The sequence below is a fragment of the Mesorhizobium sp. M1295 genome, assembly GCF_040318135.1.
Lineage (GTDB): Bacteria > Pseudomonadota > Alphaproteobacteria > Rhizobiales > Rhizobiaceae > Mesorhizobium.
The window spans coordinates 115,344-171,697 of sequence record NZ_JAMYLU010000011.1; the positions used below are offsets into that span (position 1 = coordinate 115,344).

Sequence of the window (56,354 nt, forward strand, 5' to 3'; positions counted from 1 at the left end):
CGCCGATCAGGATCACCGGACCGTCATAGCCTTCTTCGCGCAGGCTGGCGGCCGCTTGCACGCCCGCATGACCCGCACCGACAATGGCAACCCCGTTCTTCATAACAGCCCGATTCCTCCTCCAAATCTAGGACTTCCCGCCAGGTGGCGATTGTCCGGCGCCGCCGCAAGAGCGCCGATCCGGGTCGCACCCGGAACGGCCACCTGTCAATCGCTTCATGCGCCGGCATTCCGGATAGATCGGCGTTAAAGTTGACAGTTCTAGTTTAGAATAATTCTAAACTGTTGTTTCAATTGAATTTTTTCTACGCCCACCGGTTGACATCCGGCGTCTTCGCCGTTTTATGGAAGCTCGCGCGTCAGCGCATCCCTTTGATGTCTGGGCCTTGAACCCTTTCGATTGGAGGCATTTCGGTGTCTTTCTTCCGCGAACCGCGCGATGGCGCGACCCTTCTTTGCCCGCTGGCAACTGCCCGCCGCGGCGCCGGCATTTCATTGATTCCCGAGGAGAGACAGTCATGAGAACGATGATCACGGCGCGGTATGGCGGCAGGCTTGCGGCGATCGGCGCCACCGCGATGCTTACGGCGGCGGTGTTCGTGCTGCCGGCCAAGGCGCAAACCGATACCAAGGCGGTCATCAAGACCTATTCCGACATTGCGCTTGCCAAATACGAGGATTCGCTGATCACGGCCGAGGCGCTCGACAAGGCTGTCGATGCACTGCTCGCCAAGCCATCGGCTGAGACGCTGAATGCCGCCCGCGAGGCGTGGAAGGCATCGCGCGTTCCCTATCAGCAGACCGAGGTCTATCGCTTCGGTAATGCCATCGTCGATGACTGGGAAGGCAAGGTGAACTCCTGGCCGCTCGACGAAGGCTTGATCGACTATGTCGCCAAGAGCTACGGCACCGAATCGGACGCCAACGCGCTCTACACCGCCAATGTGATCGCCAACAAGTCGATCGAGATCAACGGCAAGAAGGTCGACGCCACCAATCTGACGCCGGAGTTCCTCTCCGGCACCCTGCAGGAGGCCGGCGGCATCGAGGCCAATGTGGCGACCGGCTATCACGCCATCGAATTCCTGCTGTGGGGGCAAGACCTGCACGGCACCGGTCCGGGCGCCGGCGAGCGGCCCTACACCGATTACGACCTCACCAATTGCACCGGCGGCAATTGCGACCGCCGCTCGCAGTACCTGAAATCGGCGAGCGACCTTCTGGTTTCCGATCTCAAGGACATGGTCAACGACTGGAAAGAAGGCGGCGCCGCCCGCAAGAACCTTGTCGATGGCGAGCAGAACGCCGCCATTTCGACCATCTTCACCGGCATGGGCTCGCTGTCCTATGGCGAGCTCGCCGGCGAGCGGATGAAGCTCGGCCTCTTGCTGCACGATCCGGAAGAGGAGCACGATTGTTTCTCCGACAACACCTACAACTCCCATCTCAATGACGCCGTCGGCATCCGCGCCGCCTATCGCGGCAGCTACACGCGGCTTGACGGCACTGTCGTCGAGGGCCCGTCGGTGGCCGACATGGTCAAGGCGGCCGATCCGGCGATCGACAAGGAATTATCGGACAAACTGGATGTCACCGTCGCCAAGATGGAGGCCATCAAGGCGCGGGCGCTTGCCGGCGAGGCCTATGACCAGCAGATCGGAGAGGGCAACACGGAAGGCAATGCCACCGTGCAGGCGGCGATCGACGCGCTGGTCGATCAGACCAAGTCGATCGAACGCGCCGTCGGTACCCTGAAGCTCAATGCCATGGCCTTCGAGGGATCGGACAGCCTCGATTCACCGGACAAGGTGTTCCAGTAAACTATCGAAACCACCAGCCACGCGGCGCAATGAGCGCCGTCAGCCAGAGCGCCAAATGCTGATCTGCCATTGCAACATCATCACCGAAAAGGAGATAGAGCAGACGATCGTCGGACTGCTGGATGAGGACCCTTGGCAGCTTATCGTGCCGGCGAAGGTCTATCATGCCATGCACAAGCGCGGTCGCTGTTGCGGCTGCTTCCCAAATGTGGTCGAAACGATCATTCGGGTCACCGAAAATTACCACACCCGCTCGGCGGCGAGCGGCGTGGACATTGTTTCACACCTGGATCGCGTCAGAGGCCTGCGCGTCCAATACGGGAGCAGAACCCATGAAAGGCGAACAGCAGATCATAGAGCGGCTTAACGAGGCTCTGTTTCTGGAACTTGGAGCGGTCAATCAGTACTGGGTGCATTTCCGGCTGCTGGAAGACTGGGGATACGCCAAGCTGGCGAAGAAGGAACGCGCCGAATCGATCGAGGAAATGCACCATGCCGACCGGCTCGTGGCGCGCATCATTTTCCTCGAGGGCCATCCGAACCTGCAGTCCGTGGCGCCGCTGCGCATCGGGCAGAATGTCAAGGAAGTGCTCGAATCCGATCTTGCCGGCGAATATGACGCGCGCACCGCCTACAAGCGGTCGCGCGAGATCTGCAACGAGGCAGGCGACTACGTGACGATGAAGCTGTTCGAGGAATTGCTGACTGACGAGGAAGGTCACATCGACTTCCTCGAGACGCAACTCGATCTGCTGGCCTCGATCGGGGAGGAAAAATACGGCCAGCTCAACGCGGCATCGGCCGACGAGGCGGAATAAGGACATGCAGGAATGCGGCGCCCCCTAGATTTCATGCGCCGCTTGCGGCCGGCCGAGCATTGCGGCCTGCCGCCTCAGAAGAAACCGCGATACGGAATGGTTCGCGGCGCTTTTCTTGCCGTGGTGGCGACGCTCACAGCCTCGGCGCTGGCCGGAGCGCCGCAACCGGCGGGGCTTGCTACCAGCCGCACCGATCTGACGCCGAAGGATCTGGCGCGCGTCATCGCCATTACCAGGCCGACCAGCGATTTCTCCAAGCCCGAGCAATTCGAGCTAATGCAGGGCGGCGCCGGCACCTCGAAGAAGGACGTCAACAAGGACGCCTTCTCGCAATCCTCTGCCAACATCAGCTTCGAGGAAGAGGGCACCTTCAAGCTCGGCAACGCCATCTTCCGCAAGAACTGGGTGTCCTCGCCATCCTCGACACAGGCCTCGGATGGGCTCGGTCCGCTGTTCAATGAGCGCGCCTGCCAGAACTGTCATCTGAAGGACGGCCGCGGCCATCCGCCCCAAGGCGACAGCGGCACCACCTCGATGTTCCTGCGCCTGGCAAGGCAAGCCAGTACCGAGGAGGAGGAAGCCGCGCTCGCCGATCACAAGGTGCTCAACTTCCCCGACCCGGTCTATGGCACGCAATTGCAGGAATTGGCGGTACCCGGCCTGCAGGGCGAGGGCAGGATGCATGTCGACTATCAGGACGAGAAGGTGAAATTGGCGGATGGCAGCACGGTGTCGCTGCGCAAGCCGAGCTATTCGGTCGAGGGCCTCGCCTACGGGCCGCTCGACCCGCACACCACGCTGTCGCCGCGCATGACGCCGCCGATGATCGGCCTCGGCCTGGTCGAGCAGATCGCTCCTGCCGACATCCTTGCGCGTGCCGATGCGGCCGACCGCGATGGTGACGGGATTTCCGGCAGGCCCAACATAATACGTGACGGCAGCAGCGGTGAACTGACGCTCGGCCGTTTCGGCTGGAAGGCGCAGGCGGCATCGATCCGCCAGCAATCGGCGGACGCTTTTGCCGGTGATATCGGCATTTCGACGCCCGAGGTGCCGAAGCACTGGGGCGATTGCACCTCCGGAGAAAAGACCTGCCTTGCCCTGCCTAACGGCGTGCAGGAGCGCCTCGGTCCGGTCGAAGCGCCGCCGCCGATCATGGACCTCGTTACCTTCTATTCGCAAAACCTTGCCGTGCCGGCCCGGCGCGGTCTCGACAGACCGGACGTGCTCGCCGGCAAAAAACTGTTCTACGATATGGGCTGCATCTCCTGCCATACGCCGAAATTCGTCACCCGTCGCGGCACCCCGAATAAGGCGCAGGCCTTCCAGCTGATCTGGCCGTATTCCGATTTCCTGCTGCACGACATGGGACCAGGCCTTGCCGACGGGCAGGCGGTGGGCGAGGCCACGGGAAGCGAATGGCGCACGCCGCCGCTGTGGGGCATCGGGCTCACCCAGACCGTCAGCGGCAACACCTTCTTCCTGCATGACGGGCGCGCACGCAGCCTGGCCGAGGCGATCCTGTGGCATGGCGGCGAGGGCCAGAAGGCGCGTGACCGCTTTGCCGCCGCCGATGCGGCCGATCGCGATGCGCTGATCAAATTTCTGGAGTCGCTCTGATGCCGAAGCGTCTTGCGCTTGCGCTCGCTCTGCTGGTCCTCAACGGTGCGCTGCCAGCATCCGCGGCGGTGAAGGCTTCGGATGTGATCCAGCGGGCGACCGACGGCTTCGTCCGCCCGGCCTATGCCAGGCTGCATGACCATGCGGACAGCTTGGCGAAGATCATGCACGCGCTTTGCCAGGCGCCCTCGCAAGACAATCTCGATGCGGCACGCGCCGAATTCTCGGGTGTCGTGGATGCCTGGTCGGTGGTGGAAATCATCCGTTTCGGGCCGATCTCCGAAAACAACCGGCTTGAGCGCATGCTGTTTTGGCCGGACCGCAAGAGCATCGGCCTGAAGCAGGTGCAGGCAGCACTTGCCGGCAAGGATCCGACAGCCGCCGATCCGGCCCAGCTGGCGACAAAGAGCGTCGCCATGCAAGGGCTCGGCGCACTGGAATTCGTGCTCCATGGTGACGGCGCCGATCAATTGGCCGGCAGGGACGCCGCCTATCGCTGCGCCTACGGTGCGGCCATTGCCGGCAATATCGAGGCAATCGCCGGCGAGGTCAGCGATGCCTGGACCAAGCCCGACGGTTTTGCCGCGCTCTGGGCCAATCCGGGTCCGCAGAACGCGCTCTATCACGGCGGCACCGAAGCGGTGACCGAACTGGTCGGCGTCTTCATCAACGAGCTGAAAATGGTGCGCGACGTGCGCCTGAAAGGCTTCCTGGGCGCCAAGCCGGAGGCCGACAAACCGAAACAGGCGATCTATTGGCGCTCGCAAAACACCGCCCGCTCGCTGACCGGGAACCTGGCGGGCATGGACGCGCTGTTCCAGGCCTCGCAGCTTGGCGACGCGCTGCCGCCCGATGCGCGCTGGATGGCGGAATCGGTTCACATCCAGCTCACCAACGGGATCGAGGCGGCCAAGGCGATCAGGGGTCCGATCGACAAGGCACTTGCCGATCCGGCGCTGCGCCGCAAGCTCGATTATTTCTCGCTGGTGACATCCAGCCTGACGACCCTGATCGGAACTAGGCTGACCGCCGAATTTGGCCTGACCGCCGGGTTCTCGTCACTGGACGGCGACTGATCATGAGGACGCCGCTGATCGATCGGCGCGATTTCCTGAGGGCCGCAGGCGCTGGTTTCGTAGCGGCGATGGCGCCGTCGGCCTGGGCAAAGACACTCGACGCCGACGCGGTCTTCGCCACCGCTTTCGTCAAGCGCGACGGCAGCTATGGCGCGGCCGTCCTGTCCGAGGCCGGCAAGTTGTTGCACACGATCGATCTGCCCGATCGGGGCCACGACGTTACTTTCGACCCGGTGTCGAAGCGGTCGGTGGTGTTTGCCAGGCAGCCGGGCACCTTTGCTGTCGTCTTCGACCATACCGGCCGCGATGAACCGCAGACCATTGCCAGCGTTGCCGGCCGACATTTCTTCGGCCATGGCGTGTTCTCGGCCGACGGCACGCTGCTCTACGCCACCGAGAACGATTTCGACAATGCCGCCGGCGTGGTCGGCGTCTATGACGCGCATGCGAAATTCAAGCGCATCGGCGAGTTCCCGACCTACGGCATGGGCCCACACGAGCTTTTGCTGCTTTCCAATGGCAGGACGATTGCTGTAGCTAATGGCGGCATCGAGACGCATCCGGACTATGGCCGCGCAGAGCTCAATATCGCAACGATGAAGCCGTCCTATGTTCTGGTCGACCGCCTTACCGGCGATCTCACCGAAAAGCACGAATTGCCGCCGGCGCTGCACCAACTGTCGATCCGCCATATGGATGCCGACCGGTCCGGCACCGTCTGGTTCGGCTGTCAATACAGGGGGCCGGGTACCGATCGTCCCCCGCTGGTCGGCCGCGCGCCGCGCGGCAAGGACTTGCAATTGCTCGACATGTCGCAAGACGTGCTCTCCGGCTTCAGGAACTATATCGGCTCGGTCGCCGCCAACCCTGCCGCCGGCACCATCGCCGTGTCTTCGCCTGAGGGGAATTCGCTTGCCGTGATCGACACCGCCAGCAGCCGCATCGTCGCTACCAAGGCGCTGGTCGAGGTCTGTGGCGTGGCGCCCGATGGGAAAAGCTTCATGGCGACGACGGGCGCCGGCGAAATTGTCGAGGGCGGTGGCACGATCCGTTCCGAGCCGGACTATGTCTGGGACAATCACGTGCTGCGTATCGAGCAGATCGGCTAATCCTGGCAACGGTTTGTGGCAGTTGCGTTCGTCGAAACTTACCTTCTTGGACCCACACTCCAAGCAAGTCGCCTGAAGATTTGTGGATATTCCCCTTGCGGGGATCAGCCCTGGCGGGCAGAGGGAGGCTGCTTTCGAAACTGTCTCAACCGGGCGCTTCATGAAGTTGCTTGCCATCGACTGTGCCGCCAATCTCTGCGCCGCCTGCGTCTACGACGCGGCGGCCGGGAAAGAACTCGGCCGTTCGGTGCTCGATCTCGGCAAGGGTCATGCCGAGCATCTGATGGGTGTCATCGAGGGGGCGTTGAAGGCGGCCGGAACGGACTTTACCGGCCTCGGCGCCATTGCCGTTGCGACCGGTCCGGGCTCCTTCACCGGTCTGCGCGTCGGCGTCTCGGCGGCGCGCGGCCTTGCGCTGGCGCTGAAAATCCCCGCGATCGGCGTGACGACTCTGGAGGCGTTGGCCGCAGAGGCCGCAGCGATATTTCCCCGCCGCGCCGTGCTCGCCGCGCTCGATGCAGGCCGCGAGGAGATCCATGCGGCGCTTTACGATGAGAGGTCGGTTCTGATCTATGGTCCGGCTGTGACCACGCTCTCGCAAGCCGCAGCCATGGCGACCGACATCTCTCCGGTTCTGGCGGGCACGGCGGCAACCCAAATTGCCGCGGCGGCCGGGCGCAGCTTCGATCTCGGCGGGACGGCGGCCACCGCCGACATCGCCGTCTATGCCCATCGGGCCGCAGCCAAGGGCGAGGGCGAAAAGCCGAAACCGCTCTATCTGCGCGGCGCCGACGCCAAGCCGCAGGCCGGCTTTGTTTTGTCGAGGCAAAAAAACTGATGCGCATTCCGTTCCTCCAGCCGCGCCGCAGGAACTATGCGCTCGAGCCGCTGACAATTGCCGACAGCGCGGCCATGTCGGTGCTGCATCGCGAGGATTTCGCGCGGCCGTGGACCGACGACGAATTCGCCGCACTGCTCGAGCAGGACACCGTGTTCGGCTATGCCGCGCGCGAGACCGGACAGGGCGCCAAGCCGCCGGTCGGCTTCGTGCTGGCGCGGCTGGCGGCCGGCGAGGGGGAGGTCCTGACGGTCGCGGTGGCACGCTCGCATCGGCGCCGGGGGCTCGGCTGGCAATTGATGGATGCGGTGCTGCGCGAATTGCACGCACAGCGCGCCGAGGCACTTTTCCTCGAGGTCGACGAGACCAACGTCGCTGCGATCGCGCTCTATCGGCGGCTTGGCTTCCGCGAGGTCGGCAAGCGCGCCAACTATTACAAATCGCCGGAACACGGCCCGACCGGCGCGCTTGTCATGCGCCGCGATCTTCGCTAGCCAAACGCCGGGGTGGTGCGGATGATCGGAAAAATCAGGATTTTCCTGGCGCTGGGGCTGGTTGTCGTCGGCTCATTGGTGCTTGTGCCGCTGCAGGTCCTGTCGATGAGGACCGGGCTCTGGCGCGAGACCTTCATCCTGAAGATCTGGCACAGGATGATCGTCAGGGCGCTGGGGCTGCGCATCCATGTCAAGGGGGCGCTGTCCGGCCAGCGCCCATTGCTGATTGCCGCCAACCACATCTCCTGGACCGACATCATGGTACTGGGGTCGATGGTCGACGTGACGTTCATCGCCAGGGCCGACATGGCCGGCTGGCCGTTGATCGGCATGCTGTCGAAGCTGCAGCGCACTGTCTTCATCGAACGTGAGCGCAAACGTTCGTCGGGCGACCAGGCGAGCGAGATCGCCGGCCGCATGGCCAAGGGCGACGCCATGGTGCTGTTTGCCGAAGGCTCGACCGGCGACGGCAACATGATCCTGCCGTTCAAGAGTACGCTGTTCGGCGCCGCTACAATGGCGATTGCGGAAGGGGCGGCCGAACAGGTCTTCATCCAGCCGGTGGCGATCGTCTATACGCGCCTGCATGGCGTGCCGCTCGGCCGCCGGCATCGGCCGGTTGCCGCCTGGATCGGCGATGAAGAGCTGATGCCGCATCTGAAGGTGCTGATGGCCGAGGGCGCCCTCGACGTCGAGGTGCATTTTGGCGAGGCGATTGCTTTCTCCAAGGGCTCCAGCCGCAAGGAAACGGCAAAGCAGATGGAACGCCAGGTGCGCGAGATGGTACAGGCGGCTCTCGCCGAACCGCGCCCAAGCCGGTAAGCCGCGCAGGTTCCGGCCAGATTCGTCTGTTTTTTGTCAGGGAAAGGCGCTAGAAGCCGCGAAATGGAATTGAACACGATAGAACGCGACGACATCGGCGCTGCCGCCGAAAACCTAGTCGTTCTGCCTGCCGCGACCAGAAAGGTCTTCGTCAAGACCTATGGCTGCCAGATGAACGTCTACGATTCGCAGCGCATGACCGATGCGCTGGCGGCCGACGGCTATGCCGCGACAGACGTTATCGGCGAGGCCGATCTGGTGCTGCTCAACACCTGCCACATCCGCGAGAAAGCGGCGGAAAAAGTCTATTCGGAACTTGGGCGCATCCGTGAGTTGAAGGCGGAACGTGCTAAGGCCGGGCGCGAAATGCTGGTCGGCGTCGCCGGCTGCGTGGCACAGGCCGAGGGTGCCGAGATCATCCGCCGCTCGCCGGCCGTCGATCTGGTCATCGGCCCGCAGACCTACCACCGGCTGCCCGGTGTGCTGGCGAGGGCGCGGAGCGGCGAAAAGATCGTCGAGACCGACTATGCCGTCGAGGACAAGTTCGAGCATCTGCCGCAGCCGAAGCGCGCCGAACTGATCAGGCGCGGCGTGACGGCGTTCTTGACCGTTCAGGAAGGCTGCGACAAGTTCTGCACCTTCTGTGTCGTGCCCTACACACGCGGCTCGGAAGTCTCGCGGCCGGTGGCACAGATCGTCGCCGAGGCCGAGCGCCTGGCGGATGCCGGCGTGCGCGAGGTGACGCTGCTCGGCCAGAACGTCAATGCCTGGCATGGAAGAGGTGAAAACGGCGCAGAATGGGGCCTTGGCCGGCTGCTGTTCAGGCTGGCCGAGATTCCGGGCCTGGCGCGTCTGCGTTACACAACCAGTCATCCGCGCGACATGGACGATGAATTGATCGCCGCCCATCGTGATTTGCCTACGCTGATGCCCTATCTACATTTACCGGTGCAATCCGGCTCCGACCGCATACTCAAGGCGATGAACCGCAGACATATGGCCAAGGACTATCTGACGTTGATCGACCGCATCCGTGCCGCACGGAACGACATTGCGCTGTCGGGCGATTTTATCGTCGGCTTTCCCGGCGAGACGGAAGCCGATTTCGAGGCGACCATGCAGTTGGTCCAAGACGTCAACTATGCCTCGGCCTTTTCGTTCAAATATTCGCTGCGCCCCGGCACGCCGGGCGCCGAGATGAGTGATCACGTGCCGGAGGCCGTCAAGGACGAGCGCCTGCAGCGGCTGCAGGCGCTACTGCTGAAACAGCAGCAGGATTTCGGCGCAAGCCTGATCGGCAGGACCATCGACACGCTGATCGAAAAGCCGGGCCGCCAGGCCGGTCAGAAGGTTGGCCGCTCGCCCTGGCTGCAGCCGGTTATTGTTGATGAAATGGCCGGCGAAATCGGTGACATTATCCAGGTACGAATCACGAAGACGGGCTACAACAGCCTGTTCGCCGAATTGGCCTGAAGGTCTCGGCAGATGAGGAGAGACGGTTGAGCGCTGCTGAAGTGAAGAACCTGCCCCAGAACCTACCCTCGGGGGCCTCGGATATGGCGCACATCGTACTGACTTTCGACAACAACAAGCTTGCCAGCGCCCTTTACGGCCAATTCGACGAGAATCTGGCCAGACTCGAGCAGAAGCTCGGCGTCGACATCCGCTCGCGCGGCAATCAATTGACCATCAAAGGCTCTTCCTCGGCGGCCGAGCAGGCACGCCGCGCCTTGGACAATCTTTACGGAATTCTGCAGAAAGGCACCGATATCGGCCAGTCCGATGTCGACGGCGCTGTGCGCATGGCGATCGCCGCCGACGACCAACTGACGCTGCCGACACTGGAGCGCAAGGGCAAGGTGTCTGCCGCCCAGATATCGACGCGCAAGAAGACGATCTATGCCCGCTCGCTGAACCAGGACGCCTATATGCGCGCGCTGGAGCGGTCGGAACTCGTCTTCGGCATCGGCCCGGCCGGCACCGGAAAGACCTATCTGGCGGTGGCACATGCGGCAATGCTGCTCGAACGCGGCATGGTCGAACGCATCGTGCTGTCGCGCCCCGCGGTCGAGGCCGGCGAACGGCTTGGCTTTCTGCCGGGTGACATGAAGGAGAAGGTCGATCCTTATCTGCGGCCGCTCTATGACGCGCTCTACGACATGATGCCGGCCGACAAGGTCGAGCGGGCGATTGCCGCCGAGGTCATCGAGATCGCGCCGCTGGCGTTCATGCGCGGCCGTACGCTGGCGCACGCTGCCGTCATCCTCGACGAGGCGCAGAACACCACGCCCATGCAGATGAAGATGTTCCTGACCCGGCTCGGCGAGAACTCGCGCATGATCGTCACCGGCGATCCGACCCAGATCGATCTGCCGCCAAACACCAAGTCCGGCCTGGTCGAGGCGCTGAGAATCCTCGACGGCGTCACCGGCATGGTGACGGTCCGCTTCAACGAAGGCGACGTCGTCAGGCATCCGCTGGTCGCCGAGATCGTCAAGGCCTACGACCGCGACGGCAAGCTGGCCAGGGGCTTGGGTGTCGAAGGCTGATATGATTATGCGGCCGCATGGCTGAGGAGCAAAAGGCGGGGGGGCCGCTTCCCGTCGAGATCGATATCGCGATCGAGGCCGGAGATTGGCCCGCCGAGACGACGCTGACGCGGCTGGTCGACCATGCCGTCTCGGCCGCCTTTGCCGAAACCGGTGCGGACGGGCGTTCCGAGCTCAGCATCCTCTTTTCCGACGATGCCCATATCCGCACGCTCAATGCCGGCTGGCGCGGCAAGGACAAGCCGACCAACGTCCTGTCTTTTCCGGCTTTTCCGTTTGCCCGGGGCGGGCCGCTGCCGCCGATGCTCGGCGACATCGTGCTGGCCGCCGAGACGGTCGCGCGCGAGGCGGCACTGGAAGACAAGCCGGTCGAGGACCATATCTCCCATCTCGTTATCCATGGCCTGCTGCATTTGCTGGGCTACGATCACGAAACCGACGCCGAAGCGGAACTGATGGAAGCGACAGAGCGCGCAGCACTTGCGAGGCTTGCCATTCCCGATCCCTACACGTAATTACAAAAGATCAATTGACCGGACGATGATGAACGACAAACCAGAGACTGCCGCCCGCCCCGATGCCGGCAGTGCGATCAAGCCTTCCGAAACGACGGAAGAGGGCTCGAGTCCGAGTACCACGACCGGCAGCTTCGCCAGCGAGGCATCGCCTGCCGGTCCTTCCCTGTTCGATCGCGTGCTCGGGCTTTTCAGGCACCGCAACGGCACCAGCCTGCGCGAGGAGATTGCCGGTGCGCTTGCCGAAACGGCGAGCGATGCGGAATCCTTCTCGCCCGGCGAACGCGCCATGCTCAACAATATCCTGCGTCTGCGCGAAGTGCGCGTCGAGGACGTCATGGTGCCGCGCGCCGACATCGAGGCGGTCGAGATCACCACGAAGCTGGGTGATCTTCTGGGGCTCTTCGAACAGTCCGGCCATTCCCGCATGCCGGTCTATTCGGAGACGCTCGACGACCCGCGCGGCATGGTCCATATCCGCGACGTGCTGGCGCACATCACCAAGGTCGCCCGCGTCCGAAAGGGCAGGACGACCAGGAAAACCGCGGTCGCAACGGTTCTCGATCTCGCCCAGGTCGATCTGGCGCGCACCATCGGCGATCTCAACCTGATCCGACCGGTGCTGTTCGTGCCGCCGTCGATGCTCGCCTCCGACCTGATGGGGCGGATGCAGACGACGCGCACCCAGATGGCGCTGGTCATCGACGAATATGGCGGCACCGACGGCCTCGTCTCGCTCGAGGATATCGTCGAGATGGTGGTCGGCGACATCGAGGACGAGCACGACGACGACGAGCCGATGATCACCCAGGCCGGCGAAGGCGTCTTCATCGTCGACGGCAAGGCCGAGATCGACGATGTCGCCAAGATGATCGGCGAGGATTTCGCCGCCGGCGAGCACGGCGAATATGTCGACACGATCGGCGGCATGATCTTCAACACGCTTGGCCGGGTGCCGGCGCGCGGCGAAGTGGTGCAGGCCATACCCGGCTTCGAGTTCCATGTGCTCGACGCCGACCCACGCCGCGTCAAGCGCGTGCGCATAGTCGAAACCCTGAAGGGCGAGCGCCGCCGCCGCGCCGCCCGCACCGAGCAGGCTTGAAGGACGCGGCTCGCCCGATGCCGATTGAGGACCCGTTCAAGCACTCGACACTGGGCTCCGGCGTCTTCTACCAGGATCCGCGGGCCGCATTGACATGGCTTGAAAAGGCTTTCGGCTTCGAGCCGAGCATGGTGGTCAGCGATACCGATGGCAGGCTCGTCCATTCCGAGATGCGGTTCGGCGACGGCTATATCATCATCGATTCCGAATGGGCCGACCATATAGCCAGCCCGGCTTCAGTTGCAGGCAAGAACACGCAGTCGGTCCATGCGCGCCTCAAGGACGGGATAGATGCCCACTGTGATCGTGCAAGGGCGGCGGGAGCCGAGATCGTCGAGGAGCCTGCCGACCAGTTCTACGGTGAACGGCAGTACAGGGCGCGCGATCCTGAAGGCCATGTCTGGACCTTTTCCCAGACTGTCCGCTCCGTCCCACGCGAAGAGGCTGAGCGGCTGGGCGGACTGAAGATCGAAGGCTGGCATCGATAGCTATGAGCGGACTTGTTCGCTCTTATCCGGTTTGGAGCCAAGGCCGCGGCCTGATAAATCTTGCTTCCTGATTCGCACGACTCGGAAGCATAGATGGAGCGCCAGGCCGGCCGGATAATTCTGCTTTGGGGCTGGCGGCGCGCGCTGGTGGCGTTTCTTGCCGGCGCGCTGGCGGTTCTCGCTCAGGCGCCTTACGATTTCTTCGCCGTCTGTTTCGTTTCGTTCCCGCTGCTGGTGTGGCTTCTCGATGGCGCGACCGGCGAAGCCTCGGACGGTTTTCTGCGACGCTTGCTGCCGGCTTTCGCCATCGGCTGGTGGTTCGGTTTCGGCTACTTTCTTGCCGGTCTGTGGTGGGTTGGCTCGGCGCTTCTGGTCGAGGCCGACAGCTTCGCCTGGGCCTTGCCGTTCGCGGTGGTTGGCATCCCCCTCGCGCTGGCCTTCTTCTATGGCTTCGCCGCCCTGGTTGCCCGGCTGTTGTGGAGCAATGACATCGGCCGCATCGCCGCGCTCGCCTTCGGCTTTGCGCTGGCGGAATGGTTGCGCGGCTTCCTGTTCACCGGCTTTCCCTGGAATGCCGTCGGCTATGCGGCGATGCCGGTGCCTTTGCTGATGCAGAGCGTGTCGGTGACCGGCATGATCGGCATGAATGCGCTTGCAGTCTTCGTCTTTGCACTGCCGGCCCTGCTTGCGGCGCGCCGGCATCTTCGCCTCGGCGTGGCATTGCTTGTCGTTCTGGTCGTTGCCCATGTCGGCTTCGGCTATCTCAGGCTCGCCGCCCCCGAAAAGCCGGCCGCCCGCAGCCTCGACGTCCGTATCGTGCAGCCTGCCGTCGACCTCACGGAAAAATGGGATGCCTCGGTGCGTGACCGCATCTTCGCCACCATGATGGGGCTTTCGGCCAAAGCGCCGGAACCCGGCCATGACAGGCCGCAGTTGATCCTGTGGCCGGAGACCTCCGTGCCGTTTCTGTTCACCGAACGTCCGGATGCCTTGCCTGCCATCGGAGAGATGCTCGGCGATGGCCAGATGCTGGTCGCCGGCGTCGTTCGCGAGGAAGGCGGCTCGGCGACCGGAAGCCGTTACTACAACTCGGTCGTGGCGATCGACGAAAGGGGCGAAATCGTCGATGCCGTCGACAAGGTTCATCTGGTACCGTTTGGTGAATACCTGCCTTTCGCCGATCTGCTCGGCCGCTTTGGGCTTGAGCAGCTTGTCGCCGGCCCAATGACCTTCGCGGCCGGCAATGAGCGGCACCCGATCACGCTGCCCGGCGGCATCCGGGCGCTGCCGTTTATTTGCTATGAGGTCATCTTTCCCGATCTGGTCGCGGTTGACGCCACGTCAGCCGAGCTTATTGTGAACGTCACCAATGACGCCTGGTTCGGCGACACGCCAGGGCCGTACCAGCACTTCAGGCAGGCGCAGATCCGGGCGGTGGAGAATGGGGTGCCCCTGTTGCGCGCGGCCAATAACGGCATTTCGGCCGTTGTCGACCCGCGAGGACGCATCGTCGACGCGCTGGCTATCGACGCACGCGGCGCCATCGATGTGCGTGTGCCGATCTCCAACCAAGCCATCGTTTCCTCCGGCCAACGACGCATTAACGGAATGCTGATCATGTTTTTGCTTGCCGTTGCGGCATGCATTTTGAACGTAAGGCAAAGGCTACGGGCGAATTGACAGCCGACACATTAGAAACTCATACTGTAAGCGCCTGAAAATTCTCGAAGTCGATAAGGTCGTTCTGTTGGGGCACGGGCCGCGGCGTCGTTTGGGCAGCAAAATAGAAAAAGCCGGAAAAATTCGGCGAGGAAAAAATGACAGAAGAAAACAAGAAAAAGCCGAATCCGATCGACATCCACGTCGGAAGCCGCATCCGGCTTCGCCGCAATATGCTGGGAATGAGTCAGGAAAAACTGGGCGAAAACCTCGGCATAACGTTCCAGCAGATCCAAAAGTACGAAAAAGGCACCAATCGCGTCGGCGCCAGTCGTTTGCAGGCAATCGCCTCGATACTCGGCGTTCCCGTCGCCTTCTTTTTCGAGGATGCGCCCGGTCAGGAGGCCGTGGGCAACCGTGGATTTGCCGAGGATGCGTCGATGACCTCCGCCGTCGAATTCTGCGGCAGCCCGGAAGGCCTCCAGCTGAACCGCGCCTTCGTCAAGATCGCCGACGTGAAAGTGCGTCGCAAGATCATCGAGCTTGTGAAGTCGCTCTCCGTCGACGAGGTCGATTGACTGGCCGTAGCCGGGCATGCAATTTCTCGTGGCTGAGTGCACCGTGGGATGTGCATTCCGCAGATGCGCCGACGCGCGGATCGATTTTGCTCGACATGCTTCCACGAAACCGTTCTCTTCAGCCTGTGAGTGCAAGAGATGAGGGTAGTGCGCCCTGCCGCCGTCTTCTGGACGCAAAGATAATAACGTCAAAATTCATGCTAGAACGGCTGCACGACTTGACGAGCGGCGCCCGGCACCGTTAACAACTGGCGCGCCAAAATCGGCGGCCTGCCGATATTTTTTCAAGAGGGGACACCCGTGACGCGGCACAATTATTTCTTCACCTCGGAATCCGTTGCCGAGGGCCATCCCGACAAGGTCTGCGATCGTATCTCCGACGAGATTGTTGATCTCGTCTACCGCGAGGCCAGAAAGACCGGCATGGACCCGTGGAAAGTCCGCGTCGCCTGCGAGACGCTCGCGACGACCAATCGCGTTGTCATCGCCGGTGAAGTGCGCGTCCCCGAGACGCTGCTCAAGAAGGACAAGGAGGGCAACGTCCTGAAGGATGCGGCCGGCCATCCGATTGTCAACCCGGCCAAGTTCAAGTCGGTCGCACGCAAGGCAATCCGCGAAATCGGCTACGAGCAGGCCGGCTTCCACTGGAAGACGGCCAAGATCGAGGTCCTGCTGCACGGCCAATCGCCGGATATCGGCCAAGGCGTCGACAACGCTTCCGACCGGCAAGGCGAGGAAGGAGCCGGCGATCAGGGCATCATGTTTGGCTATGCCTGCCGCGAAACGCCGGACCTGATGCCGGCGCCGATCTATTACAGCCACAAGATCCTCGAATTGCTGGCCGCTGCGCGCCATGAGGGCAGCGGTGATGCCGGCAGGCTCGGGCCGGATGCCAAGAGCCAGGTGACAGTCCGCTATGTCGACGGCAAAGCGGCGGAAGTGACGCAGATCGTGCTGTCGACCCAACATCTCGATGAGACGTGGGATTCGAAGAAGGTGCGCAACGTCGTCGAGCCCTATATCCGCGAAGCACTAGGCGACCTGAAGATCGCCGACAATTGCAATTGGTACATCAACCCGACTGGCAAGTTCGTCATCGGCGGACCTGACGGCGACGCCGGCCTGACCGGCCGCAAGATCATCGTCGACACCTATGGTGGGGCTGCGCCCCATGGCGGCGGCGCCTTCTCCGGCAAGGACACCACCAAGGTCGACCGCTCGGCCGCCTATGCGGCGCGCTATCTCGCCAAGAACGTGGTTGCCGCGAAGCTTGCCGATCGCTGCACTATCCAGCTTTCCTATGCGATCGGTGTCGCCCAGCCGCTGTCGATCTACGTCGACCTCCACGGCACCGGCAAGGTCGACGAGGCAAAGCTCGAGCGTGCACTGCGCACCGTGATGGACCTGTCGCCGTCCGGCATCCGCCGCCACCTCGATCTCAACAAGCCGATCTATGCCAAGACGTCGTCCTACGGCCATTTTGGCCGCAAGGCCGGCCGCGACGGATCCTTCTCCTGGGAGAAGACCGATCTCGCCAAGGCGCTCAAGGACGCTCTCGCCGAACCGGTCGCCGAAGCAGTCGCCGCCTAACCGCGGCGCCTATGGACCCGAAGGGCCGGCCAAGCCGTGCGACCGAGGCGTTTTTCGGTCGCCGGCGCGGCAAAACCATTCGACCGCAGCAGGCGGCGGCGCTGGAGAGCGGCTTCGCCGCCTACAGGCTCGATCTGACGGTTGAACCGCCAGCCGATCTGCCCAGCCTTTTCGAAGCCGAAGTTTCCGCTGTCCAGCTCGAAATCGGTTTTGGCGGCGGCGAACATCTTCTGCACCGTGCCACGGCCGGCCAGGCGACCGGCTTTATCGGCGTCGAGCCTTTCGTCAACGGCATGGCCAAGATGATGATGGCGGTCCGGGAGCGGCCGCTTGCTAATCTGCGCGTCTATGACGACGACGCCACACGCCTGCTTGACTGGCTGCCGCAGGCTTCGCTTGACGGCATCGACCTTCTCTACCCGGATCCGTGGCCGAAGAAGAAGCACTGGAAGCGGCGCTTCGTCAGCCCGGTCAATCTCGACCGCTTCGCGCGCGTCCTGAAGCACGGCGGAAAGTTCCACTTTGCGTCAGACATCGACAGCTATGTGAACTGGACGCTGCTGCATTGCCGGGCGCATGGCGCCTTCACGTGGCAGGCAAACGAAGCAGCCGACTGGCGTCGGCCCTATGATGGCTGGCCGGGGACGCGCTATGAGGCCAAGGCCATTCGCGAGGGCCGACGGCCCGCCTATCTCACCTTTGTGCGGAAATAGCAGGAAGTCCGAGCTGAGCGGCCGAAGGCTCTCCTGTTCACTTGGCTTAGAAGCGGCGGATTTTATCGAAGGCTGCCGGCTCCATGCCCAGATTGCGCAGATCATTCGCACGCGGCTTGCGACCGTTTTCCACAGCACGCGACGCTGCTACGGCGCTGCCAAACACGCTAAAAAAGTCGCCTATGGCTGAAAAAAATCCACGATTGTTCATGATCGGATCCTTCCGAGCGTAGTGAGCGCTCCAATTGTGCAATGCAACATAGATAGTCGTGCGTTGCCGGTGCTCAAAGGAGGATTACTGCATGGGCGCCATGCATTTGGCGCAGCGCTGCGGACTCGGAGCCTTGCCGTCATGCACGACGGGCTTGAAACGACGGCCACGATCGTCTATATCAGCTTCAAATTCTTGGTCGGTATGACGAAGAGTGGGTCCACCCGGTCCCGCTCTTTTTTATTACCTGGCGGCCAAGCAGGAATCGAACGACAGGGACCGAATGACAGTGACGGCAAGCGAAGGCGACGACCGCATCATCCGCGAAAGCGGCATCGATGCGCGCATCGCGCTGATCGTTCAGCCGGTACTGCGCGCCATCGGTTTCCGCTTGGTACGTGTGCATCTGTCGGGCCAGAACGGGCTGACGCTGCAGATCATGGCCGAGCGCGAGGACGGCACGATGACTGTCGAGGATTGTGAAGAGGTCAGCCGGGCAGTATCGCCGGCGCTCGATGTCGATGATCCGATCGAGAAGGCTTATCATCTCGAAGTGTCGTCGCCGGGCATCGACAGGCCGCTGGTCCGCAAATCGGACTTTGCAGCCTGGACCGGCCATCTGGTGAAGATGGAAACGTCGGTTCTCGTCGCCGACCGCAAGCGCTTCAAGGGCAAGATCGCCGAAAGCGACGCGGACGGTGTGCTGATCGAGCGCGACAAGGCCGCTTACGGCGAGGAGCCGACGGTGCGTGTTCCCTACGATGCGATTGCCGAAGCGCGGCTGGTTCTGACCGATGATCTTATCCGCGATGCGCTGTCGAAGGATAACCGGGCGCGCAAGGAAGCCAGAAAACGCCGCGGCGAACCCGAAGACGCACCAGAGGGTGCGGAAGACGAAACCGAACAGGAAATGTGATTGGGCTGCCGGCCGTAAGGTCGGCAACAAGCTCGGGAGAAAGAAGATGGTTGTAAGCGCCAACAGGCTTGAACTGCTGCAGATCGCCGATGCGGTCGCGCGTGAAAAGTCGATCGACAAGTCGATCGTCATCGCCGCTATGGCCGATGCGATCCAGAAGGCCGCGCGCTCGCGCTACGGCCAGGAAACCAATATCCGGGCCGATATCAATCCGAATACCGGCGAGATGAAGCTGCAGCGGCTGATGGAAGTGGTCGAGAAGGTCGACGACTACGCGACGCAGATTGCCATTTCCTCGGCGCGCGAGCGCAATCCGGACGCCCAGCTCGGCGATTTCATCGCCGAACAGCTGCCGCCGATGGATTTCGGCCGCATCGCCGCCCAGTCGGCCAAGCAGGTCATCGTGCAGAAGGTGCGCGAGGCCGAGCGCGACCGGCAATATGACGAGTACAAGGACCGTATCGGCGAGATCGTCAACGGCACCGTCAAGCGTGTCGAATACGGCAACGTCATCGTCGATCTCGGCCGCGGCGAGGCGATTATCCGCCGGGACGAGCTGATCCCGCGCGAAAACTATAAATATGGCGATCGCGTCCGCGCCTACGTCTATGACGTGCGCCGCGAACAACGCGGCCCGCAGATATTCCTGTCGCGCACCCATCCGCAGTTCATGGCGAAACTGTTCACCATGGAAGTGCCGGAAATCTACGACGGTATCATCGAGATCAAGTCGGTCGCCCGCGATCCGGGTTCGCGCGCCAAGATCGCTGTCATCTCCCGTGACAGCTCCATCGATCCGGTCGGTGCCTGCGTCGGCATGCGCGGCAGCCGCGTCCAGGCGGTCGTCGGCGAATTGCAGGGCGAGAAGATCGACATCATTCCGTGGTCGCCCTCGGCCGCGTCCTTCATCGTCAATGCATTGCAGCCGGCGGAAGTCGCCAAGGTCGTGCTCGACGAGGATGCCGAGCGCATCGAGGTCGTCGTCCCCGACGACCAGCTGTCGCTGGCCATCGGTCGCCGCGGCCAGAACGTCCGTCTTGCCTCGCAGCTCACCGGCTGGGATATCGACATCCTGACCGAGCAGGAAGAGAGCGAACGGCGCCAGAAGGAATTCGTTGAACGGTCGTCGCTGTTCATGGAAGCCCTCGACGTCGACGAGATGGTCGGCCAGGTGCTCGCTTCCGAAGGCTTCACCAGCGTCGAGGAGGTCGCGTATGTCGATTCCGGCGAAATCGCGTCGATCGACGGCTTCGACGAGGACACGGCTTCGGAGATCCAGACCCGCGCCCGCGAATATCTGGAGAAGATCGAAGCCGAGCATGACGAGAAGCGCAAGGCGCTCGGCGTTAAGGACGAGCTGCGCGAGATTCCTGGCATCACCACCGCCATGATGGTGACGCTTGGCGAGGACGGCGTGAAGACGATCGAGGATTTCGCCGGCTACGCCGCCGACGACCTGACCGGCTGGAAGGAACGCAAGGACGGCGAGACGAAGGTATTCCCGGGTGTGCTCGCCAACCACGGCGTGTCGCGCGCCGATGCCGAGCAAATGGTCTTGGCCGCTCGCCTGAAGGCTGGCTGGATCACCGAAGACGAGCTTGCCGCCGAGGGCGTGCCGGCTGACGAAACCGTCGGTGCGTGAGGTGAAACCGCATCGCACCGAACCCGCCCTTGGACGAGATGAACGATCGCACCTGCATCGTCACCCGCAGGCAAGCCGAACCGGATGAGCTGATCCGTTTCGTCGTCGGCCCGGATTCGGCCGTCGTTCCGGACATCAAGAGAAACCTGCCCGGCCGCGGTTGCTGGGTGACCGCCGACCGCCTACATATAGACAAGGCAGCGGCGAAAAACCTGTTTGCCCGTGCTTTTAAGGCGCAGGTGACCGTGCCAGCCGATCTTGGCGGCATGGTCGACGCGCTGCTTTCCAGGTCCGCTCTGGGCATGCTTGGCCTGGCCCGCAAGGCGGGCGCCATAGCGCTCGGAGCGACCAAGGTCGAGAGCGCCGTGCGCGGCGGACTTGCACTTTTCGTGCTCCACGCGACCGAGGCTTCCGACGATGGCGTCCGCAAGATAAGCCAGGCGCGACGGGCAACCGTCCACCTCGGCGGGCCTGCGATCCGCGCTTACAAACTTTTCTCCGAGGCCGAGTTGAGCTTGGCATTGGGGGGTACAAATGTGATACATGCTGCCGTTCTCGCGGGAGACGCGGGCAGGGCGGTCCAGAAGCGCATGGTTGCGCTCGACCGATATCGGGGCGGTTCCCCGGACGATCTGGCAATGCTTGCGGCCGTTGCTGACGAAGATGATGCCGCAGAGGATATGGAATGAGCGATACGAAATCGGGCGACGACAAGACGCTGAGTGTTACGCCGAAGAAGACCTTGACGCTGAAGCGCCCCGGTATGGAACAGGGCACGGTGCGCCAGAACTTCTCGCACGGCCGCACCAAATCGGTGGTTGTCGAGACCAAGAAGCGCAAGTTCTCGCTGCCCGGCGACAAGCCGGAGCCGGCGGCAGCGCCTGTGTCCGTCTTCACGCCGAAGCCGGTCGCGGCAGCGCCTGCCGTGCAGGAAGCCCCCAAGGCGCCGCCGCCTCCGCCGCCGGTCGAACGCGGCGGCATGGTGCTGAACGAGTTGTCGCGCCAGGAAATGGAAGCACGCCGCCGGGCTCTCGAGGGCTCGAAGGTCCGTGACGTCGAGGATCGCCAACGCGCCATCGAGGAGGCCAAGCGCCGCAGCGAGGACGAGGAGCGCCGCCGCCGCGAGCGCGAGGAATCGGCTCGCCGTCAGGCCGAGGAAGAGGCACGGCTGCAAGCCGAGGCTGAATCCCGCCGCCGTGCCGAGGAAGAGGCACGCCGCCGTGCGCCGCTGGCCGCCGAACTGGCGACAGTCGATGACGAGGAAGAGGTCAAGCCGAAGCGGACCGGTGCCGGCGCACCAGTGCGCCGTCTGGTCACGCCCGAAGTGGCGCGTCCGGCCAAACCGACCAAGGGCGAGGAAGACCGCCGCCGCGGCAAGCTGACGCTGAATTCGGCGCTTTCCGACGAGGATGCGCGCGCCCGCTCGCTGTCGTCGATGCGCCGCCGTCAGGAGAAATTCAAGCGCGCGTTGCATAATGAGCCACGCGAGAAAGTCATGCGTGAAGTGATCCTGCCCGAAACCATCACCATCCAGGAGCTGGCGCAGCGCATGTCCGAGCGCGCTGTCGACGTGGTCAAGTTCTTCATGAAGCAGGGCCAGATCCTGAAGCCTGGCGACGTCATCGACGCCGACACGGCCGAACTCGTCGCGACCGAATTTGGCCACACGGTCCGCCGCGTCGCCGAGTCCGACATCGAAGAGGGCTTGTTCAACATCGCCGATCGTCCCGAGGACCTGCAGCCGCGTCCGCCGGTGGTAACCATCATGGGCCATGTCGATCACGGCAAGACCTCGTTGCTCGATGCCATCCGAAATGCCAACGTGGTGTCCGGCGAAGCCGGTGGCATTACGCAGCATATCGGCGCCTATCAGGTCGAGAAGAACGGTAACAAGATTACCTTCATCGACACGCCCGGCCACGCCGCCTTCACGGCGATGCGTGCCCGCGGTGCCCAGGCGACCGATATCGCCATCCTGGTGGTGGCGGCCGACGACAGCGTGATGCCGCAGACGATCGAATCGATCAACCACGCCAAGGCGGCCGGCGTTCCGATCATCGTGGCGATCAACAAGATCGACAAGCACGACGCCGACCCGCAGAAGGTGCGCTCGGAACTGCTGCGCCATGAGGTGTTCGTCGAATCCATGGGCGGCGAGGTGCTGGATGTCGAGGTGTCGGCGACCAAGGGCATCAATCTCGACAAGTTGCTCGAAGCGATCCTGCTGCAGGCCGAAATCCTCGACCTGAAGGCCAATCCGGACCGCACCGCCGAAGGCGTTGTCATCGAAGCCCAGCTCGACAAGGGCCGCGGCCCAGTCGCAACCGTGCTGGTGCAGACCGGCACGCTGATGCCGGGCGACATTCTCGTCGCCGGCAACGAGTGGGGCCGGGTGCGCGCGCTGGTCAACGATCGCGGCGATCAGGTCAAGGAAGCGCCGCCGGCAATGCCGGTGGAAGTCCTCGGTCTGCAAGGTACGCCGCTGGCCGGCGACCGCTTCGCCGTTGTCAACAACGAAGCCCGCGCCCGCGAGATCACCGAATATCGCCAACGTCTGGCGCGCGAGAAGGCGGTGGCCAGGCATGCCGGCCAGCGCGGCTCGCTTGAACAGATGATGTCGCAATTGCAGACCAGCGGATTGAAGGAATTCCCGCTGGTCATCAAGGGCGACGTGCAGGGCTCGATCGAGGCGATCAACGCGGCGCTCGACAATCTCGGCACCGACGAGGTGCGCGCCCGCATCGTCCATGCGGGCGCCGGCGGCATCACCGAAAGCGACGTGTCGCTGGCGGAGACCTCGGGGGCTGCGATCATCGGCTTCAACGTTCGTGCCAATGTGCAGGCGCGTGCGGCCGCGGCTGCGGCAGGCATCGAGATCCGCTACTATTCGATCATCTACAATCTCGTCGATGACGTTAAGGCGGCGCTCTCCGGCCTGCTATCACCGGAGCGTCGCGAGACCTTCATCGGCAATGCCGAGATCCTCGAGATCTTCGACATCACCAAGGTCGGCAAGATCGCCGGCTGCCGTGTCACCGAAGGCAAGGTCGAGCGTGGTGCGGGCGTGCGCCTGATCCGCGACAACGTCGTCATCCACGAAGGCACGCTGAAGACCCTGAAGCGCTTCAAGGACGAGGTTTCGGAAGTTCCGGGCGGTCAGGAATGCGGCATGGCCTTCCAGAACTACGAGGACATGCGCGTCGGTGACGTCATCGAGTGCTTCCGCGTCGAGATGGTAACCAGGACGCTCTGAGTTCGAGCGTCTTGAGTTCGAGCATCTATTGAGACCGGGCGGTGGTCGAAAGGCCGCCGCCCAAACCATATGAGACATGCGGCGCGGTTCCATCCCGCGCTTCACGATTTCAGGACCGAGGAAAATGCCCCGTTCGACCCCGTCAGGCCCATCCCAGCGCATGCTGCGCGTCGGCGAGCAGGTGCGCCATGCGCTATCCGAAATCTTGCAGCGCGGCGAGATCCTCGATCCGCTGATCGAGAACACAGTGGTCTCGGTCTCCGAAGTGCGCATGTCGCCCGATCTGAAGATCGCCACCGCCTTCGTCTCGCCGCTCGGCGCCAAGGATGCCGGTGCGGTGGTCGAAGCGCTCAACAAGCATGCCAAGTTCGTCCGCGGCCGCGTCTCCGGCGCGCTGCGGCAGATGAAGTACATGCCGGAATTCCGCTTCCGGCTCGATACCAGCTACGATAATTTCCAGAAGATCAACGAATTGCTGCACTCGCCCGAAGTGGCGCGCGATCTCAGCGCCGACGACAAAGACAAAGACAAAGACGACCGGAAGGACAGCGAATAGTGGCGCGTCGCGGCAAGAAGAAGGGCCGGCCGATCTCGGGCTGGCTGGTACTGGACAAGCCGGTCGGCATGGGCTCGACCGAAGCCGTCTCCAAGATCAAATGGCTGTTCCTGGCGGAAAAGGCCGGCCATGCCGGCACGCTCGACCCGCTGGCGTCGGGCATGCTGCCGATCGCGCTTGGCGAGGCGACCAAGACCGTGCCTTACGTCCAGGACGGCGCCAAGGTCTACCGCTTCACCGTTGCCTGGGGCGAGGAGCGTTCGACCGACGACCTCGAAGGCGCGGCGACCAAAAGCTCAGACCTCCGTCCGGCGGAATCCGAAGTGCTGGCGCTGCTTTCGAAATATACCGGCGTGATCATGCAGACACCGCCGCAATTCTCAGCGATCAAGATCGCCGGCGAGCGCGCCTACGACCTTGCCCGCGACGGCGAGACGGTCGACATTCCGGCACGCGAGGTCGAGATCGGCCGGCTCGACCTGGTCGAGCACATGGCCGATCGCACCATCTTCGAGGTCGAATGCGGCAAGGGCACCTATGTCCGCTCGCTGGCGCGCGACATGGGGCGCGACCTTGGCTGTTTTGGTCACATCGCCGAGCTGCGGCGGGTCGAGGTCGAGCCGTTCACGCAGGGAGATTTCGTCACCTTGGCCGAGCTGGAGGCCGCCCGCTTCGGCGAACAGAGCGAGGACGCTTCGCAAGCAGCGGACGCGCCGATCGACTTCGGTGCCATCGATGCACTTCTGGTCGACACCGCCGCGGCGCTCGAATGCTTGCCGCAGGTTGCGATCAGCGACGATGCGGCAACCAAAATCCGCCTCGGCAATCCGGTCATCATTCGCGGCCGTGACGCGCCGGTAGAAGCTGAGGAGGCCTGCGCCACCGCGCGCGGCAAGCTGGTCGCCATCGGCGCCATCGAGCAAGGCATGTTCAAGCCAAAGCGGGTCTTTGTCGGGTAACAGCTGTCGCCCGGCGCATGATCTCCAAACCGGATTCTATTTTGGGAAAGGATCATGCGCTAAATCAACAGGGCTACGGCGTCGTTTGTCGTCCGAAAGGATGCGCTGTGCTGTAGTGCCGTTCGACGCTGCACTCGAGGGGGCACATGGCAAAGGCTGACACGGTCAACAAGCGAGCGGCGCTCAAAACACGGCGGCCACCGGTCGGGGCTTCGCCGGGCACGCTGATCGCCGACCCCGCGGCGCGCCGCTCCGAGCTCAGGCTGACATTGATCTCGCCTGAGAAGTTCAAGACGATCGACAATGCCAGCATCGACGACGTCAACACCCATTGCCACAATTGGCCGATCATCTGGCTCGACTGCACAGGCCTCGCCAACATCCAGCTGATCGAGGAGATCGGCGGGATCTTCAACCTGCATCCGCTGGCGCTGGAAGATGTCGTCAACACCGGTCAGCGGCCCAAGGTGGATTTCTTCGAGGACCATGCCTTTGTCGTCGTCAGGATGATCGACGATGTCACCGCCCATCGTTACGAACAGATCGCCGTCTTCTTCGGCAAGAACTTCGTCGTCACCTTCCAGGAGCGCGAAGGCGACCCGTTCGATCCCGTGCGCAAGCGGATCGCGAGCTCGGTGCCCAACCGCTTGCGCTCGCGCGGCGCCGACTATCTCGCCTATGCTTTGATCGACGCCATCGTCGACAGCTATTTCCCGCCGATCGAGGCTGCCGGCGAATTGGTCGACAGCATCGAGGACCAGATGCTGAACCAGGCGCACAAGCACCAGATGCGGCAGCTTCACGAATTGCGGCGCGACGCCAATGTGCTGAAGGGCGTGCTTTGGCCGATGCGCGACGCGCTGGCGACCATGATCCGCAACGACGTCTCTTATGTGAAGGCCGAAACCAAATTATTCCTGAACGACACGCTGGATCATTCGCTGCGATTGATCGAACTGGTCGAAACCCAGCGCGATATGCTGACCGGCCTGATCGAGATGCACCTGTCGCTCAGCCAGGCGCGCACCAACGACGTCATCAGCTATTTGACCATCGTCTCGGTGATCTTCATGCCGCTCACCTTTCTCGTCGGCGTATGGGGTATGAATTTCGACCCCGACACCTCGCCCTGGAACATGCCGGAGCTGAAAGCCTATTACGGCTATCCCCTGTCGCTCGTCTTCATGGCGATTGTTGCGGTCGGGCTCTACGCATACTTCAAATGGAAGAAATGGCTCTGACCATGCGGAAGTGCCCGTTTATGCAGCAAAAAGCCGGCTTGTGAATTGGGCTGGCCTTTTTGTCGGAATTGCACTATATGCGCCGCAGCTTCGCGCTTTGACGCGTTGCTTGCACCGGCCCCTGCTGGACGACATCCCGGCTGAGGGCGTCCCGTTTCCTCAAACAGACAAGGAAAAACACGATGTCGATTACTGCCGAACGCAAGAAGGAATTGATGGGCGAATTCGCAACCGCCAAGGGCGATACCGGGTCTCCGGAAGTCCAGGTGGCCATCCTTTCCGAGCGCATCAAGAACCTGACCGATCATTTCAAGGACCACAAGAAGGATAACCATTCCCGCCGTGGCCTGCTCGCTCTCGTTTCCCAGCGCCGCAGCCTGCTTGATTATCTCAAGCGCAAGGACGACGCGCGCTATCAGACGCTGATCGAGAAGCTCGGTCTGCGCCGTTGACGAATTGACCGGCGGGTTCTTTCGAGAGCCCGCCGGTCGCGCATTGGAGCATCGGATCATCCAAGGCTCCAATGAAGAAAGCAGAGCGCCGCGCACCGGTTTGGATGCGCAAAGGACGCTCTGAAGTTTTAGATTTGCGCAGGATACTTTCCGAAAACCTGGTTTTCGGGTTCACGCGCAAGGCCAGTCGGATCGATTGGCCAACCCGGTTTCGAAACAGCAGAGGGCCACTCGAAACCGCCCATGGACGGTCATGGGGCAGGATTGCAGGACGCTCGTGCGGCAAATGCGCCGAATAGCCGAGCTTCCCGTTGTCTTGCCCGTGGCTGCCCGAGAAAGGAAGCCAAGGGAAAGGGGCATCCGCGCACGCTGAAACGGCGCGGCCCTTTCCGCATACGAAGGACAAGATATGTTCAATTACCACAAAGTGGAAATCGAATGGGGCGGCCGTCCGCTCATTCTCGAAACCGGCAAGATCGCACGTCAGGCTGACGGCGCGGTGCTGGCCACCTATGGCGAAACCAAGGTTCTCGCCACCGTCGTCTCGATGAAAGAGCCGAAGCCCGGCCTCGATTTCTTTCCCCTGACGGTCAACTACCAGGAAAAGACTTACGCCGCCGGCAAGATCCCGGGTGGCTATTTCAAGCGTGAAGGCCGTCCGAGCGAGAAGGAAACGCTGGTTTCCCGCCTGATTGACCGCCCGATCCGCCCGCTCTTCGCCGAAGGCTACAAGAACGACACCCAGATCGTTGTCACCGTCGTCCAGCACGATCTCGAAAATGATCCGGACATCCTGTCGATCGTCGCCACCTCCGCCGCACTGACCTTGTCCGGCGTGCCGTTCATGGGCCCGGTTGGTGGCGCCCGCGTTGGCTACATTAACGGCGAATACGTGCTCAACCCGCATGTCGACGAGATGCAGGAATCGAAGCTCGACCTGGTCGTCGCCGGCACCGCCGACGCCGTGCTGATGGTCGAGTCCGAAGCCAAGGAACTCGGCGAGGATCTGATGCTCGGCGCCGTCATGTTCGGCCACAGGGGCTTCCAGCCGGTGATCGACGCGATCATCAAGCTGGCCGAAGTCGCCGCCAAGGACCCGCGCGATTTCACCGCGCCGGACTATTCCGCGCTTGAAGCCGAGATGCTCAAGATCGTCGAAGGCGAGCTTCGCGATGCCTACAAGATCACCGACAAGCAGAAGCGCTATGCCGCCGTCGACGCCGTCAAGGCGAAGGTCAAGGCCGCGTTTGCGCCGGCAGAAGGCGAAGAGGCCAAATACACGTCCGAACAGATCGGCACCGTGTTCAAGGAACTCCAGGCCAAGGTCGTGCGCTGGAACATCCTCGACACCGGCTCGCGCATCGACGGCCGCGACCTGAAGACGGTCCGCAAGATCGTCTCGGAAGTCGGCGTCCTGCCGCGCACACACGGCTCGGCGCTGTTCACTCGCGGCGAGACCCAGGCGCTGGTCGTCGCCACGCTCGGCACCGGCGAGGACGAGCAGTATGTCGATTCGCTGACCGGCATGTACAAGGAGAAGTTCCTCCTGCACTACAATTTCCCTCCCTATTCGGTCGGTGAAACGGGCCGTATGGGTTCGCCCGGCCGCCGCGAAATCGGCCACGGCAAGCTCGCCTGGCGCGCCATCCGGCCGATGCTGCCGACCGCCGACCAGTTCCCCTATACGTTGCGCGTCGTTTCGGAGATCACCGAGTCCAACGGCTCGTCCTCGATGGCTACCGTCTGCGGCACCTCGCTGGCGCTGATGGATGCCGGTGTGCCGCTGGCCAAGCCGGTCGCCGGCATTGCGATGGGCCTGATCAAGGAAGGCGAGCGCTTCGCCGTGCTCTCCGATATCCTCGGCGACGAGGACCACCTCGGCGACATGGATTTCAAGGTTGCCGGCACCGCCTACGGCATCACCTCGCTGCAGATGGACATCAAGATCGAGGGCATCACCGAGGAGATCATGAAGATCGCCCTCGACCAGGCCAAGGATGGCCGTCAGCACATTCTCGGCGAAATGGCCCATGCGCTGTCCGGCGCGCGTGCCGAGCTCGGCGAGTTCGCGCCGCGCATCGAGGTCATGCACATCCCGACCGACAAGATCCGCGACGTGATCGGCTCGGGCGGCAAGGTCATCCGCGAGATCGTCGAAAAGACCGGCGCCAAGATCAACATCGAGGATGACGGCACGGTCAAGATCGCTTCGGCCAACGCCAAGGAAATCGAGGCGGCGAAGAAGTGGATCCACACCATCGTCGCCGAGCCGGAAGTCGGTGAAATCTACGAAGGCACGGTCGTCAAGACCGCCGACTTCGGCGCTTTCGTCAACTTCTTCGGTCCGCGTGACGGCCTCGTCCACATCTCGCAGCTCGCCAATGATCGCGTCGCCAAGACCTCCGATGTGGTCAAGGAAGGCGACAAGGTCTGGGTCAAGCTGATGGGCTTCGACGAGCGCGGCAAGGTCCGCCTGTCGATGAAGGTCGTCGACCAGGCCACCGGCAAGGAAATCGCCCGCGATAAGAAGAGCGAAGGCGAAGAAAACGCCGCCTAAGCGGGGTTGCGTTCCGTCGAACGCATAAAGCAATCGAAGCGGGCGCGCCGGAAGGTCGCGCCCGTTTGCATTTCAACAACAGCCTTGCAGTTCAAGAGTGGTGAATGTCCGCCGAGCCGCTGAAGACGCTTTTCCATCCTTTCGAGGCCGGGACCGTTTCCCTGCCGCGAAAGGATGAACGTATTCTTTTTCTCGGTGCCGAGCCCGGCTTTCGCTTGCTCGAAGGCTTCGATGCCAAGCTTCATCTGGTCCAAGGCTTCAGGCCGCATTTTCGCGCCTTGCAGGCGTCCGGCTTCACCGTCACGCCGCAAGTGGAAGGCAAGGCTTTCGACGCGGCGCTAGTGCTCGCTGGCCGCCATCGCGGACAAAACGAGTTGCGCGTCGCAGAAGCGATCGAGCACGTGGCATCAGGCGGGTTGATCGTCGTCGCCGGCGGTAAGGACGATGGTATCGCCAGCCTGCGCAAGCATGTCGGCGCCCTTGTGCCGCCCGAAGGCCACCTGCCGAAGCATCACGGCATTGCCTTCTGGTTTCGCCGGCCGGCCGATACCGTCGCCGCGGCAACGCTTCGCGCCGCCAATCCGGACTTGGTGGTCGAGGACCGCTTCCGCACGGCCCCAGGCATGTTTTCGTTCGACAAGATCGATGCCGGATCGAAGCTGCTGGTCGAAAATCTGCCCAACGATCTGCGTGGCAGCGTTGCGGATTTCTGTGCCGGTTGGGGCTATGTCGCCGCCGAAGTCGCCGCCCGCTCACCCGGCATATCGGCGCTTGACCTTTACGAAGCGGATTTCGAGGCGCTGGAGGCGGCGAAGGTCAATGTCGGCAACACAGGCCTGGAGCCACGTTTCTTCTGGATAGATCTTTTGAGCGAGCCGGTCGAGCACCGCTACGATGTGATCGCCATGAACCCGCCCTTTCACCGCAGCCGGGCGACTGAGCCCGAAATCGGTGCCGGCATGATCCGCGCGGCAGGCAAGGCGCTGAAGCCGGGCGGCCGGCTGTTCATGGTGGCGAACCGTCAGCTTCCCTACGAACCGGTGCTGGCGGCCGCCTTCTCCAGCCATGCGGAGCTCGCCCGCGACGGCATGTTCAAGGTCTTCTCGGCGCGACGCTGAAACGCTGCGGGGCAAGCCGGCGACACGTCGCTCGCGCTATTCCCGCCCGCCGTCGGTTTGCTTCAACTCGTCAAGCGTCGGCATGGACACGATGTGATAGCCGGAATCGACATAGTGGATTTCGCCGGTGACGCCGGAGGACAGATCGGACAGCAGATAGAGCGCTGAGCCGCCGACTTCGTCGATTGTCACCGTGCGGCGTAGCGGCGAGTTGCGCTGCTGGTAGGAGAACATGTGGCGTGCGTCGGAAATCCCGGCGCCGGCAAGCGTCCGCACCGGTCCAGCCGATATGCCGTTCACCCTGATGCCGCGCGGGCCGTAGTCGTTGGCTAGATAGCGGACGCTGGCCTCCAGCCCGGCCTTGGCGACGCCCATGACGTTGTAGTTCGGCATGACGCGGACCGAACCGGCATAGGTCAGCGTGATCATCGAACCGCTATCCTTCATCAACGTGGCGGCGTGACGGGCGACCTCGGTGAAGGAGTAGCAGGAGATCACCATGGTGCGGATGAAGTTGTCGCGGCTGGTGTCGGCGTAGAGGCCTTTCAGCTCGTTCTTGTCGGAAAAGCCGATGGCATGGACGACGAAATCCAGCCCGCCCCACGCCTTGCCCAAAGTCTCGAAAGTCGCGGCGACCGATGCGCTGTCCTCGACGTCGCAAGGTACCACCAGCGATGCGCCCAGTTTCTCGGCGAGCGGCTTGACGCGGCGCCCGAAGGCCTCACCCTGATAGGTGAAGGCGAGATCCGCGCCATGTTCGGACAGTTTGCGGGCGATGCCCCAGGCGATCGAATGATCGTTGGCGACGCCCATGACAAGCCCGCGCTTGCCCTTCATCAATCCGTCCATGGTCGGCAAATCCTTATGCGGAATAGCGCTGGAAAATCAGCGTAGCGTTGGTGCCACCGAAACCGAACGAATTGGACAAAACGGTGTCGATCCTGGCTTCGTCGATGCGCTTGCGCACGATCGGCATGCCTTCGAATTCCGGATCGAGGTTGTCAATGTGGGCGCTCTCGCCGATAAAGCCGCCTTGCATCATCAGGATCGAGTAGATCGATTCCTGCACGCCGGCCGCACCCAGCGAATGACCGGTCAGCGATTTGGTCGACGTGATGAAAGGCATCTTCTCGCCGAACACCTCGCGGATGGCGCCCATTTCCTTGGAGTCGCCGACCGGCGTCGAAGTGCCGTGCGTATTAATATAGTCGACCGGCGAGGACACCGTTGCGAGCGCCTGCTTCATGCAGCGAGCCGCGCCTTCGCCCGACGGCGCCACCATGTCGTAGCCGTCGGAGGTGGCGCCATAGCCGACGATCTCGGCATAGATCTTGGCGCCGCGTGCCTTGGCATGCTCGAGCTCTTCAAGAATCAGCACGCCGGCGCCGCCGGCAATGACGAAACCGTCGCGATCGACGTCGTAGGCGCGCGAGGCGACTGATGCCCTGTCGTTGAACTTGGACGACATGGCGCCCATGGCATCGAACAGATCCGACATCGTCCAGTCGAGATCCTCATGACCGCCGGCGAAGACGATGTCCTGCTTCCCCCACTGGATCAGCTCGTAGCCATTGCCGATGCAATGCGCTGACGTCGAGCAGGCCGATGAGATCGAATAGTTGACGCCGTGGATCTTGAACCAAGTGGCAAGCGTCGCTGAAGCGGTCGACGACATCGCTTTTGGCACCGCGAACGGGCCGATCCGCTTGGGGCTGCCGTTTTTGATCGTCGTCTCGGCCGCTTCGACGATTGCACGGGTCGACGGTCCGCCGGAGCCCATTACGATGCCGGTGCGCTCGTTGGTGATGTCGGTCTCGTCGAGGCCGGCGTCTGCGATCGCCTGGTCCATCGCGACATGGTTCCAAGCAGCACCTTGCGACAGGAAGCGCATGGCGCGACGGTCGATCATTCCCGACGGATCCAGCGTCGGCGCTCCCCACACCCGGCAACGGAAGCCATGCTCGGCGAAAGAGTCGGAAAAGCTGATGCCGGACCTGGCATCATGCAAGGAGGCCTGCACCTCGTTGGCATTGTTGCCGATCGACGACACGATGCCGAGACCTGTGACTACGACCCGTCTCATTCGCAACTCCTTCCAGCACGGACCTCCGAAACCTGATTAAGTTTCCGGAACGGAACCATGCGCAAATTAAAGTGCTACAGCGTCCTTTAGATGTCCAAGACGTGGCACTGTTGGTCTTCGCTCAGCCGGCGGCCGATTGCTTGGACAGACCGACCTTCAGATCCGTTGCCGCATATATGGGCTCGCCATCTGCCTTCAGCCAGCCATCGGCGATGCCAAGCACAAGCCGACCGCGCATCACTCGCTTGAAGTCGACGCCATACTCCACCTTCTTGACCGAAGGCGTGACCATGCCTTTGAATCTCACCTCACCTGTCGACAGCGCCATTCCCTTGCCTGGTTCGCCGAGCCATCCAAGGTAGAAACCCGTCAACTGCCACATGGCGTCCAGGCCCAGGCATCCCGGCATGATCGGATTGCCGATGAAATGGCAGGCGAAAAACCACAAATCCGGCTTGATATCGAATTCTGCGCGGATGAAACCCTTGTCGAACGCACCGCCGGTTTCGCTGATCTCGGTGATGCGGTCGAACATCAGCATCGGCGGATAGGGCAGTTGCGCATTTCCCGGTCCGAACAGCTCGCCGCGGGCGCAGGCAAGCAATTCCTCGTAACCGTAGCTGGATTTCGAACCCGCCATCAATCTCGTCCCCGTGATCGTCCCGGGCGATAGGCGCCCATGCTGGTGGTTTCCTAACACAATCTGTTTCAGGCCGGAAACCGGCGTTTGCGCTTAACCTGCCCGTCTGCCCGGGTCAATGCGCGCTATTGATCGCATTCGGCCGACAGAATATATGTCAGGACACGTCCAATTTCGGCAGATGCTCTATTTCTGCCATTTTGGACGTGTCTGAGACGGAACTGTGGGCGCGACGGATAGATGGATCTGGGTTGCCGGAAGGATAATGTCGCTGTGGACAAGCGGGTTCGCGAAGCCGGTCTGAGGCCGACACGCCAGCGTATCGCGCTGGCCGATCTGCTTTTCGCCAAGGGCGACCGCCACCTTTCGGCCGAGGAACTGCACGAGGAAGCGCTTGCCGCCGGCGTGCCGGTGTCTCTGGCCACCGTCTACAATGCTCTGCACCAGTTCACCCAGGCTGGCCTTTTGCGCATCCTTGCCGTCGAGGGATCGAAGACCTATTTCGACACCAACACCTCCGATCACCATCATTTCTATATCGAGGGCGAAAACAGGATCTTCGATATCGACAGCGGCCCGGTGACGGTTTCCAACCTGCCGGAACCGCCGGAAGGCATGGAGATCGCCAATGTCGATATCGTGGTGAGACTGCGTCCGAAACGCTGCGACTGACCGGCGCCTTATGAATTTCCTGGATTTGACGCTCCGGCTCGAATGGGTCGCCGTCGCGGTGGCGGCTCTTGTCTTCTATGCAATGGCCGGTGCTTCCTGGTGGCTATTTGCAGTGCTCGTCCTGGCGCCCGACCTGTCGATCCTGGGTTACATGGCCGGGCCGCGCGTCGGGGCCGTCGCCTACAACACCTTGCACATACTGGTCTTGCCCGTTCTGCTGGCGCTTTTCGGCAGCGTCTTTGACAATGCATTGGCGACATCCGTTGCGCTGATCTGGATCGCCCACATCGCCATCGACCGCGCCCTGGGCTATGGCTTGAAGCTGTCGAGCAGTTTCCAGGATACCCATCTCGGCCGCATCGGCGGCTAGATCATCCCCGAATTGAAGAACAGCGAAACAAAATGCCGGATCCGGTGCTTGCAGCGCTGGCCTGACCTCCGGTTCGGAAGCGTCAGTTCTTGACCTTTTCGCCGGGATAGGCGCCCCAGACGAGCGACTGGGCGAGCCAGCCGGTATGGCCGTCGAAGGTCATTTCGCACCATTGGCCATCGCAGGACTTGATCGTGCCCATCACCCCCGGTTCGAGGATCGCGATGACGCTTGCATCTTTTGCCGGGTCGTCGAGGAGGTTGATGCGGGCGTCCTTGCCGCGCTGCCAGGGGGCGACGATCGCCGTGCGGCGGCCCGAAAGCAGCGACTGATTGATCCAGCCTTCCGAGCCGTCGGCATCGCGCACGCGGCGCCATGTATCGAACTCCTGGATGATCTCCATCGGCAGGCCTGGTTTCATGTACATCCAATCGACGGAATAGTTGACGCCCGGCCCGACGCGCGAGTTGACGCGGCCGGATTTCAGGCTGACGAAGCGCGGCAGCGGCAAGCCGCTTGGTCCGAGCGTGACGCTCTGGGCGGGGGCCGCGGCACTTTGCGCCATCACCAGTGGGCTATGGATGAGAGCGCCGAGGAATGCTGCACTGAGGGTCAGGCGGAGCGACGCGAAACCAGACACTTTCGTTCCTTTCGGCGCCGGCCCATCGGCCTTCGCGCCCCTTTTTCTTTGTCTTCGGCGGAACCACTTGTTACATGGATGACCGGTACCGCGATCGGCTCTCAGTTTCGCCGTTCTTGGTTAAAGAGGTCTCAACGAGATCGGGTTCGAGGAAACAATGGCAGGCAAAAAGAAGCCCCTCGTCGTCATCACGCGCAAGTTGCCCGACCCGGTCGAGACCCGCATGCGCGAGTTGTTCGACGCCCGGTTGAATGTCGAGGACAGGCCGATGACGCAGCCGGAACTAGTGGCGGCGGTCAAGGAGGCTGACGTGCTGGTGCCGACCGTGACCGATAATATCGACGCGGCGCTGATTGCCCAAGCCGGCGACAACCTCAAGCTGATCGCCAATTTCGGCAATGGCGTCGACAAGATCGACGTTGCGGCAGCGGCCAAGAAAGGCATCACCGTCACCAATACGCCGAACGTGCTGACCGAAGATACGGCCGACATGACCATGGCGCTGATGCTGGCCGTGCCGCGACGGCTGGCCGAAGGCGCCAACGTGCTGACCGGGGACAAGAAATGGGCGGGCTGGTCGCCGACCTGGATGCTCGGCCGTCGCATCTGGGGCAAACGGCTCGGCATTGTCGGCATGGGTCGCATCGGCACCGCCGTCGCCAGGCGCGCCAAGGCCTTTGGCCTCTCGATCCACTACCACAACCGCCACCGCGTGCTGCCGGCAATCGAGGACGAGTTGGAAGCCACATATTGGGAAAGCCTCGACCAGATGCTTGCCCGTATGGACATTATCTCGGTCAATTGCCCATCGACACCGGCAACCTTCCACCTGCTTTCGGCGCGGCGGCTGGCGCTTCTGCAACCGTCCGCTTACATAGTCAACACCGCGCGCGGCGATATCATCGATGAGGAATCGCTGGTCAAGCTCATCCATGACGGCAAGATCGCCGGCGCCGGCCTCGACGTCTACGAGCACGAGCCGGCGCTGAACAGCAAGCTTCTGAAGCTCGCCCACAAAGGCAAGGTCGTGCTGTTGCCGCATATGGGCTCGGCGACGCTCGAAGGCCGCATCGATATGGGTGAGAAGGTGATCATCAACATCCGCGCCTTCTTCGATGGCCATCGTCCGCCCGACCGCGTGCTGCCGCTGCGGGCGTGACCTGCCATCATGCCGGCATGGCCTTGCCGCGGCAGCCACTCGTTCGTCTTTGGATAGTGTTGGCTTACGAAAGCACCTTGCGCATGGTGATTGAGGTCGGCCGGTCGTAGCCCTTGTGCGCTGTCCGTTCGGTTTCGCGAAAGCCGAGTCGGGCGAAGGCAGTGTGGTTTCCGGTCAGTTCGACCCGGGTCTGGAGCTCGATGGCGGCCCGGTTGTGGCTACGGGCAAGATCTTCGACAGCCTGCATCAGCCGCTTTCCGATGCCTTGGCCCTGAAGAGTCGGCACAACCGCGAGCTTTCCAATATAGAGGTCGTCTGCGCGCTTCACGACGAAGACGCAACCGACGATCTCGTTTTCCTTCAGCGCCAGGAATCCAGTCTCCTCCAGCGCTCTAGCCCTAAGATTTTCGACAGTGAGCCGATGCGCCGAGGACGGCGGATCAATAACGCCTTCCATGAAGGCGAAGGCGCGCATGACCAGTGCCAAGACCTCGTCCCAACGGTCGAAATCGGCCGCAAGCTGCACAATGGAAACGTCGGCAGGCAGGCTCACCGGTGAGTCCGCTTGTAGCGGATCGTGTCGAAGCGTGCCGCCAGTGCATCGTAGAGCAGCAGTCGCCCGACCAGCGGCTCGCCAATCCCGGTGATCAGCTTGATCGCTTCCATGGCTTGCAGCGTGCCGATGACCCCCGTCAGCGCACCGACAATGCCGGCCACCGCGCAGGACGGCACCAGTCCCGGCGGCGGCGCTTCGGGAAAAAGATCGCGGTAGCTTGGGTTCAACGTGCCGTCCGGACCGGTTTCGAACGGCTTCAGCACCGTCACCGAGCCGTCGAAGCGGCCAACGGCGGCATGGACGAGCGGCCGGCTTTCGGCGGCGCAGGCGTCGGCCACGGCGTAGCGCGTCTCGAAATTGTCGGAGCCGTCAACGACGATGTCATAATCGGCGATGAGGGCAGGGGCGTTGTCCGCGGTCAGCCTGAAATTGTGCTCTTCCACGACGACGTTTGGATTGATGCGGATGATCGCCGCCTTGGCGCTGTCGGTTTTCGCCATGCCGACATCGCCCGTGGCGTGGATCACTTGTCGTTGCAGGTTGGAAAGCGAAACGATGTCGTCGTCGACGATACCGAGTGTGCCAATCCCTGCGGCGGCGAGATATTCGAGCACCGGCGCTCCCAACCCGCCGGCGCCGATGACCAGCACCCGCGCCCGCTTTAGCCGCTGCTGGCCGGCGCCGCCGATTTCGGGCAGCACGATGTGGCGGGCGTAGCGTTCGAGCTCTTCGTCGGTGAGGGCGGCTGTGATCATCGCCGGACCATATAACGGAGGAAAAAACTTGTCAGGCGTCAATGCATGCGGCTCAGAAATGCGTCATGGACGAAGTTCAGATGGTCGGCCTGACCTTGCCGTGATCGACGATCAGGAACTGCGCGCGTCCCTTGAGGCTGTCAAACAACGCGGCATCGGTCCCGGTCATGAAAGCCTGGCAGTTCAGTTCCTCCAGGATCGAGAACAAGGCCGCGCGCCGGCCGCCGTCGAGGTGGGCGGCGATCTCGTCGAGCAGCAGGATCGGCGTCATGCCCGACATCTCGCCGGTTAGCCGTGCATGCGACAAGACAATGCCGACCAGCAGCGCCTTCTGCTCGCCGGTCGAGCAGAGTTCGGCCGGCATTGCCTTGGGCCGGTGGCGCACCACGAGATCGGAACGGTGCGGGCCGTCGAGCGTGCGTCCGGCGGTGCGGTCACGGTCGCGCCCTTGGGCAAGCGCACGACGGAACCGTTCCTCGACGTCGACGGCCGGCGAAATGCCGACTTCGCCTTCCAGTTCCCCCGAGATGCCGATGTCGGCTTGCGGAAACGGTCCGTCGCCGGGCAGACGGTCGATCATGGCGGCGAGCAGGCGCACCAGTTCGGCACGCGCCGCGGCAATTGCCACGCCGGTCTCCGCCATTTGCATCTCGATGGCATCGAACCAGGCACCGTCGCGCGAACCGTCGGCGAGCAGCCTGTTGCGGCCGCGCATTGCCTTTTCGTAGTCAAGCGCGCGCTGGCCGTGGCCGGGGTCGATCGCCAGCACCAGTCGGTCGAGGAAGCGCCGACGGTCGGCGGCTGGCCCGGGGAACAGGCCGTCCATGGCCGGTGTCAGCCAGACCACGCGCAGCCATTCCAGCATGTCTTCGGCTGAGCGCGCCGCCGCGCCGTTGATCCGCACCCGCCTGCCGCCTTCGCTGTCGCTGCCTGCAATCCCGGTACCGATCTCGACCTGGCCGTCCGGCCCGTCAAGCCGGGCATGCAGCGCAAAGCCACCGTCGCCGCCTTCGCGCGCCACCTCGGCATAGGGTGCGCGGCGCAGGCCGCGGCCTGGCGTGAGCAGCGAGATCGCTTCAAGCAGATTGGTCTTGCCGGCGCCATTGTCGCCGGAGAAAACCACAGCGCCGGGATCAAGGTCGATTGCCAACGCCGCATAATTGCGGAAATTCGTAAGTGTAAGCTTACTTATGTAAGTCTGCCGTGGGTTTGCAAATCTGGTCACGACAGCAGATGGCCTCGTTCGGGCCCTACACCCGCATCGGCATCAACACGTAGAGCGCGGTCTCGTCGGCCATGTCGTGGATCAGTGTCGGGGATCCGGCATCCGCCAGCATGAACTTCGCCTCCGTGCCGGTCAGTTGCGCGGCAACGTCGAGCAGGTATTTGGCGTTGAAGCCGATTTCGATCGGATCGGACGAATAGTCGGCTGCCAGTTCTTCGGTGGCGCTGCCTGAATCCGGATTGTTGACTGCAAGCGTGACCTGGCCTTCGGCGATCGAAAGCTTTACAGCCCGGCCGCGTTCGGACGAAATGGTCGAAACGCGATCGACGGCAGCGGCGAAACTCTGACGATCGATGATCAGCTTCTTGTCGTTGCCGGTCGGAATGACGCGCTGGTAGTCCGGGAAAGTGCCGTCGATCAGCTTGGAGGTCAAGATGACGCTGCCGATGGTGAAACGGATCTTGGTGTCCGACAGCTCGGTGGTCACCGCAATGTCGGGGTCGTCGACCAGCTTCTGCAACTCGCTGACCGTCTTTCGCGGGATGATGACGCCAGGCATGCCCTCGGAGCCCGCTGGTGCGTCGATCTCGGCGCGCGCCAGCCGATGGCCGTCGGTCGCGACCGAGCGCAGCTTCAGCTTGCCGCCAGCCTCGTGCGTGTGCAGATAGATGCCGTTCAGATAATAGCGCGTCTCCTCGGTCGAGATGGCGAACTGGGTCTTCTCGATGAGGCCCTTTAGCCCGAGGGAATCGAGCCGGAAAATATGCGAGAACGACCCGGCTGAAAGCTCGGGAAAGTCGGACTGCGGCAGGCACTGCAGGCGGAAGCTCGAGCGCCCCGACGTCACCGTCATGGCGTTGCCGTCTTCGTCGGTCTTCAGCGCCACCTCCGCGCCGTCGGCAAGCTTGCGCACGATGTCGTAGAGCAGATGCGCCGGAACCGTCGTCGCCCCGCCACGCTCGACCTTTGCCGGCGTTGCTTCGGTCACCTCCAGGTCGAGGTCGGTCGCCTTCATTTCAAGGCTGGCCCCCTCGGCGCTGAGCAGCACGTTCGACAGGATCGGAATGGTGTTGCGCCGCTCGACCACGCGGTGAACATGGTTGAGCGACTTCAGGAGATTTGACCGTTCCAGGATAACACGCATGACGAAACAGGCTCGCTTGAATGAATGAACGGGTCTCCGGCAAGCGGCGCCCCGCGAAAGGTCTGAACAGGCTCAGAATCTGCGTAAACTGACAGGAAAAACCCGGCAAACGCAAGCCCGCGCCACCGGTTCGGGCCGGCTGCACGGGCTTTCTGGGGATAAAAAGGCCGAAGTCCGCGAGCCGGCGTTTTTCGCGCCGTCAGGCCTGGTCGTTGATCAGCCTTCTCAGCAATTCGAGTTCCTGCGCCAGTGTGTTGTCGACGCCTGAAAGATCCTCGATCTTGCGCACGGCATGCAGCACCGTCGTATGGTCACGGCCGCCGAAACGCCGCCCGATCTCCGGCAGCGAGCGCGGCGTCATCACCTTCGACAGGTACATGGCGACCTGCCGTGGCTTGACGATGGTGCGTGTGCGCCGGTTGGACAGAAGTTCAGTTTTCGACACGTTGTAATGGCGTGCGACGATGCGCTGAATGTCCTCGATACGCACCCGCTTCGGCTCGCCGGAACGATAGATGTGGCCAAGGATCTCGTCGATGCGGTCGATGGTGATCTGCGGTTCGAAGGATTGGCGAAACAAAAGCTGGTTGAAGGCACCTTCGAGCTCGCGCCCGCTGCCGGTCACCGTGCGGGCAACGTGATTGAGGATCTCTTCGGAAATATCGAGCGACACATCGTCGAGCTTGGCGGTGGCAAGCCTGAGCTTGAGCATACCGATGCGCATGGCGAAATCCGGGGCCGACATTTCCAGCGCGACGCCGCCGTTGAGGCGCGAGCGGACGCGCGGCTCCAGCGACTCCAATTCCGACGGCGGCCGGTCGGCAGCGACCACCACTTGCTTGGCGCTGTCGAGCAGCATGTTGATCAAATGGCAGAATTCATGCTGGATCGACTTGCCCTGCAGGAACTGCATGTCGTCGATGATGAGAAGGTCGATGTCGCGAAGCTGTTCTTTCAGCGTCAGTGCGTTGTTGTCGCGAATCGCGGTGGCGAACCGCCACATGAAATATTCAGCCGTCAGATAGACGACCCGCGATTTCGGGTTCTGCTTCAGCGATTCTGCGGCGATCGCCTGCAACAGATGCGTCTTGCCCAGCCCAACCGTCGCGTGAAGAAAGAGCGGATTGAAGCGCACCGCGCTCGACTGTGATTCCGCGACCGCCTTGGCAGCGGCAAAAGCCACTCGGTTCGATGGTCCCTCGATGAAGGAGGTGAAAGTGTAGCGTGGATCGAGCGGCGAACCGAGCACATTGTGCCGGAACTCTGTCTCTGCCGGCATTCCTGGGCGGGGTGCCGGGACCCGCTCGACCCTGCTGGGGCTCGCCGTGCCCGCAGAGAGAGCGGTTTGCGTCTGCCTGGTCATCTTGCGTGCCGGGGCCACTTCCGGCTCGACGCTGTTGCGGCCCTGGCGTGTGGCGGTGCGAACGACGATCTCGATCTTGAGGATCTCCGGATCCTCGTGCTTCCACAACTCGGCGATGAGATCGAGATAGTGGCCGTTGATCCATGAACGCAGGAATGCGGTTGGCACCGAGATGCGGACAATGCCCTTGGAGGATTCAGCGACCTTCATGCGCCCGAACCAGCTCGAATAGACCTCGGTTCCCAGACGCGCCTTCAGCTGGGCCTTGACCCGATCGAACTTCTGTTCAGCTTCATTGGAAGCCGCCATGTCGTTCCTTCCGATTAACGTTCCAGGAAATGGGAGGTCGCCCGTAAGCTCCCTTTCGATGCCGCCGCTCTGCATGATCGAGTTCCTTGTCTCTTGTACCTGTTTTCCGCCGGGGATGCGCCTCCTGCATCCATGTTTCCGGCGACCGTGTCTTCGCTGCGACACCATCGCCACCGCCGGCTGATGAATCGCCTCGTTATCGGTCCGGCGCCGAAGTGCCGATCCGCCTTGGTCATGTCAGGGCAATAAAATGCCGTCCGGCGAAAAACGCCGGCGCACCGTCGACCTGCCATGTACAATTACGCCAGTCCCCTACCGTATCAAAAAGACAAACCAACCCTGTCCGCGGAGTTGAATCCGCGTTGTAAACTCTGCCAATTTGAGCTGGCCGGTTTCAGGCTGGTCAAGGGCCAAGGGCCCGTCCCTTCGATGGACAGACATTACCGAAATCGCTGTGGATAGGGCAAGGCCACCCCTAACGGATTTTTAAGGAATCTGACTAGCAAGGGACGGTTCGGACGCCATGCCGCAACAGTTGATTTTGACAAAGCCATTGTGATTCAAACCCTTTTCCGGCGAATATGAAAAAGGCCACACAACGCGAAATTTTCTGAAATAATTCACTTGACAGCCAATTGTCGCCTATCGACCGCAGCCGATGTGAACAAGCTGTGGATCACCATCTGTAAACTGCTGAAAAGAAACGGTAATCTGTGACGCTCGGAAATTTTCGCATTGGCGGTTTCGAAGGCTGCGAATATCAGCGGGCATGTATATGCCGGCAAAGCATTTCGAACTTTGAAATGCACGCGGAGCGCCGTTTTGCGGGCTTTCTTTTAAGTACTTGCCGGCAAACGAAAAAACCCGGCGCGATCGGCCGGGTTTGAAGAAGCGCAGTTCAGGAAAAGGTATATTAGGCCGACAGCACCTTGACCCGTTGGGCCAGCCGCGACACCTTGCGCGATGCAGTGTTCTTGTGCACCACGCCCTTGGTCGCGGCCCGCATCAATTCCGGCTCGGCCACCTTGAAGGCAGCCTGTGCGGCCGCCTTGTCGCCAGCCGCGAGCGCCTCTTCGACCTGGCGGATGTAGGTCCGGACGCGGGAGCGACGGTTCTTGTTGATCGCTGCGCGACGGGCGATCTTGCGCGTTGCCTTTTTGGCCGAGGAGGTATTGGCCATGGTGCCTCTCTTCTGATCTGGTGGGCGCTTGCGGGATACCGCGGGGCGCAAAAAACAAACGGGCAGCCACAGGGCCGCCTCGGTTGGTGCGGCTTATAGTTCAGCTTTTCCGGCGCGTCAACGCTGCGGCGCTTTCTTTTTGGCCGGTGCCTTCGTCATCTCATCGGTTCGTGAAATTCGGCTTCCGCTTGCCGGTGAAGGCCGCCATGCCTTCCTTCTGGTCGTCCAGCGCAAACAGCGAATGAAACAGCCGGCGCTCGAACCGCAGGCCCTCGGTGAGCGTCGTCTCATAGGCGCGGTTGACGGCCTCCTTCGCCATCATCACCGATGGCAAGGAAAAACCGGCGATCTTGGCCGCTGCCTTAAGCGCTTCCTCGATCAACTCGCCGGCTGGCACGACGCGCGAGACCAGGCCGGAACGCTCGGCCTCGGCTGCGTCCATCATTCGCCCCGTCAGGCACATATCCATCGCCTTCGACTTGCCGACGAAGCGGGTCAGGCGCTGCGATCCGCCCATGCCGGGCATGACACCCAGCGTGATCTCGGGTTGGCCAAACTTGGCGGTATCGGCGGCGATGATGAAATCGCACATCATCGCCAGTTCGCAGCCGCCGCCCAGAGCGTAGCCCGCCACCGCCGCGATGATCGGCTTTCGTGCCCGCGTAAATTCCTCCCAGCCGACGAAGAAATCCTGCAGATAGGCATCCACATAGGAGATCGACTGCATTTCCTTGATATCGGCACCTGCGGCGAAAGCCTTTTCCGAACCAGTGATGACCATAGCGCCGATGTCGGCATTTGCGCCCATGCTGTTCACCGACGCAACCAGTTCCGCCAGCACTTGTGAATTCAGCGCATTGAGCGCTTGCGGCCGGTTCAGCGTAATCAGCCCGACCTTGCCGCGGGTCTCGACGATGATGGTTTCATAGCCCATGCTTGCTCCTCCTCGCTTGTGTTTCAAGCCTGACAGGTCCGGCAGTGGAAGGTTGAGCGACCGCTTTGCACGATACGCTCGATGTGTCCGCCACAACCAGGCTTGGAGCAGGCCTCGCCCTCGCGATCATAAACCGCGAAGGAATGCTGGAAGTAGCCCAGCGATCCATCGGTCTGCATATAATCGCGCAACGACGAGCCGCCGGCGGCGATCGCGTCGGCGACGACCGAGCGGATTGCTTCGGCCATGCGTTCGCTCTGTTCTCTGGCTTTCTTGCCGGCTCTCGCGAGCGTGCCCGCTTTGCGCAGCGGTGACAGGCCGGCCCGCCAAAGCGCTTCCGAGACGTAGATATTGCCTAGCCCGGCGATCAGCCGTTGGTCGAGAAGTGCCGCCTTCAGCGGTGACTTGCGACCTTTCAGCAGCGAAGCGAGCAGAGCGCCGTCCAGTGCATTGCCTGTAGGCTCGACACCTAATCCCGCCAGCATCGGATGCATGTCTGGCTCGTCTTCCGAAAACAGCATGAACCCGAAGCGGCGCGGGTCGTTGAAGATCACGCGAGAGCGGACGCCGGCAGGTGATGTGATGTCGAAGACGACGTGATCGTGAGCGGTGTTTTTCGAACGTTCATAGTGGAACGCGCCGGGTGTTGCACTCTCGTCGGCCGTTTCGACGCGAAACGAACCCGACATGCCGAGATGGCAGATCAGCACCGGGCCGTTGTCCAGGTGCATCGTCAGATATTTGGCGCGGCGGCCGAGCGCTGCAATCGTCTTGCCGGTCAGCCGCTCCGAAAATCTCTCGGGGAATGGAAACCGCAAATCGGGCCGGCGTGCCTCGACACCGACGATGCGGGCACCTTCAAGGACCGGCTGCAGACCGCGCCTGACTGTCTCGACCTCCGGCAGCTCAGGCATGGCCGCTTATCGTGGCATGGAAGGAGGTGCCGTATGGGCCGGGCGCCAGCCCGAGATGTTCGGCCACGGTTTCGCCGATGTCGGCAAATGTCGTCCTCAGTCCAATGTCCGCGCCTTTGAAACCCGGCCGTGTGCCGATAACCGGAATACGCTCGCGTGTGTGGTCGGTGCCGCGCCACGTCGGATCGTTGCCGTGATCGGCGGTCAAAATGAGCAGATCGCCTGGCCTCAGCCGCGCGAATGCCTCCGGCAGGCGCCGGTCGAAAGCTTCGAGTGCGGCGGCATACCCCGCGACGTCGCGCCGATGTCCGAACTCGGTATCAAAGTCGACAAAGTTCGCGAAGACGAAGTCGCCGTCGCGGGCATCTTCCATGGCGCCAAGCGCTTTGTCGAACATCGCCATGTTGCCGGCAGCCTTGCGGACTTCCGAGATCCCCCGATGGGCGAAGATGTCGCCGATCTTGCCGATTGCGATAACCCGGCTGCCGCGCGCCGTCAGCCGGTCGAGCAGCGTCGGTTCCGGCGGCGGTACGGCATAGTCGCGACGATTATGCGTTCGCGCGAACGTGGCGGCGGTTTCACCGATAAACGGTCGTGCGATGACGCGCCCGATATTCAGCGGATCGACCAGCCCGCGCACTATCTTGCAGAAGTCGTAAAGCCGTTCCAGGCCGAAATGAACCTCATGCGCGGCGATCTGCAGGACGGAGTCGACCGAGGTGTAGCAAATCGGCTTGCCGGTGCGGATATGGTCTTCGCCGAACCGTTCGATGATCTCGGTGCCGGGGGCATGACAATTGCCGAGAATGCCGGGCACCTTCCCTTCACGCACCATTGCTTCGGTCAACTCGGCTGGAAAGGCGGGAATCGTGTCGGGGAAGTAACCCCAGTCGAAACGGACCGGCAGGCCGGCTATTTCCCAATGGCCCGATGGCGTGTCCTTGCCGCTCGAAACCTCCTGTGCCGCGCCGTGAAAGGCGGCGGCAAACTCGACGCTGCCGCCATTCTCGAACCTGAAACCCGTCGCCGTTGCCGCGGCATGGCCGAGGCCGAGCGATAGCATGTTTGGTACAAGAAGCGGTCCGCCACGCAGGCCTCCGCGATCGGCGCGGCCTTCCGCGCAGGCCTGCGCGATGTGTGCGAACGTGTTGGAGCCAGTGTCGCCATAGCGTTCGGCGTCGGCCGCGCCGCCGATGCCGAAGGAGTCAAGGACAAAAAGGGAGGCGCGTGCCATCAAAGGTTCATCATTGCCTGGGTGTTGACTCAGACATAGGGTTCCGCGCTGCCGTTGGCAATTCGGAAACCCGAACGGCACGGCTTGGCGTGCTGGTCCGGGAGAAACGAATCGCGGCATGGTCGATCTGCCGATCGAAATGCGCGGCATGGAGCTCGCATGAGGCCTGCCCTGAAAGCATTCGCTGCCGTACTGGCCTTGCTGCTGGATGCATCTTGCGCGAACCTGGCGCGTGCCGATTGGCGCGATGATATCGGAACGTTCCGTATCGGTATCGTCGCCGAGCCTGGCGCCGGCAACACCGTTCCAGGTCTGGCGCTGCTGACCGACGCCTATACCAAAGCGCTCGGCATGAAGGTGGAGTTTGTCGTTGCCCGCGACTATACGTCGTTGATCGAGGCGCAGGCCAATGCGCGGATCGAATATGCAATCTATTCGGCAACCGCCTACGCCGCCGCCTCCGAACGGTGCGGATGTGTCGAACCTCTCGCGGCGCCGCTCGATTCCGGCGGCGCCATCGGCATCCGCTCCGTACTGCTGACGCGCGACGGGAGGGTTCCCGATCTGATGGCCATGGCAGTCCATCGGGTCGTCATGGCGCCTTTCGACAGCGTCGGTGGTGCTTTGTTGCCGCTTGCCGGGCTGGCTGCAGACGGGGTCAACGTGGCGGAAGATGCGCCGTTTTTGACCCACGCCAATTCGGCTGCCGCAGCTGAAGCAATGCTGGTCGAGGGCGAGGCCGATGCCATATTCGGCTGGATCCCGGCTGTGGCAGAGGGACGGCCAAATCCTCCTGGCGGCACGGTGGCGAGGCTCGAGGCCGCAGGGCTCTCGAAATCGTCGCTTCAGGTCGTATGGACCTCAGGCCTGCTGAGGTATGGTCCGCACGCCGTCCGCAGCGATCTGGACCCCGAAGCCAAGCGCCGGCTCACCGTCTTTCTCACCAATCTCAGATCAGCCGCGCCGGACATTTACGATCTTCTGGAGCCGAGACACTCCGGCGGGTTCGCCGTTGCCGGTCCGAGGGATTATGTGCTGGCTGCGGCCATCGTGCACCTGGTCTCGGCCCGCGGCCGCACGCAATAGCTACAGCCCGGTTAGCGGGCTTCAGGCGTCAGCAATCGCTGCACGGAATGGTCGGGCTCCTTCGCGGCCGTAGATAATAAGTTTCCGCCATCGATATCGAATTGAAGGCCGAGCTCAACCCAAACCGGCTTTGGCCATCCGCCGACCAGGTGATGATTGGCTTGTAGGCGAGATCGCTTTCGACCCGAATGAGGAAAGTGCCTTTGATCTTGAGCGCGCTCGGGACCGTTGTGGCGGAATCCTTGATGGCGTCGACGCTAGAGACACCATCGACTACTTTGCGCGACCACACGACCAAGACTTTCGGCGTCGTCTCGTCCGTGACCTGTATCGCCGTAATGATGATCTTCGGTTTCGAACGATTATAGGGCTGAAGCGTGGAACTGCCGATCGCGATGATGGCATCGAGATCGGCCGCCTTGATGGTCTGCTGCTGCGTGACAAGGTCCGCTACCATGCTGCCGATGCGGCTGACCTTCTTGCTGGTCTCGATGGCTTGCGAGGCTTCCATGGTCATAAAGTACATGATCAACAGGACAGGCACGATGAGGGCAAACTCGACAGCCGCAATACCGCGGCGGTCCGAGCAAAGCCGGACTGCTCTTGTACAAATCTCTGCGATGCCCAGCTGTGCCCCCGCACGAATCATGGCTTTGCCCTTTTCAAGCGACTAGGTGGTTCAGTTGTCGAACGGCTCGTTCTGCCAAGTGATCGAAGCGAAATGCAGCGTTTTGCCGTCCTTCAGATTGGCCATCGACTTGGCCATGAAGTCGGTCATCACCGGCCATTTGTAAAAAACCCGCAGCATGTTTCTCGACTCTGCCAGGCCTGGTGCGACGGTGAAGGTCTGTGTGCTCGTGCCCTTGGTCAACACGACGTCGCCATCCTGGATCTTGAAACCGGCCAGCGCCGCATCGGCGAAGGTCGGATATTCGCGCAAATCCACCAGCAATCCGGGACAGGTCTTGGCGACCATGATCTCCAACTTGGTGCAGATCATATCCCGCAGCTTGGTCCCGGACACATCGGCCGGTCTTAATTGGCCGGTACGCAGTTGGCGCGCGATGTCGTCTGTGGCGTTTGCCATCACTTCTTGTGCGGCAAATGAAATACAGCTCTCCAGGATGGCGAAGACAAGAAGCGCGAATGGAATTGCAAGCATGGCGAATTCGATCGCCGTGCTTCCGCGTCGGTCGCCCAAAAACCTTCCGGGAAAACCTGCTCGTCCTGCCTTGCTCATGTCCTCTACCCGCCGATTCCAGTTCTGCATCGGATCCCACCATTAGTCGGAACCGATTGAAGTCCGGTTGGAATGACCGTTAAATTCGGCGGAAAGGCCTTAACCAGGCAATAACCGAAGCGTTCCCGCAAAGGTGGAGAAGTCGGCTAGCTAATGCCCGGCGCTCATCTCGGCCTCAGAGGCCTTCTCGGCATCGCTCTTGTACGAGCTTTCGCAATATGGCGCGCAGGACATGGTCTGTACTTCGGCACGCCGATAGATGCGCACCGACGACGCTGCCTGGCGCACGACCGTTATTTGCTCATCGACGATCGGGTTGCCCTCCTGATCGAGGACGACAAGATTGGTGACGCCAAATCCCTTGCCGGTCAGTACGATCGTCGATGCGTCCTGCACGGAGGCGTCAGCGATCGCCGGATTGCCGACGACAATCGTATCGGCGGCGCGCGACAATTTGACGATCTTTGCCTGGTTCATCGTGACCTCGATGCCGGCGCCTGCCTTGGCTGGAACGGCGAATGCCGCTGCGGCAAGAACCACGGCAATTGGAAATGACGATCTCGGCCCGGCCATTGAGGCGCTCCCCGGCAACAAACTGTTCAACAGAACATGAACGAGATTGGTGAACCAACCGTTAAGCGGCTGGAGTTCAGGATTAAGCCGGAACCGGCATTGGGCTAGCAGGCACGGCTCAAACCTCTTTGCCGAATTGCGCCTTTTGCGCCCTTTGTTAGCCTGTGGACCCAGTGGCCGGTATTTTAGTCCTGGGTTAACTACGCAATGTCATCGAAGCGGGAAAGGAATCGGTAAGCCTGTTTATTAAGCCGATCGAAACAGCTTCCGCTTACATTCGCAGCATCCGATCAGCCATCAAGAGAAGTTGACGGAAGTGCTGTAACAATTGGAGTAGGAGCTCGAATGTCTAACCTCATCGCACGTTTTGTGAAGGACGAATCCGGCGCGACCGCTATCGAATACGGTCTGATCGCCGCCCTCATCGCGCTCGCCATCATGGTTGGCGCCGGCTCGCTCGGCAACGCGCTGAACGCCAAGTTCGACAAGATCGCCAGCAAGGTCAACGGCGTCAATTAAGCTACGCGGCCAGTCACTTTTCAAGAACAGGGGCCGCTCCGTTGCGGCCCTTGTTGCATTATAGTAACAAAACACTTTGAAGTCTCATCAGTCGTTAATAGAATGTGCCTAGGTTAGGCCAGGTACAATTTGACCACAGGCGCGCGTCCATGCTTGAAGCCGTGATCTTCGTCGTCTTTCCGTTCTGCATGCTTTTTGCCGCGATCTCCGACATGCTGTCGATGACGATCGCCAATCGCGTGCCTGTGCTGCTTGTGGTTGTCTTCGCCTTGGTAGCGCCTTTGACCGGCATGGATTGGGCCACCTATGGCTGGCATTTCGCCGCCGCCGGCCTGGTTCTCGCGGTGACGTTCGGCCTGTTCGCGCTTGGCGGCATGGGCGGCGGCGACGCGAAGCTTCTGGCCGCCACTGCCATGTGGATGGGACTGAATGTCCATCTCATCGAATATCTCGTCGCCTCGACATTCATAGGCGGCTTGCTGACGCTTGCCATTCTCGCCTATCGAAAATCGCTGCTTGCCGCCGTCACAAGCCACAATCCGTTCCTGCGCCATTTCGCCGATGACGCGACCGGTGTTCCGTACGGCATTGCGCTTGGCATTGGCGGTCTGCTTACCTATCCGGACTCGCCGTTAATGGCCTGGGCTCTCGCCAGGCTGGCGGGCTGATTTGCGTTACTCCGTTTGCGCCGGGCCTGGCGAGTTGGCGACGTCTTTCCTTCGGGCCGCGCTTGGTCGCTCTAATTTATGTAAACGTTAAATTAATCACGATCGTAAGTATAACATTAACCTTGTTTTGACGATTGCCGCTGCAAAGTCCGGCTTGGCCAGGTGGTTTGCCAAGGGCGAGGTTCGGACAGATGCCAGCATCCCGATTGATTATTCTAGGCGTGGCGATAGCCGCGGCCGGAGGTGCAGGCTATGTCGCGAAGAACATGGTCGCGCCTCCGCCGCCTCCGGTTGTCGATTCCGGCCCCCAAGCGCCGGCGATCGCGCTGCAGGACGTGCTTGTCCTTTCCGGCGATGTTCCGATGGGCAGTCCGCTAGAGAACAACATTTCCTGGGAGTCATGGCCGTCCGCCGGCATCAACGCAAATTTCATCACCCGCGCCGCCGAGCCTGAAGCGCTGGATAAGCTGAAGGGCGGCGTCGCGCGCGTGGCGCTGTATGCCGGCGAGCCGTTGCGGCGCTCGAAGTTGATCGGTGAGGGGCAAAGCTTCATGTCGTCGATCCTGCCCTCCGGCATGCGGGCTGTCGCCACAAGCATCTCGGCCGACACTTCGGCCGGTGGCTTTATTCTTCCCAACGATTTCGTCGACGTCATCATGACCCGCAGAGCCGATACCGCCAATGGCGGTAGTCCGGGCTTCACGACCGAGACTATCCTCAAGAACATTCGCGTCCTGGCGATCGACCAGACCATTCAGGAGGATGAGGAAGGCAAGAAGACCAGGGTCGGCCAGACCGCCACCCTGGAACTGACGCCGCAGCAGTCCGAGATCATCACCGTCGCTCAGCAGATGGCGGATCGCCTGACATTGGCACTGCGCTCAATCAAGGACAGCCAGGACAAGAATGTGGGGGAGGCCGACTACCTGGTTTCCGGCAATGGTCGGCGCGGAACGGTGCGGTTGATCAAGTCGGGCGAAGTTTCCGAAGTGGGGGCGAGGAAATGAAGCTAAAAACCAAACTGCCGGTCACCTTGGCTGCGGCGATCGGCCTGTTTCTCCTTGGAACGAATGCGTATGGCACTCTCGATGCCCATGCGGCGAACAATGCCAGGGTCACAGCCTCGACGGCCACCCAGCGAGTGAAGCTCGGGCTCAACAAATCGGTGGTCATCGACCTGCCGAGCGATGCCTACGATATTCTCGTTGCCAACCCCGCGGTAGCCGATGCGGTGACCCGCACCGCCAGGCGCATCTATCTATTCGGAAAGGCGGTCGGCGAGACCAACATCTTCGTCTTTGGCCCGAATGGCGAACAGATCGTCAGCCTTGATCTGGCGGTCGAACGCGATGTTGCCGGGCTGGAGGACTATATCAAGCGCTTCATCCCGTCATCGGAGATCAAGGTCGAGCTGCTGAACGACAATGTCGTTCTGACCGGAACCGTTGACACTCCGCTGGACGCCAAGCGTGCGCAAGACCTGGCGGAGATCTTCGTCTCAGGCGGCGAAGCGACCACGGGTCAATATTCGCAGACCGCTGCCGGCGGCTCCGCCGATGCCGGCGTCGACATCAACAATCCGGACACCGAGCGCCGCGTCAGCAAGATCGTCAACCTGCTGCAGATTATCGGCGACGACCAGGTGACGCTCAAGGTGACGGTTGCCGAAGTCAGCCGCTCGGTGATGAAGCAGCTCGGCGTCAACATGATCGGCAGCGGCAGCAGCAACGGCATCAGCTGGAGCGCGTTAAGCGACAATTTCACCGGTTTAGGCAAGTCGCTGTCGAACTCGGGCCTCTCTATCAGCAGCTCGACGCTGCAGGCCTATATCAACGCCATGGAACAGTCCGGCGTCATGAAGACTCTCGCCGAGCCAACATTGACGGCCGTATCCGGCGAGAAGGCGACCTTCAAGGTCGGCGGTGAATATAACATGGTGACCGGCGTTTCCGAAGCCGTCTCCAGCGATAACCAGACAGGTCTGAAAACCTATTCAGTCGAGAAGATCGAATATGGTATTGGCCTGGAATTTCAGCCGGTGGTGCTGTCTCCCGGCCGCATCAGCCTGAAAGTCAGGACGTCGGTCTCCGAGCCGACAACGGAAGGGTCAGTATCTTATTCCGAAGGCGTAAAAAGCCTTGGCATGAACGCCCTGTCGCTTCGCAAACGCTTGGCCGACACGACGGTGGAACTGCCTTCGGGCGGCTCGATGATGATTGCCGGGCTCGTCCGCGACGATGTCAGGCAAGCCGTCAACGGCTTGCCTGGCCTGACAAAGATTCCAGTGCTCGGCGCGCTCTTCCGCAGCAGGGATTTCGTTCGCAACGAGACCGAGCTCGTCATCATCATCACGCCCTATCTGGTGAAGCCGGTGGCGCGCAACGACCTTGCCAAGCCTGACGACAATTTCAACGCCGCCAGCGACGGAGCCGCCATGTTCCTTGGACGCGTCAACCGCGTCTACGGCACCATGCAGACCGACAAGCCCAACGGCCGTTATCACGGCGTTGTCGGCTTCATCTACAAGTAAGCGGGGAAGCGGACATGTCTCAGTCAGCATCGAAGACAAAGGCGATCACCGCGATGCGGTCGGCCCATTTGCGAATCTGGCGGCCTGCCGTTCCCATCATGGCGGTCGTGATGGCGGCATCACTGGCCGGCTGCGCCAATCGCGACAGCGTCACGGTCGGTGCCATACCGGACGACTATCGCACCACCCATCCGATCGTCATCGCCGAGAAGATCCAGAAGATCGACCTTCCGGTCGGCGCCGGCGACCGTGGCATGACCAGATTCCAGCGCGACACGCTCCTGGGCTTTCTGGACGGATACGACAGGAGCGCGGCTCCGGTGCTGACGATTGAGGTCCCGAGCGGCTCGGCTAACGAAATCGCAGCGGCCGCGGCCGGCCGCGATTTCGCCAGGCTTGCCATAGCCAGCGGCATCAGCCGGAAGCGGATCGCCGTGCGGTCCTATCAATCCGTTTCGGCCGAAGCGTCCGCCCCGGTCCGTGTCGCCTACGTCTCGGTGAAGGCTCAGACGGACAAATGCGGGCGCTGGCCGGAAGACCTTCTGGAGACTTCGGAAAACAAGCATTATGCCGATTTCGGCTGTTCGTACCAAAACAACCTTGCCGCCCAGATGGCCAATCCGGCCGATCTGATCGGGCCGCGCAAACAGACTCCCATCGACGCGGCAAATCGGAGCGCGGTGATCGACGTCTATCGCGACAGAGGAATTTCGGACGAACTCCTCGGCAATTCGGAAGTCGAATATTAACGAGTGTTGAGGCTCAACAGACCTAAGCCGCGCAAGTCACTGAAAGAGATGACAATGAGCAATCTTGCCTATGACACAGAGGTAGCAGGCGGCGAAACCTCGGAGCAGGATATTGCCGCGATGCAGGCGTTGCGGCCGATCCCGCGCATTTCGATCCAGGCGTTCTGCGAGACCGAAGGCGTAGCCAATCCGGTCGAGCGCGCTGGCGAGGATCGCCGTATGGCCAAGGCCCATCTGAAGGTGCATATGGGGGGCATCCCCACCGCTATCGAATTCTACCAGTCTGCGCCGACACCGAACCTGATCCTGCTTGAATCGCGCAGCGAGCCGAAGCTGTTGCTGGAACAACTCGCCCAGCTCTCCGAGCACTGCGATCCGACCTCCAAGGTGGTGGTTGTCGGCCATTACAACGATGTCGGCCTGTATCGCGAACTCATCCGATCGGGCATTTCCGAATATGTCATCGCCCCGGTATCGATGGCCGACATCGTCAGCGTGGTGTCCTCGATCTTCGTTGATCCGGAAGCTGAGCCGATCGGCCGCTCGATTGCCTTCATCGGTGCCAAGGGCGGCGTCGGCTCCTCGACAATAGCCCATAATGTGGCTTGGGCCATGTCGTCCCTTTTCAAGTCCGAAGTGGTTGTCGCCGATCTCGACCTCGCCTTCGGAACGGCCAACATCAATTTCGACCAGGACCCGGCGCAGGGCATTGCCGAGGCGGTCTTCTCGCCGGAACGCGTCGACGAGGTCTATCTCGACCGGCTGCTCGCCCAATGCGCCGAGCACCTGTCGCTGCTTGCGGCACCTTCGACCCTGGAGCGGGTCTACGATTTCGAGCCCGACGCCTTCACCCAGCTTATCGACATAGCCCAGCGTAGCGCGCCGCTCCTCGTGCTCGATGTTCCCCACGTCTGGGCCGGCTGGACCAAGAACACGCTGGTCAAGGCCGACGAGATCGTCATCACGGCGACGCCCGAACTGGCCAATCTGCGAAACACAAAGAACCTGGTCGACATGCTGAAGCGGCTTCGTCCAAACGATCCTGCGCCAAAGCTTGTGATCAACCAGGCCGGTGTGCCGAAACGTCCCGAGATTACGCCGTCCGATTTCTCCGAATCGCTCGGCCTTTCGCCGATGTCGGTCATCCCGTTCGAGCCGCTTTTGTTCGGAAATGCCGCCAACAACGGACGTATGCTCGGTGAGATGGATGCCAAGAGCCCCGTCGTCGCCACGATCAACGAGATTGCCCATGTGCTGACGGGGCGCAGCGAAATCAAGGTGAAGAAAAAGGCTGGCCTCGGCAACCTGCTCGGCAAGCTTTCGCGCAACAAGAAGTGATGCCGCAGCGGTGGAATTGGTAAGCAATCATGTTTGGTAAAAGAGGCAGCGACGACGGCAACCGGACCATCCCGGAATTCCGTCAGCCAGCACCCGCACCTGCCGCGCCGGCGGCCGCGAACCCTGTGGAAGCGGCGGTAGCTGCCAGGCCCGGGGCGCCGCCGCCATCCGGCGCGCCTGCAGGGCCGGCGGTTCGCCGTGCGGTCGAGCCGCCGCCATTGGCGCCGGAGCCGAAAAGGATTGAGCGTGAGCGCAGCGAGAGCTATTACGACACCAAAAGCCAGGTCTTCTCCGCACTCATCGACACGATCGATCTGTCGCAGCTCGCCAAGCTCGATCCCGAAAGCGCGCGCGAGGAAATCCGCGACATCGTCAACGACATCATCGCGATCAAGAACTTCGCGATGTCCATCGCCGAGCAGGAAGAGCTTCTCGAGGATATCTGCAACGACGTCTTGGGCTACGGGCCGCTGGAGCCACTGCTTGCCCGCGACGATATTGCCGACATCATGGTCAATGGCTCCAAGAACGTCTACATCGAGGTCAACGGCAAGGTCGAGCAGACCGGCATCCGTTTCCGCGACAACCAGCAGCTCCTCAACATCTGCCAGCGTATCGTCAGCCAGGTTGGCCGCCGCGTCGATGAATCAAGCCCAATCTGCGATGCGCGTCTTCCTGATGGCTCCCGTGTCAACGTCATCGCACCGCCCCTGGCCATCGACGGCACCGCCCTTACCATCCGCAAGTTCAAGAAGGACAAGCTGACGCTCGACCAGCTGGTCAAGTTCGGCTCGATTTCGCCGCAAGGCGCCGAGATTCTCAAGATCATCGGCCGCGTCCGTTGCAACATTGTCATTTCGGGCGGTACCGGCTCCGGCAAGACGACGCTGCTCAATTGCCTGACCAACTATATCGACCGCGAGGAACGCGTCATTACGTGCGAGGACTCGGCTGAGCTGCAATTGCAGCAGCCACATGTGGTGCGTCTCGAAACACGTCCGCCCAACCTTGAAGGTGAGGGCGAAGTGACCATGCGCGACCTGGTCAAGAACTGTCTGCGCATGCGGCCCGAGCGCATCATCGTCGGCGAGGTGCGTGGACCCGAAGTGTTCGACCTATTGCAGGCGATGAACACCGGCCATGACGGCTCGATGGGAACGATCCACTCGAATAGCCCGCGCGAATGCCTCAACCGTATAGAGTCAATGATCGCCATGGGCGGCTACACGCTGCCGCAAAAAACCGTACGCGAAATTGTCGTCGGCTCCGTCGACGTGATCATACAGGCTGCACGCCTGCGCGACGGATCGCGGCGCATCACCCACATCACCGAGGTGATCGGCATGGAAGGCGACGTCATCATCACCCAGGACATCGTTCTCTATAACATCAAGGGCGAGGATGCGAACGGCAGGTTGCTGGGCGAGCACGTGTCGACCGGCATCGGCCGTCCGCATTTCTGGGAGCGCGCCCGCTACTATGGCGAGGAGCAGCGCCTAGCCGTTGCACTCGAGGCGATGGAGAAACGCGCTGACTGATCCGTCTGGAAGCGTGGGGGCCAGGGTCGATGTTCGGGATTGACAGCACCGTATTGGCATTCGTCGTGCTCGCCGGCTTCAGCGCCGGCGCAGTGGCCTATGCTTTCCTGTTCAATCGGATCAGCACCGAGAAGCAGGTCGGCAAGCGGCTTGAATCGATCAAGACCGCCGAGACGGATCGTTCCGTCGTCAAGGCTTCGCGCGATCGCGTGGCGGAAGCGGCCAAGCGTCGCAAATCC

58 protein-coding genes (2 of these 58 cut by a window edge) are annotated in these 56,354 nt (G+C 62.1%); 40 read left to right on the plus strand and 18 right to left on the minus strand.

All coding sequences use genetic code 11. The features are described from left to right. Positions 1–103 carry the 5' portion of an NAD(P)/FAD-dependent oxidoreductase gene (locus tag NKH29_RS17190; RefSeq protein WP_353000186.1) on the minus strand. 1,151 nt of this gene lie to the left of the window's left edge, so only the first 103 of its 1,254 coding nucleotides appear in the window; its start codon is at positions 101–103; the stop codon falls past the left edge of the window. A 424-nt stretch (positions 104–527) separates the two neighbouring features. Between NKH29_RS17190 and NKH29_RS17195 the strand changes: the two genes are divergently transcribed. The 18 genes from NKH29_RS17195 (at position 528) to trmB (ending at position 17,791) form a co-directional block, all read left to right on the plus strand. Next, complete coding sequence (locus NKH29_RS17195; protein WP_502911273.1) at positions 528–1,820, plus strand: imelysin family protein; 1,293 nt, start codon at positions 528–530, stop codon at positions 1,818–1,820. A 55-nt stretch (positions 1,821–1,875) separates the two neighbouring features. Further along, positions 1,876–2,187, plus strand: a complete 312-nt coding sequence (locus tag NKH29_RS17200; RefSeq protein ID WP_254816251.1) for a (2Fe-2S)-binding protein — start codon at positions 1,876–1,878, stop codon at positions 2,185–2,187. Beyond that, complete coding sequence (gene bfr, locus NKH29_RS17205; RefSeq protein WP_023719581.1) at positions 2,153–2,638, plus strand: bacterioferritin; 486 nt, start codon at positions 2,153–2,155, stop codon at positions 2,636–2,638. The genes NKH29_RS17200 and bfr overlap by 35 nt, the downstream gene beginning before the upstream one ends. 96 nt (positions 2,639–2,734) lie before the next feature. Then, a complete protein-coding gene (locus NKH29_RS17210; protein ID WP_502897175.1) occupies positions 2,735–4,258 on the plus strand; it encodes a di-heme oxidoreductase family protein in 1,524 nt (507 codons plus the stop codon). Beyond that, positions 4,258–5,334, plus strand: a complete 1,077-nt coding sequence (locus NKH29_RS17215) for an imelysin family protein (RefSeq protein ID WP_023719579.1) — start codon at positions 4,258–4,260, stop codon at positions 5,332–5,334. Before NKH29_RS17210 ends, NKH29_RS17215 begins: the two co-directional genes overlap by 1 nt. Before the next feature lie 2 nt (positions 5,335–5,336). Further along, positions 5,337–6,443 carry a DUF1513 domain-containing protein gene (locus NKH29_RS17220; RefSeq protein ID WP_023719578.1) on the plus strand — a complete coding sequence of 369 codons (1,107 nt, stop codon included), beginning with the start codon at positions 5,337–5,339 and terminating at the stop codon, positions 6,441–6,443. Between the two features lie 160 nt (positions 6,444–6,603). Continuing rightward, the gene (gene tsaB / locus NKH29_RS17225; protein ID WP_023719577.1) at positions 6,604–7,281 is read left to right on the plus strand and encodes a tRNA (adenosine(37)-N6)-threonylcarbamoyltransferase complex dimerization subunit type 1 TsaB; all 678 of its coding nucleotides are present in this window, start codon (positions 6,604–6,606) and stop codon (positions 7,279–7,281) included. Continuing rightward, positions 7,281–7,775 carry a ribosomal protein S18-alanine N-acetyltransferase gene (gene rimI, locus NKH29_RS17230; RefSeq protein WP_352493767.1) on the plus strand — a complete coding sequence of 165 codons (495 nt, stop codon included), beginning with the start codon at positions 7,281–7,283 and terminating at the stop codon, positions 7,773–7,775. The genes tsaB and rimI overlap by 1 nt, the downstream gene beginning before the upstream one ends. A gap of 21 nt (positions 7,776–7,796) precedes the next feature. Next, complete coding sequence (gene olsA / locus NKH29_RS17235; protein ID WP_023719575.1) at positions 7,797–8,597, plus strand: lyso-ornithine lipid O-acyltransferase; 801 nt, start codon at positions 7,797–7,799, stop codon at positions 8,595–8,597. 63 nt (positions 8,598–8,660) lie between these two features. After that, a complete protein-coding gene (miaB, locus tag NKH29_RS17240) occupies positions 8,661–10,070 on the plus strand; it encodes a tRNA (N6-isopentenyl adenosine(37)-C2)-methylthiotransferase MiaB (protein WP_352483244.1) in 1,410 nt (469 codons plus the stop codon). An 83-nt stretch (positions 10,071–10,153) separates the two neighbouring features. Next, positions 10,154–11,146 (plus strand): PhoH family protein, encoded by a 993-nt coding sequence (locus NKH29_RS17245; protein ID WP_023719573.1) that lies wholly within the window; start codon positions 10,154–10,156, stop codon positions 11,144–11,146. A 17-nt stretch (positions 11,147–11,163) separates the two neighbouring features. Then, on the plus strand, positions 11,164–11,661 hold the full coding sequence (gene ybeY / locus NKH29_RS17250; protein ID WP_352483242.1) for an rRNA maturation RNase YbeY: 498 nt from the start codon (positions 11,164–11,166) through the stop codon (positions 11,659–11,661). Positions 11,662–11,689: 28 nt separating this feature from the next. Next, positions 11,690–12,763 carry a hemolysin family protein gene (locus NKH29_RS17255; RefSeq protein ID WP_352483241.1) on the plus strand — a complete coding sequence of 358 codons (1,074 nt, stop codon included), beginning with the start codon at positions 11,690–11,692 and terminating at the stop codon, positions 12,761–12,763. A gap of 17 nt (positions 12,764–12,780) precedes the next feature. After that, positions 12,781–13,251 carry a VOC family protein gene (locus NKH29_RS17260; RefSeq protein WP_023719570.1) on the plus strand — a complete coding sequence of 157 codons (471 nt, stop codon included), beginning with the start codon at positions 12,781–12,783 and terminating at the stop codon, positions 13,249–13,251. A 93-nt stretch (positions 13,252–13,344) separates the two neighbouring features. Beyond that, entirely contained in the window at positions 13,345–14,931 is a 1,587-nt protein-coding gene (lnt, locus tag NKH29_RS17265) for an apolipoprotein N-acyltransferase (protein ID WP_023719569.1), read from the plus strand. Between the two features lie 137 nt (positions 14,932–15,068). Then, positions 15,069–15,488 carry a helix-turn-helix domain-containing protein gene (locus NKH29_RS17270; RefSeq protein ID WP_023719568.1) on the plus strand — a complete coding sequence of 140 codons (420 nt, stop codon included), beginning with the start codon at positions 15,069–15,071 and terminating at the stop codon, positions 15,486–15,488. Positions 15,489–15,788: 300 nt separating this feature from the next. Further along, positions 15,789–17,078: a methionine adenosyltransferase gene (metK, locus tag NKH29_RS17275; RefSeq protein WP_023719567.1), complete on the plus strand. Its 1,290-nt coding sequence runs from the start codon at positions 15,789–15,791 to the stop codon at positions 17,076–17,078. Between the two features lie 11 nt (positions 17,079–17,089). Next, entirely contained in the window at positions 17,090–17,791 is a 702-nt protein-coding gene (gene trmB / locus NKH29_RS17280; protein WP_023719566.1) for a tRNA (guanine(46)-N(7))-methyltransferase TrmB, read from the plus strand. A 46-nt stretch (positions 17,792–17,837) separates the two neighbouring features. Here trmB and NKH29_RS17285 read toward each other — a convergent pair whose 3' ends face one another. Beyond that, entirely contained in the window at positions 17,838–18,002 is a 165-nt protein-coding gene (locus NKH29_RS17285; protein WP_023719565.1) for a hypothetical protein, read from the minus strand. 283 nt (positions 18,003–18,285) lie between these two features. Here NKH29_RS17285 and rimP point away from each other — a divergent pair, with 283 nt between their 5' ends. The 10 genes from rimP to NKH29_RS17335 all read left to right on the plus strand — a co-directional run bounded on the left by rimP (position 18,286) and on the right by NKH29_RS17335 (position 30,696). Next, entirely contained in the window at positions 18,286–18,918 is a 633-nt protein-coding gene (rimP, locus tag NKH29_RS17290; protein WP_023719564.1) for a ribosome maturation factor RimP, read from the plus strand. 46 nt (positions 18,919–18,964) lie between these two features. Beyond that, positions 18,965–20,560 (plus strand): transcription termination factor NusA, encoded by a 1,596-nt coding sequence (gene nusA, locus NKH29_RS17295; RefSeq protein ID WP_023719563.1) that lies wholly within the window; start codon positions 18,965–18,967, stop codon positions 20,558–20,560. A gap of 38 nt (positions 20,561–20,598) precedes the next feature. Further along, a complete protein-coding gene (locus NKH29_RS17300; RefSeq protein WP_023719562.1) occupies positions 20,599–21,249 on the plus strand; it encodes an RNA-binding protein in 651 nt (216 codons plus the stop codon). Further along, positions 21,246–23,813: a translation initiation factor IF-2 gene (infB, locus tag NKH29_RS17305; protein WP_023719561.1), complete on the plus strand. Its 2,568-nt coding sequence runs from the start codon at positions 21,246–21,248 to the stop codon at positions 23,811–23,813. The genes NKH29_RS17300 and infB overlap by 4 nt, the downstream gene beginning before the upstream one ends. 124 nt (positions 23,814–23,937) lie before the next feature. Next, positions 23,938–24,369: a 30S ribosome-binding factor RbfA gene (gene rbfA, locus NKH29_RS17310; protein ID WP_353000187.1), complete on the plus strand. Its 432-nt coding sequence runs from the start codon at positions 23,938–23,940 to the stop codon at positions 24,367–24,369. Next, complete coding sequence (gene truB / locus NKH29_RS17315; RefSeq protein ID WP_023719559.1) at positions 24,369–25,328, plus strand: tRNA pseudouridine(55) synthase TruB; 960 nt, start codon at positions 24,369–24,371, stop codon at positions 25,326–25,328. The genes rbfA and truB overlap by 1 nt, the downstream gene beginning before the upstream one ends. A gap of 146 nt (positions 25,329–25,474) precedes the next feature. Next, positions 25,475–26,569: a magnesium/cobalt transporter CorA gene (corA, locus tag NKH29_RS17320; RefSeq protein WP_023719558.1), complete on the plus strand. Its 1,095-nt coding sequence runs from the start codon at positions 25,475–25,477 to the stop codon at positions 26,567–26,569. Between the two features lie 140 nt (positions 26,570–26,709). Beyond that, entirely contained in the window at positions 26,710–27,021 is a 312-nt protein-coding gene (gene rpsO / locus NKH29_RS17325; RefSeq protein ID WP_280940423.1) for a 30S ribosomal protein S15, read from the plus strand. Positions 27,022–27,430: 409 nt separating this feature from the next. Continuing rightward, positions 27,431–29,578, plus strand: a complete 2,148-nt coding sequence (pnp, locus tag NKH29_RS17330; RefSeq protein WP_023719557.1) for a polyribonucleotide nucleotidyltransferase — start codon at positions 27,431–27,433, stop codon at positions 29,576–29,578. Positions 29,579–29,682: 104 nt separating this feature from the next. Further along, positions 29,683–30,696, plus strand: coding sequence for a class I SAM-dependent methyltransferase (locus NKH29_RS17335; RefSeq protein WP_352483235.1), 1,014 nt, complete (start codon positions 29,683–29,685; stop codon positions 30,694–30,696). Positions 30,697–30,732: 36 nt separating this feature from the next. On the opposite strand, the gene fabI is transcribed toward NKH29_RS17335, so the two are convergent. From fabI to fabA, 3 genes are all read right to left on the minus strand, one after another. Next, positions 30,733–31,545 (minus strand): enoyl-ACP reductase FabI, encoded by an 813-nt coding sequence (gene fabI, locus NKH29_RS17340; RefSeq protein WP_023719555.1) that lies wholly within the window; start codon positions 31,543–31,545, stop codon positions 30,733–30,735. A gap of 13 nt (positions 31,546–31,558) precedes the next feature. Continuing rightward, positions 31,559–32,779: a beta-ketoacyl-ACP synthase I gene (gene fabB, locus NKH29_RS17345; protein WP_023719554.1), complete on the minus strand. Its 1,221-nt coding sequence runs from the start codon at positions 32,777–32,779 to the stop codon at positions 31,559–31,561. 121 nt (positions 32,780–32,900) lie between these two features. After that, entirely contained in the window at positions 32,901–33,419 is a 519-nt protein-coding gene (gene fabA, locus NKH29_RS17350) for a 3-hydroxyacyl-[acyl-carrier-protein] dehydratase FabA (RefSeq protein WP_352483234.1), read from the minus strand. A gap of 240 nt (positions 33,420–33,659) precedes the next feature. Here fabA and irrA point away from each other — a divergent pair, with 240 nt between their 5' ends. Both irrA and NKH29_RS17360 read left to right on the plus strand, forming a co-directional pair. After that, the gene (gene irrA / locus NKH29_RS17355) at positions 33,660–34,091 is read left to right on the plus strand and encodes an iron response transcriptional regulator IrrA (protein WP_023676913.1); all 432 of its coding nucleotides are present in this window, start codon (positions 33,660–33,662) and stop codon (positions 34,089–34,091) included. A gap of 10 nt (positions 34,092–34,101) precedes the next feature. Beyond that, positions 34,102–34,461, plus strand: coding sequence for a DUF4260 domain-containing protein (locus tag NKH29_RS17360; RefSeq protein WP_023719552.1), 360 nt, complete (start codon positions 34,102–34,104; stop codon positions 34,459–34,461). 82 nt (positions 34,462–34,543) lie between these two features. Here the strand turns inward: NKH29_RS17360 and NKH29_RS17365 are convergent, their stop codons facing one another. Beyond that, a complete protein-coding gene (locus NKH29_RS17365; protein ID WP_023719551.1) occupies positions 34,544–35,101 on the minus strand; it encodes an SH3 domain-containing protein in 558 nt (185 codons plus the stop codon). 157 nt (positions 35,102–35,258) lie between these two features. Between NKH29_RS17365 and NKH29_RS17370 the strand changes: the two genes are divergently transcribed. Then, complete coding sequence (locus NKH29_RS17370; RefSeq protein ID WP_352470076.1) at positions 35,259–36,260, plus strand: 2-hydroxyacid dehydrogenase; 1,002 nt, start codon at positions 35,259–35,261, stop codon at positions 36,258–36,260. 64 nt (positions 36,261–36,324) lie between these two features. Here the strand turns inward: NKH29_RS17370 and NKH29_RS17375 are convergent, their stop codons facing one another. The 9 genes from NKH29_RS17375 to NKH29_RS17415 all read right to left on the minus strand — a co-directional run bounded on the left by NKH29_RS17375 (position 36,325) and on the right by NKH29_RS17415 (position 45,874). Next, complete coding sequence (locus NKH29_RS17375) at positions 36,325–36,813, minus strand: GNAT family N-acetyltransferase (RefSeq protein WP_352641446.1); 489 nt, start codon at positions 36,811–36,813, stop codon at positions 36,325–36,327. Continuing rightward, complete coding sequence (locus NKH29_RS17380; RefSeq protein ID WP_352641448.1) at positions 36,810–37,571, minus strand: molybdopterin-synthase adenylyltransferase MoeB; 762 nt, start codon at positions 37,569–37,571, stop codon at positions 36,810–36,812. Before NKH29_RS17380 ends, NKH29_RS17375 begins: the two co-directional genes overlap by 4 nt. A gap of 76 nt (positions 37,572–37,647) precedes the next feature. Then, positions 37,648–38,796, minus strand: coding sequence for a DNA replication/repair protein RecF (gene recF / locus NKH29_RS17385; protein WP_352483231.1), 1,149 nt, complete (start codon positions 38,794–38,796; stop codon positions 37,648–37,650). Positions 38,797–38,821: 25 nt separating this feature from the next. After that, the gene (gene dnaN, locus NKH29_RS17390) at positions 38,822–39,940 is read right to left on the minus strand and encodes a DNA polymerase III subunit beta (RefSeq protein WP_023719546.1); all 1,119 of its coding nucleotides are present in this window, start codon (positions 39,938–39,940) and stop codon (positions 38,822–38,824) included. Positions 39,941–40,139: 199 nt separating this feature from the next. Beyond that, positions 40,140–41,687, minus strand: a complete 1,548-nt coding sequence (gene dnaA, locus NKH29_RS17395) for a chromosomal replication initiator protein DnaA (RefSeq protein WP_031194174.1) — start codon at positions 41,685–41,687, stop codon at positions 40,140–40,142. A gap of 838 nt (positions 41,688–42,525) precedes the next feature. After that, on the minus strand, positions 42,526–42,792 hold the full coding sequence (gene rpsT / locus NKH29_RS17400; RefSeq protein ID WP_023676922.1) for a 30S ribosomal protein S20: 267 nt from the start codon (positions 42,790–42,792) through the stop codon (positions 42,526–42,528). A 160-nt stretch (positions 42,793–42,952) separates the two neighbouring features. Continuing rightward, positions 42,953–43,726, minus strand: coding sequence for an enoyl-CoA hydratase (locus tag NKH29_RS17405; RefSeq protein WP_023719544.1), 774 nt, complete (start codon positions 43,724–43,726; stop codon positions 42,953–42,955). Positions 43,727–43,749: 23 nt separating this feature from the next. Next, positions 43,750–44,640: a bifunctional DNA-formamidopyrimidine glycosylase/DNA-(apurinic or apyrimidinic site) lyase gene (gene mutM / locus NKH29_RS17410; RefSeq protein ID WP_352641450.1), complete on the minus strand. Its 891-nt coding sequence runs from the start codon at positions 44,638–44,640 to the stop codon at positions 43,750–43,752. Further along, the gene (locus NKH29_RS17415; protein ID WP_352483230.1) at positions 44,633–45,874 is read right to left on the minus strand and encodes a phosphopentomutase; all 1,242 of its coding nucleotides are present in this window, start codon (positions 45,872–45,874) and stop codon (positions 44,633–44,635) included. The genes mutM and NKH29_RS17415 overlap by 8 nt, the downstream gene beginning before the upstream one ends. A 159-nt stretch (positions 45,875–46,033) precedes the next feature. On the opposite strand from NKH29_RS17415, the gene NKH29_RS17420 reads away from it, so the two are divergent. Next, entirely contained in the window at positions 46,034–46,960 is a 927-nt protein-coding gene (locus NKH29_RS17420) for a phosphate/phosphite/phosphonate ABC transporter substrate-binding protein (protein WP_023719541.1), read from the plus strand. A gap of 28 nt (positions 46,961–46,988) precedes the next feature. Here NKH29_RS17420 and NKH29_RS17425 read toward each other — a convergent pair whose 3' ends face one another. The 3 genes from NKH29_RS17425 to NKH29_RS17435 form a co-directional block, all read right to left on the minus strand. After that, entirely contained in the window at positions 46,989–47,609 is a 621-nt protein-coding gene (locus tag NKH29_RS17425; RefSeq protein ID WP_023719540.1) for a TadE/TadG family type IV pilus assembly protein, read from the minus strand. A gap of 30 nt (positions 47,610–47,639) precedes the next feature. Beyond that, positions 47,640–48,200, minus strand: coding sequence for a TadE/TadG family type IV pilus assembly protein (locus tag NKH29_RS17430; RefSeq protein WP_031194173.1), 561 nt, complete (start codon positions 48,198–48,200; stop codon positions 47,640–47,642). 150 nt (positions 48,201–48,350) lie between these two features. Further along, complete coding sequence (locus NKH29_RS17435; RefSeq protein ID WP_023719538.1) at positions 48,351–48,773, minus strand: pilus assembly protein N-terminal domain-containing protein; 423 nt, start codon at positions 48,771–48,773, stop codon at positions 48,351–48,353. 345 nt (positions 48,774–49,118) lie between these two features. Between NKH29_RS17435 and NKH29_RS17440 the strand changes: the two genes are divergently transcribed. From NKH29_RS17440 to NKH29_RS17475, 8 genes are all read left to right on the plus strand, one after another. Then, a complete protein-coding gene (locus NKH29_RS17440) occupies positions 49,119–49,292 on the plus strand; it encodes a Flp family type IVb pilin (protein ID WP_023719537.1) in 174 nt (57 codons plus the stop codon). 149 nt (positions 49,293–49,441) lie between these two features. Beyond that, positions 49,442–49,960, plus strand: coding sequence for an A24 family peptidase (locus NKH29_RS17445; protein ID WP_023719536.1), 519 nt, complete (start codon positions 49,442–49,444; stop codon positions 49,958–49,960). A 191-nt stretch (positions 49,961–50,151) separates the two neighbouring features. Then, complete coding sequence (gene cpaB, locus NKH29_RS17450; RefSeq protein WP_023719535.1) at positions 50,152–50,967, plus strand: Flp pilus assembly protein CpaB; 816 nt, start codon at positions 50,152–50,154, stop codon at positions 50,965–50,967. Next, positions 50,964–52,490 (plus strand): type II and III secretion system protein family protein, encoded by a 1,527-nt coding sequence (locus NKH29_RS17455; protein ID WP_352641454.1) that lies wholly within the window; start codon positions 50,964–50,966, stop codon positions 52,488–52,490. The genes cpaB and NKH29_RS17455 overlap by 4 nt, the downstream gene beginning before the upstream one ends. A 14-nt stretch (positions 52,491–52,504) precedes the next feature. Beyond that, the gene (locus tag NKH29_RS17460) at positions 52,505–53,239 is read left to right on the plus strand and encodes a CpaD family pilus assembly protein (RefSeq protein WP_352810484.1); all 735 of its coding nucleotides are present in this window, start codon (positions 52,505–52,507) and stop codon (positions 53,237–53,239) included. Between the two features lie 54 nt (positions 53,240–53,293). Then, a complete protein-coding gene (locus NKH29_RS17465; protein ID WP_023719532.1) occupies positions 53,294–54,577 on the plus strand; it encodes a CpaE/TadZ family protein in 1,284 nt (427 codons plus the stop codon). Between the two features lie 29 nt (positions 54,578–54,606). Further along, complete coding sequence (locus tag NKH29_RS17470) at positions 54,607–56,115, plus strand: TadA family conjugal transfer-associated ATPase (RefSeq protein ID WP_352641459.1); 1,509 nt, start codon at positions 54,607–54,609, stop codon at positions 56,113–56,115. A gap of 29 nt (positions 56,116–56,144) precedes the next feature. Further along, positions 56,145–56,354 carry the 5' end (the start) of a type II secretion system F family protein gene (locus NKH29_RS17475; RefSeq protein ID WP_023719530.1) on the plus strand. It continues 804 nt past the right edge of the window, so the window shows 210 of its 1,014 coding nt (coding positions 1–210); it begins with the start codon at positions 56,145–56,147; its stop codon lies beyond the right edge, outside the window.

Bases quoted from the DNA above. Each gene is read 5' to 3' on its own strand.
- NKH29_RS17195 (WP_502911273.1), top strand. From the start codon at position 528: ATGATCACGGCGCGGTATGGCGGCAGGCTTGCGGCGATCGGCGCCACC.
- NKH29_RS17200 (WP_254816251.1), top strand. From the start codon at position 1,876: ATGCTGATCTGCCATTGCAACATCATCACCGAAAAGGAGATAGAGCAG.
- bfr (WP_023719581.1), top strand. From the start codon at position 2,153: ATGAAAGGCGAACAGCAGATCATAGAGCGGCTTAACGAGGCTCTGTTT.
- NKH29_RS17210 (WP_502897175.1), top strand. From the start codon at position 2,735: ATGGTTCGCGGCGCTTTTCTTGCCGTGGTGGCGACGCTCACAGCCTCG.
- NKH29_RS17215 (WP_023719579.1), top strand. From the start codon at position 4,258: ATGCCGAAGCGTCTTGCGCTTGCGCTCGCTCTGCTGGTCCTCAACGGT.
- NKH29_RS17220 (WP_023719578.1), top strand. From the start codon at position 5,337: ATGAGGACGCCGCTGATCGATCGGCGCGATTTCCTGAGGGCCGCAGGC.
- tsaB (WP_023719577.1), top strand. From the start codon at position 6,604: ATGAAGTTGCTTGCCATCGACTGTGCCGCCAATCTCTGCGCCGCCTGC.
- rimI (WP_352493767.1), top strand. From the start codon at position 7,281: ATGCGCATTCCGTTCCTCCAGCCGCGCCGCAGGAACTATGCGCTCGAG.
- olsA (WP_023719575.1), top strand. From the start codon at position 7,797: ATGATCGGAAAAATCAGGATTTTCCTGGCGCTGGGGCTGGTTGTCGTC.
- miaB (WP_352483244.1), top strand. From the start codon at position 8,661: ATGGAATTGAACACGATAGAACGCGACGACATCGGCGCTGCCGCCGAA.
- NKH29_RS17245 (WP_023719573.1), top strand. From the start codon at position 10,154: ATGGCGCACATCGTACTGACTTTCGACAACAACAAGCTTGCCAGCGCC.
- ybeY (WP_352483242.1), top strand. From the start codon at position 11,164: ATGGCTGAGGAGCAAAAGGCGGGGGGGCCGCTTCCCGTCGAGATCGAT.
- NKH29_RS17255 (WP_352483241.1), top strand. From the start codon at position 11,690: ATGAACGACAAACCAGAGACTGCCGCCCGCCCCGATGCCGGCAGTGCG.
- NKH29_RS17260 (WP_023719570.1), top strand. From the start codon at position 12,781: ATGCCGATTGAGGACCCGTTCAAGCACTCGACACTGGGCTCCGGCGTC.
- lnt (WP_023719569.1), top strand. From the start codon at position 13,345: ATGGAGCGCCAGGCCGGCCGGATAATTCTGCTTTGGGGCTGGCGGCGC.
- NKH29_RS17270 (WP_023719568.1), top strand. From the start codon at position 15,069: ATGACAGAAGAAAACAAGAAAAAGCCGAATCCGATCGACATCCACGTC.
- trmB (WP_023719566.1), top strand. From the start codon at position 17,090: ATGGACCCGAAGGGCCGGCCAAGCCGTGCGACCGAGGCGTTTTTCGGT.
- NKH29_RS17285 (WP_023719565.1), bottom strand. From the start codon at position 18,002: ATGAACAATCGTGGATTTTTTTCAGCCATAGGCGACTTTTTTAGCGTG.
- rimP (WP_023719564.1), top strand. From the start codon at position 18,286: ATGACAGTGACGGCAAGCGAAGGCGACGACCGCATCATCCGCGAAAGC.
- nusA (WP_023719563.1), top strand. From the start codon at position 18,965: ATGGTTGTAAGCGCCAACAGGCTTGAACTGCTGCAGATCGCCGATGCG.
- NKH29_RS17300 (WP_023719562.1), top strand. From the start codon at position 20,599: ATGAACGATCGCACCTGCATCGTCACCCGCAGGCAAGCCGAACCGGAT.
- infB (WP_023719561.1), top strand. From the start codon at position 21,246: ATGAGCGATACGAAATCGGGCGACGACAAGACGCTGAGTGTTACGCCG.
- rbfA (WP_353000187.1), top strand. From the start codon at position 23,938: ATGCCCCGTTCGACCCCGTCAGGCCCATCCCAGCGCATGCTGCGCGTC.
- corA (WP_023719558.1), top strand. From the start codon at position 25,475: ATGGCAAAGGCTGACACGGTCAACAAGCGAGCGGCGCTCAAAACACGG.
- pnp (WP_023719557.1), top strand. From the start codon at position 27,431: ATGTTCAATTACCACAAAGTGGAAATCGAATGGGGCGGCCGTCCGCTC.
- NKH29_RS17335 (WP_352483235.1), top strand. From the start codon at position 29,683: ATGTCCGCCGAGCCGCTGAAGACGCTTTTCCATCCTTTCGAGGCCGGG.
- fabI (WP_023719555.1), bottom strand. From the start codon at position 31,545: ATGGACGGATTGATGAAGGGCAAGCGCGGGCTTGTCATGGGCGTCGCC.
- fabB (WP_023719554.1), bottom strand. From the start codon at position 32,779: ATGAGACGGGTCGTAGTCACAGGTCTCGGCATCGTGTCGTCGATCGGC.
- fabA (WP_352483234.1), bottom strand. From the start codon at position 33,419: ATGGCGGGTTCGAAATCCAGCTACGGTTACGAGGAATTGCTTGCCTGC.
- irrA (WP_023676913.1), top strand. From the start codon at position 33,660: ATGGATCTGGGTTGCCGGAAGGATAATGTCGCTGTGGACAAGCGGGTT.
- NKH29_RS17360 (WP_023719552.1), top strand. From the start codon at position 34,102: ATGAATTTCCTGGATTTGACGCTCCGGCTCGAATGGGTCGCCGTCGCG.
- NKH29_RS17370 (WP_352470076.1), top strand. From the start codon at position 35,259: ATGGCAGGCAAAAAGAAGCCCCTCGTCGTCATCACGCGCAAGTTGCCC.
- NKH29_RS17380 (WP_352641448.1), bottom strand. From the start codon at position 37,571: ATGATCACAGCCGCCCTCACCGACGAAGAGCTCGAACGCTACGCCCGC.
- dnaN (WP_023719546.1), bottom strand. From the start codon at position 39,940: ATGCGTGTTATCCTGGAACGGTCAAATCTCCTGAAGTCGCTCAACCAT.
- dnaA (WP_031194174.1), bottom strand. From the start codon at position 41,687: ATGCAGAGCGGCGGCATCGAAAGGGAGCTTACGGGCGACCTCCCATTT.
- rpsT (WP_023676922.1), bottom strand. From the start codon at position 42,792: ATGGCCAATACCTCCTCGGCCAAAAAGGCAACGCGCAAGATCGCCCGT.
- NKH29_RS17405 (WP_023719544.1), bottom strand. From the start codon at position 43,726: ATGGGCTATGAAACCATCATCGTCGAGACCCGCGGCAAGGTCGGGCTG.
- mutM (WP_352641450.1), bottom strand. From the start codon at position 44,640: ATGCCTGAGCTGCCGGAGGTCGAGACAGTCAGGCGCGGTCTGCAGCCG.
- NKH29_RS17415 (WP_352483230.1), bottom strand. From the start codon at position 45,874: ATGGCACGCGCCTCCCTTTTTGTCCTTGACTCCTTCGGCATCGGCGGC.
- NKH29_RS17420 (WP_023719541.1), top strand. From the start codon at position 46,034: ATGAGGCCTGCCCTGAAAGCATTCGCTGCCGTACTGGCCTTGCTGCTG.
- NKH29_RS17425 (WP_023719540.1), bottom strand. From the start codon at position 47,609: ATGATTCGTGCGGGGGCACAGCTGGGCATCGCAGAGATTTGTACAAGA.
- NKH29_RS17430 (WP_031194173.1), bottom strand. From the start codon at position 48,200: ATGAGCAAGGCAGGACGAGCAGGTTTTCCCGGAAGGTTTTTGGGCGAC.
- NKH29_RS17435 (WP_023719538.1), bottom strand. From the start codon at position 48,773: ATGGCCGGGCCGAGATCGTCATTTCCAATTGCCGTGGTTCTTGCCGCA.
- NKH29_RS17440 (WP_023719537.1), top strand. From the start codon at position 49,119: ATGTCTAACCTCATCGCACGTTTTGTGAAGGACGAATCCGGCGCGACC.
- NKH29_RS17445 (WP_023719536.1), top strand. From the start codon at position 49,442: ATGCTTGAAGCCGTGATCTTCGTCGTCTTTCCGTTCTGCATGCTTTTT.
- cpaB (WP_023719535.1), top strand. From the start codon at position 50,152: ATGCCAGCATCCCGATTGATTATTCTAGGCGTGGCGATAGCCGCGGCC.
- NKH29_RS17455 (WP_352641454.1), top strand. From the start codon at position 50,964: ATGAAGCTAAAAACCAAACTGCCGGTCACCTTGGCTGCGGCGATCGGC.
- NKH29_RS17460 (WP_352810484.1), top strand. From the start codon at position 52,505: ATGTCTCAGTCAGCATCGAAGACAAAGGCGATCACCGCGATGCGGTCG.
- NKH29_RS17465 (WP_023719532.1), top strand. From the start codon at position 53,294: ATGAGCAATCTTGCCTATGACACAGAGGTAGCAGGCGGCGAAACCTCG.
- NKH29_RS17470 (WP_352641459.1), top strand. From the start codon at position 54,607: ATGTTTGGTAAAAGAGGCAGCGACGACGGCAACCGGACCATCCCGGAA.